30 protein-coding genes, 1 tRNA gene and 4 pseudogenes (2 of these 35 running past the window's edge) are annotated in these 57,671 nt (G+C 70.7%); 18 read left to right on the top strand and 17 right to left on the bottom strand.

Annotated features, from left to right (window positions below; genetic code table 11):
- Window positions 1–767: the 3' portion of a helix-turn-helix transcriptional regulator gene (locus tag O7627_RS32170; RefSeq protein ID WP_278097193.1), read on the top strand. The gene continues 97 nt to the left of window position 1, outside the view; the window shows 767 of its 864 coding nt (coding positions 98–864); its start codon lies beyond the left edge, outside the window; it ends in the stop codon at window positions 765–767.
- On the top strand, window positions 760–972 hold the full coding sequence (locus O7627_RS32165; protein WP_278097192.1) for a DUF397 domain-containing protein: 213 nt from the start codon (window positions 760–762) through the stop codon (window positions 970–972). Before O7627_RS32170 ends, O7627_RS32165 begins: the two co-directional genes overlap by 8 nt.
- 83 nt (window positions 973–1,055) lie before the next feature.
- Here the strand turns inward: O7627_RS32165 and O7627_RS37245 are convergent, their stop codons facing one another.
- A complete protein-coding gene (locus O7627_RS37245; RefSeq protein ID WP_347404727.1) occupies window positions 1,056–1,448 on the bottom strand; it encodes a hypothetical protein in 393 nt (130 codons plus the stop codon).
- A complete protein-coding gene (locus tag O7627_RS32155; protein WP_278098515.1) occupies window positions 1,337–1,990 on the bottom strand; it encodes an HNH endonuclease family protein in 654 nt (217 codons plus the stop codon). The genes O7627_RS37245 and O7627_RS32155 overlap by 112 nt, the downstream gene beginning before the upstream one ends.
- Window positions 1,991–2,141: 151 nt before the next feature.
- On the opposite strand from O7627_RS32155, the gene O7627_RS32150 reads away from it, so the two are divergent.
- Complete coding sequence (locus O7627_RS32150; protein ID WP_278098514.1) at window positions 2,142–3,773, top strand: MFS transporter; 1,632 nt, start codon at window positions 2,142–2,144, stop codon at window positions 3,771–3,773.
- Here the strand turns inward: O7627_RS32150 and leuA are convergent.
- The 3 genes from leuA to O7627_RS32135 form a co-directional block, all read right to left on the bottom strand.
- Window positions 3,754–5,508 carry a 2-isopropylmalate synthase gene (leuA, locus tag O7627_RS32145; RefSeq protein WP_278097191.1) on the bottom strand — a complete coding sequence of 585 codons (1,755 nt, stop codon included), beginning with the start codon at window positions 5,506–5,508 and terminating at the stop codon, window positions 3,754–3,756. The genes O7627_RS32150 and leuA overlap by 20 nt on opposite strands.
- Before the next feature lie 277 nt (window positions 5,509–5,785).
- Complete coding sequence (locus O7627_RS32140; RefSeq protein ID WP_278097190.1) at window positions 5,786–6,394, bottom strand: nitroreductase family protein; 609 nt, start codon at window positions 6,392–6,394, stop codon at window positions 5,786–5,788.
- Between the two features lie 85 nt (window positions 6,395–6,479).
- Window positions 6,480–7,298: a hypothetical protein gene (locus tag O7627_RS32135; RefSeq protein ID WP_278097189.1), complete on the bottom strand. Its 819-nt coding sequence runs from the start codon at window positions 7,296–7,298 to the stop codon at window positions 6,480–6,482.
- 316 nt (window positions 7,299–7,614) lie between these two features.
- On the opposite strand from O7627_RS32135, the gene O7627_RS32130 reads away from it, so the two are divergent.
- Both O7627_RS32130 and O7627_RS32125 read left to right on the top strand, forming a co-directional pair.
- Window positions 7,615–8,898 carry an aspartate kinase gene (locus tag O7627_RS32130; RefSeq protein ID WP_278097188.1) on the top strand — a complete coding sequence of 428 codons (1,284 nt, stop codon included), beginning with the start codon at window positions 7,615–7,617 and terminating at the stop codon, window positions 8,896–8,898.
- 6 nt (window positions 8,899–8,904) lie between these two features.
- Entirely contained in the window at window positions 8,905–9,963 is a 1,059-nt protein-coding gene (locus tag O7627_RS32125; protein ID WP_278097187.1) for an aspartate-semialdehyde dehydrogenase, read from the top strand.
- 192 nt (window positions 9,964–10,155) lie between these two features.
- On the opposite strand, the pseudogene O7627_RS32120 reads toward O7627_RS32125, so the two are convergent.
- Together O7627_RS32120 and O7627_RS32115 are read right to left on the bottom strand one after the other, a co-directional pair.
- A pseudogene (locus tag O7627_RS32120) lies at window positions 10,156–11,556 on the bottom strand (diguanylate cyclase); the annotation flags it as partial.
- 205 nt (window positions 11,557–11,761) lie between these two features.
- Window positions 11,762–14,701 (bottom strand): hypothetical protein, encoded by a 2,940-nt coding sequence (locus O7627_RS32115; RefSeq protein WP_278097186.1) that lies wholly within the window; start codon window positions 14,699–14,701, stop codon window positions 11,762–11,764.
- A 291-nt stretch (window positions 14,702–14,992) separates the two neighbouring features.
- Here O7627_RS32115 and O7627_RS32110 point away from each other — a divergent pair, with 291 nt between their 5' ends.
- The 5 genes from O7627_RS32110 (at window position 14,993) to O7627_RS32090 (ending at window position 23,676) form a co-directional block, all read left to right on the top strand.
- Complete coding sequence (locus tag O7627_RS32110; protein WP_278097185.1) at window positions 14,993–16,744, top strand: cellulose binding domain-containing protein; 1,752 nt, start codon at window positions 14,993–14,995, stop codon at window positions 16,742–16,744.
- A 418-nt stretch (window positions 16,745–17,162) separates the two neighbouring features.
- A complete protein-coding gene (locus O7627_RS32105; RefSeq protein ID WP_278097184.1) occupies window positions 17,163–18,857 on the top strand; it encodes an RICIN domain-containing protein in 1,695 nt (564 codons plus the stop codon).
- On the top strand, window positions 18,854–20,443 hold the full coding sequence (locus O7627_RS32100) for a S8 family serine peptidase (protein WP_278097183.1): 1,590 nt from the start codon (window positions 18,854–18,856) through the stop codon (window positions 20,441–20,443). The genes O7627_RS32105 and O7627_RS32100 overlap by 4 nt, the downstream gene beginning before the upstream one ends.
- A gap of 31 nt (window positions 20,444–20,474) precedes the next feature.
- Window positions 20,475–23,084, top strand: a complete 2,610-nt coding sequence (locus O7627_RS32095; protein ID WP_278097182.1) for a right-handed parallel beta-helix repeat-containing protein — start codon at window positions 20,475–20,477, stop codon at window positions 23,082–23,084.
- Window positions 23,085–23,115: 31 nt separating this feature from the next.
- On the top strand, window positions 23,116–23,676 hold the full coding sequence (locus O7627_RS32090) for a sigma-70 family RNA polymerase sigma factor (protein WP_278097181.1): 561 nt from the start codon (window positions 23,116–23,118) through the stop codon (window positions 23,674–23,676).
- An 85-nt stretch (window positions 23,677–23,761) separates the two neighbouring features.
- Here O7627_RS32090 and O7627_RS32085 read toward each other — a convergent pair whose 3' ends face one another.
- Window positions 23,762–39,523: a hypothetical protein gene (locus O7627_RS32085; RefSeq protein ID WP_278097180.1), complete on the bottom strand. Its 15,762-nt coding sequence runs from the start codon at window positions 39,521–39,523 to the stop codon at window positions 23,762–23,764.
- 144 nt (window positions 39,524–39,667) lie between these two features.
- Between O7627_RS32085 and O7627_RS32080 the strand changes: the two genes are divergently transcribed.
- The 3 genes from O7627_RS32080 to O7627_RS32070 are packed head-to-tail and all read left to right on the top strand — an operon-like array spanning window position 39,668 to window position 41,335.
- The gene (locus O7627_RS32080) at window positions 39,668–40,681 is read left to right on the top strand and encodes a hypothetical protein (RefSeq protein ID WP_278097179.1); all 1,014 of its coding nucleotides are present in this window, start codon (window positions 39,668–39,670) and stop codon (window positions 40,679–40,681) included.
- A gap of 21 nt (window positions 40,682–40,702) precedes the next feature.
- A complete protein-coding gene (locus O7627_RS32075; protein ID WP_278097178.1) occupies window positions 40,703–41,008 on the top strand; it encodes a hypothetical protein in 306 nt (101 codons plus the stop codon).
- A 21-nt stretch (window positions 41,009–41,029) separates the two neighbouring features.
- Complete coding sequence (locus tag O7627_RS32070; protein ID WP_278097177.1) at window positions 41,030–41,335, top strand: hypothetical protein; 306 nt, start codon at window positions 41,030–41,032, stop codon at window positions 41,333–41,335.
- A 103-nt stretch (window positions 41,336–41,438) separates the two neighbouring features.
- On the opposite strand, the gene O7627_RS32065 is transcribed toward O7627_RS32070, so the two are convergent.
- The 4 genes and pseudogenes from O7627_RS32065 to O7627_RS32050 form a co-directional block, all read right to left on the bottom strand.
- Complete coding sequence (locus tag O7627_RS32065; protein WP_278097176.1) at window positions 41,439–45,965, bottom strand: FtsK/SpoIIIE domain-containing protein; 4,527 nt, start codon at window positions 45,963–45,965, stop codon at window positions 41,439–41,441.
- Window positions 45,965–47,239, bottom strand: a complete 1,275-nt coding sequence (locus O7627_RS32060; RefSeq protein WP_278097175.1) for a hypothetical protein — start codon at window positions 47,237–47,239, stop codon at window positions 45,965–45,967. The genes O7627_RS32065 and O7627_RS32060 overlap by 1 nt, the downstream gene beginning before the upstream one ends.
- Before the next feature lie 379 nt (window positions 47,240–47,618).
- Window positions 47,619–47,732: pseudogene (locus O7627_RS32055) on the bottom strand (transposase); the annotation flags it as partial.
- A gap of 343 nt (window positions 47,733–48,075) precedes the next feature.
- Window positions 48,076–49,077, bottom strand: coding sequence for a helix-turn-helix domain-containing protein (locus O7627_RS32050; RefSeq protein WP_278097174.1), 1,002 nt, complete (start codon window positions 49,075–49,077; stop codon window positions 48,076–48,078).
- Window positions 49,078–49,249: 172 nt separating this feature from the next.
- Here O7627_RS32050 and O7627_RS32045 point away from each other — a divergent pair, with 172 nt between their 5' ends.
- The 4 genes from O7627_RS32045 (at window position 49,250) to O7627_RS32030 (ending at window position 53,738) form a co-directional block, all read left to right on the top strand.
- On the top strand, window positions 49,250–49,516 hold the full coding sequence (locus O7627_RS32045; protein WP_278097173.1) for a hypothetical protein: 267 nt from the start codon (window positions 49,250–49,252) through the stop codon (window positions 49,514–49,516).
- A complete protein-coding gene (locus O7627_RS32040) occupies window positions 49,513–50,889 on the top strand; it encodes a serine hydrolase domain-containing protein (RefSeq protein ID WP_278097172.1) in 1,377 nt (458 codons plus the stop codon). The genes O7627_RS32045 and O7627_RS32040 overlap by 4 nt, the downstream gene beginning before the upstream one ends.
- Before the next feature lie 424 nt (window positions 50,890–51,313).
- Window positions 51,314–52,477 carry an amidohydrolase family protein gene (locus O7627_RS32035; RefSeq protein WP_278097171.1) on the top strand — a complete coding sequence of 388 codons (1,164 nt, stop codon included), beginning with the start codon at window positions 51,314–51,316 and terminating at the stop codon, window positions 52,475–52,477.
- Between the two features lie 508 nt (window positions 52,478–52,985).
- Complete coding sequence (locus O7627_RS32030; protein ID WP_278097170.1) at window positions 52,986–53,738, top strand: glucose 1-dehydrogenase; 753 nt, start codon at window positions 52,986–52,988, stop codon at window positions 53,736–53,738.
- Window positions 53,739–54,105: 367 nt separating this feature from the next.
- Here O7627_RS32030 and O7627_RS32025 read toward each other — a convergent pair.
- From O7627_RS32025 to O7627_RS32010, 4 genes and pseudogenes are all read right to left on the bottom strand, one after another.
- Window positions 54,106–54,231 (bottom strand): annotated as a pseudogene (locus tag O7627_RS32025) (universal stress protein); the annotation flags it as partial.
- An 8-nt stretch (window positions 54,232–54,239) separates the two neighbouring features.
- Window positions 54,240–54,564 (bottom strand): annotated as a pseudogene (locus tag O7627_RS32020) (universal stress protein); the annotation flags it as partial.
- 126 nt (window positions 54,565–54,690) lie between these two features.
- Window positions 54,691–54,764 (bottom strand) — tRNA-Pro (locus O7627_RS32015).
- A 139-nt stretch (window positions 54,765–54,903) separates the two neighbouring features.
- On the bottom strand, window positions 54,904–55,797 hold the full coding sequence (locus tag O7627_RS32010; RefSeq protein ID WP_278097167.1) for a metallophosphoesterase: 894 nt from the start codon (window positions 55,795–55,797) through the stop codon (window positions 54,904–54,906).
- A gap of 25 nt (window positions 55,798–55,822) precedes the next feature.
- On the opposite strand from O7627_RS32010, the gene O7627_RS32005 reads away from it, so the two are divergent.
- Window positions 55,823–56,275, top strand: coding sequence for a GatB/YqeY domain-containing protein (locus O7627_RS32005; RefSeq protein ID WP_278097166.1), 453 nt, complete (start codon window positions 55,823–55,825; stop codon window positions 56,273–56,275).
- A gap of 69 nt (window positions 56,276–56,344) precedes the next feature.
- On the opposite strand, the gene O7627_RS32000 is transcribed toward O7627_RS32005, so the two are convergent.
- Window positions 56,345–57,671, bottom strand: partial view of a transglycosylase domain-containing protein gene (locus tag O7627_RS32000; protein WP_278097165.1) — the 3' portion only. Its footprint extends 1,082 nt past the window's final position; the window shows 1,327 of its 2,409 coding nt (coding positions 1,083–2,409); its start codon lies off the right edge, out of view — the gene reads right to left on this strand; its stop codon occupies window positions 56,345–56,347.

Below are 57,671 nucleotides of genomic sequence, written 5' to 3'. Positions count from 1 at the left end.
CGTCCACCCTCTACCGGATGGAAGCCGGCAAGCCGGGCGTCCGCATCCGGATCAAGCAGGACATCCTCGGTCTGTGCGAGTTGTACGAGGCCGACTCGGCCACCCGCGACGGGCTCGTCAAACTCGCCGAGGCGACCAGGGTCAAGGGCTGGTACCAGCCCTACAACGACCTCCTCGTGCCGACCAACTTCGACTCCTACATCGGCCTGGAACAGGACTCCACCGAGCTGGACACCTTCGAGACGCAGCTCGTGCCTGGCCTGCTACAGACCGAGCGGTACGCCCGAGCGCTGGTCACCGTGCCCGACAGTCGGGACCGCAGTGCGGAGGAGATCGACCGGCGCGTGGAGTTGCGGCTGCGTAGGCAGCAGATCCTGAGCCGCCCGGATCCCGTCAGGCTGAACGTGGTGGTGAGTGAGGCGGCGATCCGGCAGTCGGTCGGTGGGCAGTCCGTGATGGCTGAACAACTTCAGCACCTCGCCGATTCAAGCGAGTGGCCCAACGTCACGCTGCGGGTGCTGCCCCTCGGTGTTGGCGTGCACGACGGGCTGGTATCCGGGAACTTCGTGATCTTGCGCTTCTCGGCGGGTCACGAGCCGCCGATGGTCTACTCGGACGTACTGCTCGGCGGGCTCTGGTTCGAGGAGGCCCGCGAGATAGCTCGCTTCTTGCGGGCCTTCACGGACATCAGTGACCATGCCCTGGATGTGCGTAGATCCCGGGATCTCATCCGGAAGACGGCGAGGGAGTTGGCGCAAGATGGCTGAGCTGACCCAGCAATTTCCGGCAGCTGCCTGGCGGAAGTCCAGTCGCAGCAACAACAGCAACAACTGCGTCGAAGTAGCCGTCGGTGGGGAGGTGGGGGTGCGGGACAGCAAGGATCCGGGTGGGCCGGTGCTGACCTTCGCGACTGACGGCTGGGCCGCCTTCCTCACCGCGACCCGAGTCGGAGCCCTCCACCCGCCCCGCTGATCCGCACGATCAAGTGATGAAAAGTCCCGCAATCCGGGGAGAATGCGAGACCTTTTGTCAATGGATCATGAGCTGGCTGTGGGTTAGCCCTCGGGACGGTTGAGGAGGGCGGTGGCGAGGGTGTGGACCGCGTCGAGGGCGGCGGGGTCGGGGAGGGTGGCCTTGCCGCCGGTGACGGCGTACCACTCCTCGGCGTCCTTGTACTGGACGCGGAGGGTGACCTGGCCGTCGGCGTACTCGGTGCGGAGGGTCAGCTCGCCGGTGACCACGCCGACCTCGTCGGTCATCACGCCACCCGGTCCGGGGACGATGTCGGTCGTCCGGCTGGTGTCCGTACCCATGGTCAACTCCCGACTCGTCGGCGTCAGGACCCGCAGGTGCCCAGCATGTCGCCGAGGGTGGCCTTCTCGTCGGTGGTCACCGTGAGCTTCCAGTAGTGCTTGACGGCGATCCAGTCCTCCGCGTAGGTGCACCAGTATTCCCGGCTCGGCGGCTTCCACTGCGACGGGTCCTGATCACCCTTTGCCCGGTTCGAGGTTGCCGAAACCGCGAAGAGCTGCGGCCGGTCCAGGTCGTTGGCGAACTCGCCGCGCTTGTCGTCGTCCCACTCGTCCGCGCCGGAGCGCCAGGCGTTGGCCAGCGGCACCATGTGGTCGATGTCGACGTCGGCGGGGTCGGTGAAGGTGCGGCCGTCGTAGACGCTCGACCAGCGGCCACCGACCACGTTGCAGCCGGACAGCTCGATGTCGGTGCCGTCGCGCTGCAGCACCGTGTCGCGCACGTCGCAGTTCTTGCCGGCCTTGCGCCAGTGCGGGAAGTGATCCCGGCTGTACCCGCGCATGCTGCCCGCGCTGGCCACCGTCAACTGGTCGAGCAGCGATTCCGCGTTCCCGCCGCCGCCGGCGGGCGGGTCCGACCGGCCCGCCTCCGGCCCGTACTCCTCCACCGGGGCGCAGCCGGCGCCTGCGAAGACGAGCGCCGCGGCGAGCCCGGCCACCGCGAACCGCCAGGACCGGATTCTGGTACGCGAAATTGGCACACCCCAAGCTTGCGGGGTCAGCGCGGACAGGCGCAGCATTCAGAGGTTGTTTCGGCGTTTCGCGGCATCTCGCATATCGTGCCCGGCAGACTCGTCCTGTGCCGCCGGCAGATTGGACACCGTGAGCGAACTGACGACTCCGCTACGTCGAGGCACCGCGGCCGGGCGGGGAACGCTGCTGGCGGCGATTCTCGCCTCCGGCATGGTCTTCCTGGACGGCACCGTGGTCAACGTGGCCCTGCCGCACATCGGCGCCGAACTCGACGCGACCGTATCCGGTCTACAGTGGACGCTCAACGGCTACCTGCTGATGCTGGCCGCGTTCGTGCTGCTCGGCGGCGCTCTCGGGGACCGGTTCGGCCGGCGCCGGATCTTCATCGTCGGGGTGGCATCGTTCACCGGCGCCTCGCTGCTGTGCGGGCTGGCGCCGAACGTCGAGCTGCTGATCGCGGCCCGGTTCCTGCAGGGCGCGGGCGGGGCGCTGCTGACCCCGGGGTCGCTGTCGCTGCTGCAGGCGAGCTTCCACCCGGACGACCGGGGCCGGGTGATCGGCACCTGGTCGGGGTTGTCCGGCGTGTCGACCGCGCTCGGCCCGTTCGTCGGCGGGTACCTGATCGACGCGTTCTCCTGGCGGTGGATCTTCCTGATCAACCTGCCACCGGCCGCCGTGGTGCTCGTCGCCGCGCTGCGCTGGGCCCCCGAGAGCCGCGCCCCGCTGCCGCCCACCGACGCCGCCGACCGGCCAGCGGAGCCCGGCGATCCCGCCGACCGGCCACTGGAGTCCGGCGATCCCGCCGACCGGCTACCGGAGTCCGGCGACCGGGTCACCGCCGGGCGGACCGGCGGGCGGGCGCCGCACTTCGACCTGGCGGGGGCGCTGCTCGGCGCGCTCGGGCTGGCCGGGATCACCTTCGCGCTGATCGAGGCGGACCAGGGCGGCTTCGGATCATGGCAGGTGTGGGTGGGCGCGACCGTGGGGGCGATCGCGGTCGGGCTGTTCGTGTGGGTCGAGCGGCACCGGCGGGCCGCCGCGATGCTGCCACCGGAGCTGTTCGCCCGGCGGCTCTTCTCGGTGCTCAACATCTTCACCGTGCTGGTCTACGCGGCGCTCATCGGTCAGAGCTTCTTCCTCGCCGTCTACCTGCAGAACGTCGCCGGCTACTCGGCCCTGGCGACCGGGGCGGCGACCATCCCGATGACGGTGCTGCTGCTGGTCGGGTCCGGCAGTGCCGGAGCGCTCGCCACCCGGATCGGCCCCCGCCTGCCGCTCACCGTCGGCCCGCTGATCGCCGCCGGTGGCCTGCTGCTGCTGCGCGGGATCACCCCGGACGGCTCGTACTGGACCCAGGTGCTGCCCGGGGTGACCCTGTTCGGGATCGGGATGACCCTGGTGGTGGCGCCGCTCACCGCGTCGGTGCTGGCCGCCGTGCCGGACCGGTTCGCCGGCGTGGCCAGCGGGGTGAACAACGCCGCGGCGCGGGCCGGCGGGCTGCTCGCAGTGGCCACCCTGCCGCTACTGAGTGGGCTGAGCGGCACCGCGTACGAGGTGCCGGCTGAGCTGGCGGCGGCGTACCGCCTCGCGTTGCTCTGGGCGGTCGGCCTGATGGTCGCCGGGGCGGTGCTGGCCGCGGTGCTGGTGCACCGGCCGCAGGGGGAACCGCCGCCGTCGCGGCCGTGCCCGTCGTTGCCGCCGCCCGCGTACCCCGATCACGCGGACCGGGGGGCGGGCGGCGGCCCAACGGTCAGCTCCGGGCGCGGTTGACGGCGCTGGTCACGGCCTGCACCGAGGCGGTGACGATGTTCTGGTCCAGGCCGGCGCCCCAGACCGTCCGGCCGTCGATCTCGCACTCGACGTAGGCGGCGGCCTGCGCGTCACCGCCGGAGGACATCGCGTGCTCGTGGTAGTCGAGCACCTTCACCTTGACGCCGAGGGTCTGCAGCGCGTTGACGTACGCGTCGATCGGGCCGTTGCCCACCGCGGTGACCGACCGGCGGTCACCGCCGGTCTCGACGACCGCCTCGATCTCGACCTTGCCGTCGACGGTGGCCGCGGCGTACGTCGACAGGGCGAGCGCCGGGTCGGGCTGGTGGCCGGTGAGGTAGTGGGTGGCGAAGATCTCCCACATCTGGGCCGGCTCCACCTCGCCGCCGCCGTGGTCGGTGACCTGCTGCACCACGCCGGAGAACTCGATCTGGAGCCGGCGCGGCAGGTCCAGGTTGTGCTCGGTCTTCATGATGTACGCGACGCCGCCCTTGCCGGACTGCGAGTTGACCCGGATCACCGCCTCGTAGGTGCGGCCCACGTCCTTCGGGTCGATCGGCAGGTACGGCACCCCCCACCGGTGGTCGTCGACCGGCACCCCGGCGGCGTCGGCGTCGGCGGTCAGCGCGTCGAAGCCCTTCTTGATGGCGTCCTGGTGCGAGCCGGAGAAGGCGGTGTAGACCAGGTCACCGGCGTACGGGTGGCGTTCGTGCACGGGCAGTTGGTTGCAGTACTCGACGGCCCGCTTGACCTCGTCGATGTTCGAGAAGTTGATCATCGGGTCGATGCCCTGGGAGAACAGGTTCAGGCCCAGGGTGACCAGGTCGACGTTGCCGGTCCGCTCGCCGTTGCCGAACAGGCAGCCCTCGATCCGGTCGGCGCCGGCCAGCAGGCCCAGCTCGGCGGCGGCCACCGCGGTGCCCCGGTCGTTGTGCGGGTGCAGGGAGAGCACCACGCTGCTGCGGCGGGGCAGGTTGCGGTCCATCCACTCGATCGAGTCGGCGTACACGTTGGGGGTGGCCATCTCGACGGTGGCCGGCAGGTTGATGATCAGCGGGCGGTCCGGGGTCGGGTCGATCACGTCGATGACCGCCGCGCAGACCTCCAACGCGTAGTCCAGTTCGGTGCCGGTGTACGACTCGGGGGAGTACTCGTAGTAGATGTCGGTGTCCGGGGTGTGGATCTCGGCGTACTTCCGGCAGAGCCGGGCACCCTGGGTCGCGATATCGGTGATGCCCGCCTTGTCCAGCCCGAACACCACCCGCCGCTGCAGCGTCGAGGTCGAGTTGTAGAAGTGCACGATGGCCCGCTTGGCGCCCCGGATCGACTCGAAGGTGCGGTCGATCAGGTGCTCCCGGCACTGGGTCAGCACCTGGATCGTCACGTCGTCGGGGATCAGGTCCTGCTCGATCAGTTGCCGGACGAAGTCGAAGTCGGTCTGACTGGCCGACGGGAAGCCGACCTCGATCTCCTTGTAGCCCATCTGGACCAGCAGCTGGAACATCCGGCGCTTGCGCTCCGGCGACATCGGGTCGATCAGGGCCTGGTTGCCGTCCCGCAGGTCCACCGCGCACCAACGCGGGGCGGCCTCGACGCGCCGGGTCGGCCAGCGCCGGTCCGGCAGGTCGACGGCGAACTGCTGATGGTAGGGCTGGTACCGCTGGTACGGCATGGCGCTCGGCCGTTGCCGGGCGATCGGATCGGCCTCGGTGATGGGGTCGGCGTGCTGGGTCATTGCGGATGACTCCCGTGCTCATGTGGCGGTGTGGGCGCTGCGAACGCGATCGACGCCCGGCTGACGATGCTTCTCCGACCCGCGACGTCCCGTGAACCCGGGGCGCGGTCGGACAGTTCGTGAATTCGGACGGCGCGCGTCAGCTCCGCGACGAGGTGCCGGCCTGAGAGGCCCCGCCGCGGCGACGAAGAAGAAGCGCCTGCCACATGACAGTGTGACCCTACGTGGCCGGGATGTGCTGGGCGAAACTTTGCCCGGATTGTGAGATGCCGGGCGGTCAGCGGGCCGGTGGCGGGCGCTCGTCGAGCAGCAGTTCGCCGAGCGGACGGCGCTGGCGCAGCGCCAGCTCCTGCCGGCGCAGGTCCGTCGGCAGGCTGAGTGGATCGCCCAGCCGCCCGATCGCCACCACGACCCGCGGCCGGACCTCGGCGGGCAGGTCGAGGTCGGCGCGGAGCCCGGCGACGTCGAGGTCGGAAACCTGGCGCACGTGCAGCCGCAGCGCCGTCGCCTGCACGGTCAGGTGCGCGATCGCCTGACCCAGGTCGTACGCCGCCTGGTCCAGGTCGTACGCCGGCTGGCCGGGGTCGTCCGCCGCCTGGCCCGGGTCGGACCCGGGTGGGTCGGTGGTCAGGTGCGCGCCGACCAGCAGCAGCGACGCCCGACCGGCCCAGCGCTGGACCTCGCCGGGCAGGTTCGTGAAGATCCGCTTGTACGCCTCGTCGTCGCGCCGCCCCACCAGGAAACGCCAGGGCTGGGCGTTGCCGGCCGACGGCGCCCACCGGGCGGCCTCCAGCAGGGAGTCCAGTTCGGCCTCGGTGACCACGGCCGCCGGATCGAATGCCCGCGGGCTCCACCGGCTCGCGAGCAACGGAGATAGCTGGGCCATGGCGCCGAGTGTGCCTTACCGGACATTGCGTCACCAAACCGGGGTCACCTGCTGTGTCGGTTCGGAGCCTCAATGTGAGAGAACCTCATTGTTGTTGGTCTACGGAGGGTGACGCCGAAGGATCTTCGGGCGGTGGCGCCGCCATCCGCAACGGTTCCCGGTCCACCACCGGCCCGGGTAGCGACACGGACGCCGGCGCGGCGGCCGGCGGACCGGCCAGGACCAGGGTGCCGAAGGAGAGCCGGGCGCCGGTCAGGGTGCCGTCCCGGTCGTAGCAGTAGATGCCGACGTCCAGCGGCGGACCGACCGAGACCGTGGTGGACTCCACCGAGAAGCAGGTCCCGGCCGCGCCGGGCAGCGGCGGACTGACCGAGACCGAGAGCGCCGCCTGCCGGTCCGTGAGCACATCCCGCCAGTCGGTGAACGGGTGCTGCACCCGGGGATCGATCGACCCGGCCAGCCCCGCGTCCGGATCGCCCACCCGTACGCAGTCGGCCGGCACCGCCCACCCGGCCGAGGGCAGCGCGCACTGGAACAGCCCGGCTCCGTTCTGTGCCACGGCGACGTCGGCGGTGCCACCGAGCGCACCACCCGGGATGTCCACCCGCCAACTGCGGTCGGTGGCGGTGGTGACCACCACCGTCCGGTCCTCCCGGCCCGCGACCGAAAGCCGGTAGCTGGCGGTCAGGTGCCGGTCCTGGGCGGCCGCCGCGAGGGCGGCGAGTTGGCTGCGGGCCTCCGGCGGCGCGACCGAGGTGACCGGCGGAGTCGGCGTCGGGTCGACCGGCGGCGGATCACCGCCGCAGGCGAGCAGGAGCAGCGGCAGGGTCAGCGGCAAGGTAAGCGCGAGGGCGCCGCGGAGCTGATCGAGGACGGCGGGACGGGGGGTTGCACCGGGGCGCACACCCGACATTGTCGGTGCCGCCGGTCCGATTGCCGGGACAGCCCTGCTGCGCCCGGCGTGTCGGCGGGCGCCGGGCCGCCGTGCCGAGCCGCCGTGCCGAGCCGCGATCCGGCCTGTCGGTCGGCTTCGCGGCCGGGGCGGTGGCACCCGTACACCTGGTCGAATGGTGGGATCGGCTGGGTCGGGTGCCGGTGCTGGCCGGTACCCTGATCCCGTTGACACGGCGCCGCCGGCCTCCAGCCCGGCGGCGTTGGCACGCTCAGGGGTCATCCCGGGGCGTCGATGGACCTGGCGTCGATGGAGGGAGTGGACCGCCGTGGCACTGGTGGTGCAGAAGTACGGCGGATCCTCGGTCGCCGACGCCGAGCGGATCAAGCGGGTGGCCGAGCGGATCGTCGCCGCCCGCAAGGCCGGCGACGACGTGGTGGTCGTGGTCTCCGCGATGGGCGACAGCACCGACGAGCTGCTGGAGCTGGCCCACCAGGTCAGCCCGCTGCCGCAGGGCCGGGAGCTGGACATGCTGCTCACCGCCGGTGAGCGGATCTCGATGGCGCTGCTGGCGATGGCGATCCACAACCTCGGGTACGAGGCCCGCTCCTACACCGGGTCGCAGGCCGGGGTGCTCACCACCTCGGTGCACGGCCGGGCCCGGATCATCGACGTCACGCCCGGCCGGCTGCGGGGTGCCCTCGACGAGGGCGCGGTGGCGATCGTGGCCGGCTTCCAAGGCGTCGCGCAGGACACCAAGGACATCACCACGCTGGGCCGGGGCGGCTCGGACACCACCGCCGTCGCGCTGGCCGCGGCGTTGCGGGCCGACGTCTGCGAGATCTACACCGATGTGGACGGGGTCTTCACCGCCGACCCCCGGATCGTGCCCAACGCGCGCCACATCAAGCAGATCACCTACGAGGAGATGCTCGAACTGGCCGCCTGCGGCGCGAAGGTGCTGCACCTGCGCAGCGTCGAGTACGCCCGCCGGGCCGGCCTGCCGATCCACGTCCGATCGTCATATTCGACAAACACCGGCACCATGGTCACCGGATCGATGGAGGACCTTTCCGTGGAACAGGCACTGATCACCGGGGTGGCACACGACCGGAGCGAGGCGAAGATCACCATCGTCGGCGTACCGGACGAGCCGGGCGCGGCGGCCAGGATCTTCGAGACCGCCGCCAGCGCCGAGATCAACATCGACATGATCGTGCAGAACGTCTCCACCGTGACCACCGACGCCGATGGCCACGGCCGCTTCACCGACATCTCCTTCACCCTGCCGAAGGCCGACGGCCCGACCGCGATGGCGGCGCTCAGCAAGATCCAGGAGTCGGTCCACTTCAAGGGCCTGCTCTACGACGACCACGTCGGCAAGGTCTCCCTGATCGGCGCCGGCATGCGCTCGCACCCCGGGGTGGCGGCCAGCTTCTTCGCCGCCCTCGGCGAGGCCGGCGTGAACATCGAGATGATCTCCACCTCCGAGATCCGGGTCTCGGTGGTCTGCCGGGACACCGACCTGGACGCGGCCGTCCGCGCGGTACACGAGGCGTTCGACCTCGACGGCACCGAGGAAGCGGTGGTGTACGCGGGAACCGGGCGGTAACCAGCCGTGGCGCCCTCCCTCCCCACGCTCGCCGTTGTCGGCGCGACCGGCGCCGTCGGCACCGTCATGTGCGACCTGCTCTCCTCCCGACGCAACGTCTGGGGTGAGATCCGGCTGCTCGCCTCCACCCGCTCCGCCGGCCAGCAGCGGCTCTGCCGGGGCGAGGAGTTGACCGTCCAGGAGCTGACCGCCGACTCCTTCGACGGCGTGGACGTGGCCATGTTCGACGTGCCGGACGAGGTCTCCGCCGAGTGGGCGCCGGTGGCCACCGCCAAGGGCGCGGTGGTGGTCGACAACTCCGGCGCCTTCCGGATGGACCGGGACGTGCCACTCGTGGTGCCGGAGATCAACCCGGAGCAGATTCGCAACCGGCCCAAGGGCATCATCGCCAACGCCAACTGCACCACCCTCGCGATGATCGTGGCGGTCGCCCCGCTGCACCGCGAGTACGGCCTGCGGGAGCTGGTCCTCGCCTCGTACCAGGCGGTCTCGGGCGCCGGCCAGGCCGGCGTGGACATCCTCTACGACCAGCTGGCCAAGATCGCCGGGGACCGGGCGCTCGGCTCCCGCCCCGGCAACGTCCGCCAGGCGGTCGGCGACGACCTCGGCCCGTTCCCGGCGCCGCTGGCGCTCAACGTGGTCCCCTGGGCGGGCTCGCTGCTGGACGCCGGCTGGTCGTCCGAGGAGGTCAAGATGCGCAACGAGTCGCGCAAGATCCTCGGTCTACCCGACCTCAAGGTCTCCGCCACCTGCGTACGGGTGCCGGTGGTCACCGGGCACTCGGTGGCCGTACACGCGGTCTTCGGCTCCGAGGTCGACGCCGAGGGCGCCCGGGAGGCGCTGCGGAACGCCCCCGGCGTGATCCTGGTCGACGACCCGGCGGCCGGCGAGTTCCCGATGCCGATCGACGCGGTCGGCACCGACCCGTCCTGGGTCGGCCGGCTCCGCCGCTCGCTTGACGACCCGCGCGCCCTCGACCTCTTCGTCACCGGCGACAACCTGCGCAAGGGCGCCGCCCTCAACACCGCCCAGATCGCCGAACTGGTCGCCGCCGGCCTACGCTGATGCCCCCGCCGCCGGCGGCCCGGCTGGGCGCGACCCGGCCGGGGGCGATCCCGCGGCCGGCAACTCGGCCGGGGGCGACCCCGTCGGGGGCGGCTCCGTCGGGGGCGGCTCCGTCGGGGGCGGCTCCGTCGGGGGCGGCTCCGGCGGGGGTGACGTCGGCCGGATCGGCGGGGATGTCGCGGGCGGGGGATCGGCCAGCCGGACACCGTCGCGGCCGTGGCGCTTGACCGCGTAGAGGGCGGTGTCGGCGCGGCGCAGCGTCGCCTCCGGCGGCTCGCCGTCGCGCTGCACCGCCACCCCGACGCTTATCGTGCGACCGATCCGGCGGGCCGCCTCGGCGAGTCGTTCGCCGATCCCCACCGCCTCCTGGGCGCGGGCCACCTCCACCACCGCGACGAACTCGTCGCCGCCGATGCGGTACAGCTCGTCGCCCTGGCGCAACGCCGCCTCCAGGGCCCGGGCCAGCTCCACCAGGGCGCGGTCGCCCGCCTGGTGACCGTAGGTGTCGTTGATCCGTTTGAAGTCGTCGACGTCCATCGCCAACAGGGCGGTCCGACCCGGCGTGGCGACCGCGATCCGCTCCCCGAACGGACCCTGGTGCCGCAGCCCGGTCAGCGGGTCGGAGGTGGCCCGCTCACGCAGCCGGGCCAGCCCGCGCAGCCGGTCCAGGCAGATCCAGGACTGGGCGGCCAGCAACTCGATCAGGTTCACCACCGTCGGATCGGGGCGGACCGGTCGCTCGTCGGCCACCAGCAGCACCCCACCGCCGTCGGCCGGCCCGACCGGCACCGCGATCAGGGTACGCACGGCGGCCGAGGTGAGCGTCTCGTGCTCGGCGAAGGCGGTCTGCCCCGCCTCGCCGAGGGTGTACGACGCCCCGTACCGGTGCGCCTGGGCCATCAGCCGGCGCAGCGCCGGCTGGCCGGCGGCGCGCAACGCGGCCCGGACCCCGGCCTCCAGCGAGCCGGGTTCGCTGGTCGGGGTGGTCACCCGCGGCCCGCGGGCGCCATCGATCACCAGCACCGCCGCGGCCAGCCCGGAGACGTCCCGGGCGGCGTCCATCGCCCGGCCGAGCAGCTCCCACTCGGTGCCGGCGGTGGTCAGCGCGGTCGCGTGCCGCAGCAGCTTCTCGCTGCGGCTCTCGGCCGGTGGCCCACCTAGCCTGGCCATCGTCGCCCCGAGCCGCTCGGCCACCCGCTCCGCCGACTCCCGCCACCCGTCCGGATCGACCGCACCGGTCCACTGCAGGTCGAGCACGCCCACCGGCCGACCGTCGGCGGCCAGGACCGGCGCGCACAGCTCGGCGGTCACGTCCGGGCGCAGCGGCAGATAGTCGGGGTCGCGGGCGACATCCGGCACCACCGCGGTCTTGCCGGCGGCGTAGACCCGGCCCACCACGCCGACCCCGGGCGGGACCGTCGAGAAGACCTGCCAGGTGCCGGTCGCCGCTACGCACCGGAGCCGGTCATGGACCCAGAGCAGCACCGACACGGTGGCCGGGGTGTGCCTGCCGACGGCCTCGACCGCCACCTGGCAGGCCGCCAGCGCGGTCGGCGCCGTGGCCAGCCGGGCGGCCAGGTCGCGGACCAGGATCTCGGACTCGGGGGGCACCAGATCAATCCGGGGGTAAGGGGTGGTCGGGTCGGTTCGGCCCGGCCAAGATTACTCACGGTGCCAGCCGATGCTTAGTTATCACCATCGATCGAACGGCTTGACCAGGGGAGGCAATGACCCGATGGGGCCGGTGAGGAGGGAAGGTCCGATTACGGAGTGACGCGGATCACGAGCGCCCCGTCCGCTAGCCGGACCGGGGGCGCCGCTCCCGGCGGTTGCGGACCAGCACCGCCACGCCGACACCGGCCAGGGTGAGTAGGCCGGCCGCGCTCAGCCAGCCGCCGAGGTTGTCCCGTGGCAACTCGTAACGCAACTCGACCGTGTGCCGGCCGGCCGGCACGGCGACCGCCGCCAGACCGTGATCGGCCGGGACGATCGGCGCCGGTACGCCGTCGACGGTCGCCGTCCAGCCGGCCTGGATCGCGTCGGCGACGACGAGATGCCCGGCCCCCTGCGCGTCCACCACCACCTCGATGCGGTCGGTGCCGTCGCCGGTCACCTCGACCGTCGCCGGCAGGCCATCGGGCTCCCGGGTCGGCGGCTCGTCGAGCACCACCTGGTCGGGGCCGACGGTGCCCTGGGAGAGGGCGGTCAGCCGCTGTCCCGGGTCGGCCGCCACCAGCGCCCCGGACGCCCACCGGACCCGCGGCAGCGCGGCCAACCGCTGCCAGACCACCGAATTTCCGGCGTACGCCAGCGCCAGCCCGTCGTCCTCCCCGGCGATCGTCGAGATGGCCGGGGCGCCGGCCAGCGCGGCCACCTCGACCGGGCGGCCCGCCCGCAGGGTCAGTTCGGCGGTCAACGGCCCGTCCGGGGTGATCCGGTCGCCCGGCACCGGCACGTAGAACGGCTCGCCGGGCGTCGCCCGGATGAACCGGCGACTGCCCCGGGCCAGTTCCTGGCCGGCCGCGTCCCGCAGCACGACGTCGAGCCGGCCGGCGCTGCCCACCGCCGCCGGCAGCGTCACGCCGACCGCGCGCAACGGGCCGGGTACGGCCAGCGGCACGCTGACCGGGGCGTCCGGGGTCAGCGTGACCGTACCCCCGTCCGTACCCGCCACCGTCGCCCGGCCGAAGATCGTCGCCCACGGCGGATTCACCAGGTACTTCACCGAGAGCCGGTCGAGCACCGGGCTCTGCGCCATCTCCACCGTGGTGGGCAGCCGCAGCAGGGTGCTGCCGAACAGCTCACCGGGGAGCGCCTGGACGGTCTCGGCGAACCGGTGGTCGAAGAACGTCTCGCCGGTCAGCGACCGCAGCCGGGCCGCGCTGTCGGCGCCGGGGTACATGCCGCCGCCGGCCGCCGCGAACCGGTCGTGGCCGAGGTTGGCGGCGAGGAACTCGTGCACATCCGTACGCGGGTAGAAGGTGTCCCGGTCGGCTGCTGGCCAGTACGGCACCACCAGGCTGAGCGCCTGCACCGCGACGAGCAGGGGGATCGCCACCGCCCCGGCCGCCGCCCCGAACCGCCAGCGCCGGCCGGCCCGGCCGGGCGCGGTCAGCCGGCCGCCGGAGCCGGCCCGCAGCAGTACCGCCACGCAGAGCACCCCGGCGCCGAGCAGCGCGAACCCGATCAGCAGGTGCAGGTCGAAGCGGCCCGCCCCGCCGTCGGCGGTGGCCGCCCGCCGGCCGGTCCAGACCATCAGCGCCAACCCGACGAGCCCGCCGGCCAGCACCGTCGCGACCCAGGTTCGGCGCCGGCCCGTCGAGGTGTACCCGATGCCGGTGAGCGCACCCCGCCCGGTGCCGGCGGCCCCGGTCGGACCGTCCGGGCCGGCGGACCCGGCGGTGCTGGCGGGGCTGGTGGCCGGGTGGGCGTCGGTGGCGCGGACCTGGCGCAGCAGGAGTTCGAAGCCGATGCCGACGAGCGCCGCGATGAGGAAGCCGAGCACGCTGCGGCCCCGGCCGACGAAGCTGTCGGAGAAGAGCGCCGGCAACTGTTGCAACGCCGCCAGCGGCCACCGACCCAGGTAGATCAGGACCAGCCAGCCGGCGACCGCCCCCACCAGGAACGACCAGACACCGCGGGGGAGGAACGACCACGCCCGCCAGGGCAGCGCCACCGCGACGAACGCCAGCACGACCGCGACCGCGCCGACGTACGACATCGACTCGATCGCGTTGCGTTCGAGCGCGAAGGTGTTCACGCTGCCGAGGGCCCACGGCGTGACCGCCGTGATCAGGCTGGCCGGGTCGAGGTGGTCGGCCCCGGTCTGGGCCCGCCCGCTGAGCTCCACCCGGGACATCGCCGCGACGAACGCGAAGAGCTGCACGGCCGCCGTCAGCACCGCCACCACAAGCGCGGCCAGCGCTGCCGCCAGCGTCCCGACCACCGGCCGCCACCGCCCCGGGTGCTCGGCCAACACCCGCACCAGCAGGTACGCCCCGGCGGTCAGCACGGTGTATCCGGTCACCGCCGGGAACCCGCCGAACAGCATCGCCGCCAGCGCGGCGGCGAGCAGCGCGGCGTCCCGGGCCCGGCGCTCGGTGGCCAGCCGTTCGGTCGCCCAGAAGACGGCGGGGATGAACGCGGCCACCCGGGTCTGCGGCCAGTTGCTCCACATCACCATGAAGGCGCTGCTGGCGAAGGCGAGCCCGCCGAGCAGCGCCGCCGCCCGGCCGAGCCGCAGCCGACGCAGGAACAGGAAACAGCCGGCCACCGCGCAGATGATCTCCAGCAGCTTCACGTAGCCGGGTGCCAGCGCCATCGGCAGCAGGTAGTAGGGGAGGCTCAGCGGCGAGAGCACCGCGAAGTTCGGCACCGCGCCGAGCGGGCTGCCACCCCCCACGTACGGGTTCCAGGCGGCCAGCCGGCCCGACCGGAGTTCGTCGGCGAACAACTCGGTGTTGGGCACCACCGAGGCGACGACGTCGTTGGCGATCCGGTTACGGATCTCCGGGCTGGACAGTCCGGCGCTGTGGTACGGGCTCGACGCGACCAGCAGGTCGGTGTTGGAGAAGACCGTCAGGCCGAGCAGCGGCGTACCGATGCCGAAGATCGCGAAGGCGACCACGGCGAGAAAGGTGACCCGGTTTGTCAGCTTCGCGCCGGGGCCTACCGGCGGGCGGGCCGCGGTCTGCTCCTCGGCGGTGACCGGCGGGTTGGTGACCTCTGTGTCGCTCATGACATCCCGTGGGTCGAGGCGAGCGGGAAGAAGAAGAGACTACGGTACGTCACTGGCGCGGCCACCCGCGCGGTCCGGTGGCGGTCCCGGCGGAGACATCGACAGACATTGACATGCGCCGACCCTTCGAACTAGTTTCCGGCTAGCAGAGAAACAGTTTCACCGACACATCCACCACCCTGTCGGTGGGAGCGCTCCCGCCGACCCCGGATACGGCCGGTCAGACGCTCGTCAACCATTCGAGGCCCCACCCGGATGAGCTGGCCGTACTCCCCAGCCAAGGAGAGTCCCATGAGGAAACTCAGAGCGAGGAACCTCGCCCTGATGTCAACCGGCGCCGTCCTGCTGGCATCGGCGGCGGTAGCCGTGGCGCTGCCGGCCGGGGCCGCGGCAGCCGGCTGCTCGGTGAACTACGCCGTGTCGTCCCAGTGGCCGGGCGGCTTCGGCGCCAACGTCACCATCACCAATCTCGGCGACCCGGTGACCAGCTGGACCCTGACCTGGTCCTACCCCGCAGGCCAGACCATCACGCAGGCGTGGAACACGACGCTGACCCAGAGCGGAGCCGCCGTCACCGCCCGCAACGTCAGCTACAACGGCTCCATCCCGACGAACGGATCGACGTCGTTCGGCTTCAACGGCTCGTGGAACGGCAGCAACCCCGTACCCACCGGCTTCGAGATGAACGGGGTCGCCTGCACCGGCGACACCGTGCCGACCACGCCGCCCGACCCCACCACCCCGCCGCCGACCACCCCACCGCCGACCACCCCACCGCCGACCACCCCACCGCCGACCACCCCGCCACCCGCTGGCCCGGCGGACATCACGGTGAACAGCAACACCAGGTACCAGACGGTCGACGGTTTCGGGGCCGCGCATTCGATCTGGGGCAGCGCCTGGTCGACGGCCGAAACACAGACGCTTGTCGGACTCGGCGCCAACCAACTGGGACTGTCGATCGTGCGAACCGGCATCTCGCCGGAGTCCGGTGAGTGGCCGACCCACGTCAACTCCCTGCGGACGGCCAAGTCGTACGGCTCGGACGTGAAGATCCTCGCCTCGCCGTGGACGGCGCCGGCGTCGTTCAAGACGAACAACAGCCGGGTCAACGGCGGCAAGCTGCGCACCGACTACTACGACGACTACGGCAACCACCTGAACAGCTACGTGCAGTACATGCGCGGCCAAGGGGTGACCATCGACGTGACCTCGGTGCAGAACGAACCGGACTGGCACCCCAACTACGACTCGATGGACTGGAGCGGCACCGAACTGCGCAACTGGGTCCGCGACCACGGCACCCGGGTGCAGAACACCCGGCTGATGGTGGCCGAGGCGGTGAACCTGAACTACAGCTACACCGACCCGACCCTGAACGACCCGACCGCCCGCAACAACATCGGCTACATCGGCGGCCACCTGTACGGCACCGAGGAATCCGGCCGGCTGCGGTCGTACCCGTTGGCCGACCAGCACAACAAGCCGGTGTGGATGACCGAGTGGAACCTGCACGAGGCCGACGGCAACGGCTCCAACATCTGGGGCAACCCCGGCAACCAGACGGTCTGGAACGAGACGCTCGACGACATCATGCGTACGGTGCACCGGTCGATGGAGGCCAACTGGACCGCCTACATCTGGTGGTACGGCAAGCGCTTCTACTCCTTCATCGGCGACGGTGAGTCGGCCTACGGCACCACCGCGGGGGCTCCGCTCAAGCGCGGGTACGCCTTCTCGCAGTTCGCCAAGTACGTGCGCCCCGGCTACCAGCGGGTCGCCCTGACGAAGAGCTCCAAGGCCAACCCGCTGGAGGTCACCGCCTACACCGGCGGCGGCAAGACGACGCTGGTGATCCTCAACCGGTCGAACAGCGCGGTCAACAACGCGGTGATCCAGGTGCCGCAGAACATCACCCGGGCCGAGCACTACCTGACCTCGTTGAGCGCCAACGCGGCCAGCCAGACGACGAGCGTGAACGGCGGGCAGGTCTCCGTCAACGTCGGCGCCCGCAGCATCTCCACGGTCGTCCTGACGAGCTGACCGCTGCCCGCGCCCCACCTCCGTTGCCCAATGGACCAGCGAGGAGGCAGGGGCGGCGGTTGACTCCACTCGGGACGAGGCAGCAACCGTGGCTGCCAGACGAATCAGGGCCGGTCTCCACTGCGGAGACCGGCCCTGATCGTCATCTCGACACGGTCCTGCTGCGGGGGGTGTAGGCGCTGGTGTCATAGAGGTGGCCAACCGATGGGTCCACCTCCTCGGGATCGCCGTGCGTCCGGTGCCATCCCACTGATTCACCCAATATTCACAGTGATGTCTTTCTTGGTCGCCTGTGCGCCGTACTGCAGGCATCTAGCTTGCAGTGGGTCCATAACGGACAGGTTTGGGAAGGTGTGGGGCGGTGCCAAACAGAACGATCCGGATGAGCATGTCAGGAAGGACCGGACACAGGCTGCTCGTGGGGACAGCCCTGGGGCTGGCCGCGATGGTCACCCTGACCGCGTCCGTGGCTCCTCGCCCGGCCGATGCCGGGCAGCCACTGCCCGGCGCCCGGGTCTCCGACGCCGATGTCCGGCTGCTGACCGAGGCCGCCACGGCGTGCCCCACCCTGACCCCGGCGCGGCTGGCCGGCCAGGTGATGGCCGCCTCCCGGTTCTCCGCGACCCCGGTCGAGGCGGTGCAGGCCGTCGGAGCGCAGGGCACCGCCGGCCTGGTGCCGGCCGTGTGGCAGAAATGGGCGCCGTGGGACGGGGCACGGTCAAGCGACCGGGAGGCCAGCGTCACCGCGCTCGCCCACCACATGTGCCAACTGGTCGGCCAGATCCGGGTGCTCAGGATCGACGGCGACCGGTGGAAGCTGGCGCTGGCAGCGCATCGGGTCGGCGTGGAGCCGGTCGTCGAGGCCAGCGACGTGCCGACCGGCGCCGTCGAGTACGTCGACACCGTCGAGCGGTACGCCATCTGGTACGCGTTACAGCCCGCCTTCGGCGGCAGCGGTGATCCGGCGCCCGAAACCACTCCGCCGATGGTTGCGGAGCGGGTCGCCGAGGCGGCCGCGCCGATGCCGGTTCCCGACGAGTACGTCGAACTGATCCTGACCGCCGGTGCCGTCTGCCCGCAGCTACCGCCGGCCCGGGTCGCCGCGCAGCTGATGGCCACATCCGCGTTCGACCCGCAGCGGCTCGGCCCGACCGGCGAGCAGGGCATCGCGCAGTTCCTACCCCAGGTGTGGGTGGCCTACGTGCGCCCGTCGGCGGAGGCCTCGCCGTGGACGCCCGCCTCGGCCGTGCCGGCCCTCGGCGAGACCATGTGCGCGCTGCTGGAGGCCGTACCCGGTACCGGCCCGGACGACTACCCGCTCGCGCTGGCGGCGTTCCTGCGGGACGACCCGGCGGTCCGTTCGCTGGCCGACGTGCCGGGCGGCGAACGGATCATCGGGCTGACGGAGCAGGTGGGCCGCTACGAGGCCGAGTACGCCAAGGACCCGCGGCTGACCCGACCCGCCGCCCCGTCGAAGAGTCCGACCGCAGCGCCCGACCGGACCCCCGGTTCGCCCACCGGCGCGCCGACCGGGCCGGCCAATCCGCCGTCGCAGCCAAAGCCCAGTGCCCTGGCGCAGAACAGTTCCGACCAACCGCCGGTCAAGGCCAAGGACACCGCCGCGGACAACCGGTCGTACGGGCCGTACTTCATCCACAACCTCGCCACCACGATGTGCCTGGACATTCCGGGGACCGGGCCAGGGCCGCGGGACGGGACGGTCCACCAGAACCTCTGCTACCCGCACACCCGCGACAACCAGGAGTACGCCTTCGTCCCGCGTCGGGTCGACGGCGCCGGCAACCAGCTGTACTGGATCCGCAGCGTCACCTCCCAGTACTGCCTTGACCTGCCCGGCACCGGCTCGGTCGCGCCGGCGACAGGGGTCCTCGAGACCGGCTGCTTCGACGACGAGAACCAGTACTGGCGGCTGCAGCCCACGGTGAAGGCCGACCGGGGCCAGTTCTACCGGATCGTCAACACCGCCTCGAACCTCTGCCTGGACGTCCCCGGCGGTTACGGAACCGGTGGAGTGGAGGCCCGGATCGAGGTATTCGGCTGTCGGGCCAACGACGACCACGACTGGGCACTGATCCGAAGGGCCAACTGGTGACCGGGCCACTTGCCCGGGTGGCCCTGACCGGGCTGGCGGCGCTCACGGCGGTGACGGCGGCCACCACACTCGCCGTCACCGAGTTCCAGGCCGCCCAGGCCGCGCCGGCCGCGCCGGAGGTCGAGCCCTACGTCCTCTACTACACGGTGCCGGCGTCGTACCAGGGCAAGCCGGAAACCCTCTGGACCATCGCCGCCCGGTTCCTCGGCGACGCCGAGCGGGCCGGCGAGATCCTGGAGCTCAACACCGGGCGGCGGCAGCCGGACGGTGGCCGACTGACCGATCCCGGGCGGCTGAACGAGGGCTGGCACCTGGTGCTGCCCTGGGACGCGATCGGCACCGGCCTGCGGCACGGGGTGCTGCCCAGCACGGCGACGCCGAACCCGCCCACGGCGGCCAATCCGGGTGGCGCACCCGGGCAGGGCGAGGTGGCCGGTGTCCCAGCACGTCCGCAACCCGGCGCTGGCCGGCCGGCCGGTTCCGGCTCCCCGGTCTCCGACCGCTCCCGCTGTCGGCCGACAATTGTCGACGCCCCACCAACCAACTCGAGCTGGGGCCAGCGCCTGGTGGCTCCGGAGCGGGTGTGGCGGATCACCAGCGGTGCCGGCGTCCGGGTGGCGGTCATCGACTCGGGTGTGGCGGCCGGTCGGCCGGAACTCGGTGACCGGCTCGGCCGGGGCGCGGACATCGTCTCCGGCAACGGCCTGGGCGACACCGACTGTGTCGGCTCGGGCACCGCGCTGGCGGGCATCATCGCCGCCGACGACGGGGCGGGCGGCGAACGGGTCGGGGTGGCGCCGAAGGCCGTGATCATTCCGGTGCGGCTGGTGGACCGGGGCGTCGCGGCGAGCCCACCGGCGGCCGTGACCGCCATTCAGGTCGCGGTGGCCACCGGGGCGAAGGTGATCCTGCTCGGCGCGTCCGTCGACGTCACCGACCGCACGGTCCGTTCGGCGGTCGAGGAGGCGATCGGCCGGGGCGTACTCGTGGTGGCGCCGGCCCCGGCCGGAGATTCCACCGTCGCCCCGGCGGAGGGTCTGCTCCGAGTCGGAGGTCTTGGTCCCGACCAGCGGCCGACCAGCGACTATCCGGACGGCTCGGTGGATCTGCTCGCGCCGGCAGTCGGCGTCCGCAGCATCGGAGCGGCCGGCACCGGGTCCTACGTCGGCACCGGAACGGAGTACGCCGCCGCCTTCGTCGCAGGCGCGGCAGCGCTGGTTCGCTCCGCCCACCCCGGACTCTCCGGGGGAGATGTCGGCCGGCAGCTGATCAACACCGCCGCCCGGGAAGCCGACGCCGGTCAGGAGAGCGTCGGGCGGCTCGACCCGTACGCCGCGGTGACCCGCCCGCAGGCCGGCGGGCTGCCCGGCACCGTCGGGCAACGGAGCGGCCGGAGCCAGCCGGTCTCCTGGCCGGTGGTGCTGGCGGTGCTCGCGGCGATCGGGACGCTGCTGGTCGCCGGGTGGCTCTGGGGCCGCTACCGGGCGGCACGCGCGCGGCGTCGACTGACCGTGGAAAGGGCCGACGACCCGTTCGCCAGCCGCCCCGACGACGCGGACCACCTGGTGCGCAGCGGGCAGCCGTGAGCACCGGACCGACGGTGCCCGGTGGCGGTGAATGATGGCACGGGGCTTACTCGGGGGCCGGCGGGTCGGCGCCGGTTCGGACGTCGTCCGGGTGTCCCCCGGACAACGAGGTGCCGCGCAGAGCGTCGCGGCCGGGCTGCGGGCGGCCTCGGACGGGCAGACCGTGCTGGTGGCGCCGGGTCTCTACCACGAGGAACTGTTCGTCGACAGCGCGGTGCGGCTGCGGGCCGAGCGGGGGCCGGGCAGCGTGTCGCTGGTGTCGCGCACCCCGGTGCGGATCACCGCCGCGGCGACCCTGATCGACCTGACGCTGGCCGGTGCCGAGCCTGCGGAACCGCTGCTGCGGATCGAGGACGGCGGCGCCGAACTCGTCGGCTGTGGCCTGCACGGCGGCCGGGTCGAGGTCACCGGGCAGGCCCGCCCCGTGCTGCGCGACTGTCGGTTGACCGGCGCCCGGCTGGCTGGCCTGTATGCCACCGGCAACGCCGTGGTCCTGCTCGAGCGGTGCGTCGTCACCGACGTTGACGGCATAGGTGTGGTGGCCGGCGAATCGGCACAGACCACTCTGCGTGACACCTGGATCGACTCGGTCACCGGCTCTGGCGTACGGGCACGTGGCACGGCCCGGATCGAGCTGGCCCGTTGCACCGTCGTCGCCGCTGGACGCAACGGGATCCGTGCCGAAGAGTCGGCGTCGGTCATCGGGCTGGACGTCGCCGTGAGTCGCAGCGGTGGGGACTCGGTGTTCGCCTTCGGGGCGGCGCGGGTGGACCTGACCGGGTGCTGGCTGACCGACCCGGTCACCGCGGCAGTGGTCGCCGCCGACCGGTCGCGGCTGGCCCTGACGCGCTGCGACGTGAGCCGAGCGGGCGCAACCGGTGTGGTGTGCCGGGACCAGGCCGAGATCGGCATCTCCGCCGGATCGGTGCGCGGCTGCGCCGGCAACGGGATCCTCGTCACCGACCACGGCACGGTGACCCTCACCGACACCGCGCTGAGCGACACGACCTACAGCGTGTTGCACGTCGGCGGTGCCGGCCGGCTGACCGCCACCGGCGCCCTGGTCGGTCCGTCGGCGGAGCACGGGCTGCACGCCATCGGGTCAGGCAGCGTCGAGCTGACCGGCGGCTGGGTCCGCGGCTGTGGGCTCGCCGGGGTGAACACCGCCGACAGCGCCGAGGTGACGGCCACGAACACCGTGCTGGCCGGGAACCGTAACGGGGTGGTCGTCGGCTCGGACCGGCCGGTGCGGCTGACCGGATGCGTGGTCGACGCCAGCGGCAGGGCCGGCGTGCAGGTCGGCGTCGGTGCCACGGTGGAGTTGACCGACTGCCGTATCGACCGCGCCGGCACCGCCGGGATCGTCTTCGAGCAGGACAGCGGAGGCACCGTGGAGCGGTGCGCGGTGCGTGCTGCCGAGGGCTCCGGCATCGTGGTGTGGACCGGGGCCAACCCGCAGGTGACGGGCACGTCATGCACGGCGGGCGCGAAGAACGCGTTGTTCGTCGCCGAGGGCGGCGGCGGCAGATACGTCGACTGTGTGTTCACCGACAGCGCGTACCCGGCGATCCACGTCGGCCCCACGGCGACGCCGACCGTCGTGCGCGCCCGGATCCGCGACACCGAACTCGACGTCGATGTGGACCCGCAGGCCAGGCCGGTCTTCGAGGAGATCCGGCTAACCGAGGTGGCCAGATCGTTGTTGCCGCCGACCGCGCTCGCCGCCAGCGGTGAACCCGGCGTCCCGGCGGTGGCCGGGGCTTCGGCAGCCGGTGTTTCGCTGGCGGACCCAACTCCGACTGAGGCGGCCCGACCTACCGAGGCAGACCTGCCGGGACTGCTGGCCGAGTTGGACGCGTTGGTCGGCCTGGACCGGGTCAAGCAGGATGTGCAGGCACAGATCAAACTCATGCAGACGGTACGCCGGCGCCGGGAGGCCGGGCTCGCCGCGCCGCCGTTGAGCCGACACCTGGTTTTCGCCGGCAACCCGGGCACAGGCAAGACCACCGTGGCCCGCCTCTACGGCCGCCTACTCGCCGCGCTGGGCATGCTGGAACGCGGCCACCTCGTCGAGGCCGACCGGACCACGATGGTCGGCGAGTACGTCGGGCACACCGGACCCCGTACCCAGGCCGTCTTCCGCCGGGCACTCGGCGGCGTCCTCTTCATCGACGAGGCCTACTCGCTGGTCCCGCCCGGACACACCAACGACTTCGGGCAGGAAGCCATCGCCACGCTGGTCAAGCTGATGGAGGACCACCGCGACGAGGTGGTGGTGATCGTGGCCGGTTACCCCCTTGAGATGAGCCGCTTCATCGCCTCGAACCCAGGTCTGGCGTCCCGCTTCTCCCGGACGCTGACCTTCGAGGACTACGGGTCCACCGAGCTGACCGACATCGTCGAGGCCCAGTGCCGGCAGCACGAGTACCAGCTCGCCGACGACGCGCGGGTCGCCGTCCATGACCTCTTCGCCGCGATCAACCATGGCCACGGGTTCGGCAACGGTCGCGCCGCGCGCCAGGTTTTTCAGCGGATGACCGAACACCAGGCGCAGCGGGTGGCCGATCTCGCCGACCCGTCGACCGATGATCTGCTGCGGCTTACCGCGTCCGACGTGCCCGCCGCCGGTTCGGTTGCCTGACCGGTTCGTACGGCCAGAGATGAGGTATCCGATGGAGACCGTCGAGGGCGATCGGCCGCCGAACCACGCCGACCTGGTCACCTGGTACGAGCAGGTTCTGGTGCCGCAGAGCCGGCCAGTGCTGCACCGGTACGCCCGGCGTCTGGTGCCCGGCGATCCGCACCGCGCCGAGGACCTGGTCCAGGAGACGCTGCTGCGGGCCTGGCGCAATCTGGCCTCGGTGGCCAGCTCCCGGTCGCCGCAGGCCTGGCTGTCGCGGGTCGCCCACAACCTCAGCATCGACCACGCCCGGCGGGTGACGGCCCGCCCGGCTGAGGTCGCCGAGGACGTCACGGCCACGGCCTGGCAGCCGGCGGAGAGCCTGTACGACGCCGCCCTGGACTGGGCCACGCTGGAGCCGGCGCTGCGTAGCCTCTCGGCGGTACACCGTGAGGCGCTGGTCCTGGTCTACTACCAGGACCGGACGCACCGCGAGGTGGCCAGGTTGCTGGGCGTACCCCCGGGGACCGTCAAGTCACGTACCCACAACGCCACCCGGGAACTGCAACGTGCGTTGAGCCGGTACGGCGTGACCGGCACTGCCGTGCACTGACCGCGCAGGTGGGGCAGCTACGCCGCCTGGTCCAGCCGGCCGCCGGATCCGGGGCCGTCCCGATGAACTGGACCGGGATCACACCTCACGCCTCGGGGACGCCGACGATCGGCTCTATCGGCTCGCCCAGGGTGATCCGATCGATCCGTCGTCGGTGCATCGCGGTCAGGCCCTCCGCTAGGCGACCGGTCAGGTCGCGGTCGACCGGCTCGTCGACCACCGGAACGAGGCGGACCCGTGCCCCGTGCAGACGGCTCTCACCGAGGTTCTGGCCCAGCAGTGTGCCGAGCTGCGCCAGCAGCGCCGGGCCGGTGGGGACCCAGACGTGCGCCGGGGAGCCGGCCGGTGGCAGCGGGAGCAGATCTGCTCCGGCCCGGTACACGACGACCAGTTCGTCGGTGGCGGGCGGGACCCGATCCGCCGCGGCGCCGCCCATCGACCAGATACCTGCCGCGCGATCGATCGGCCTCAGATCACGTAGCCAGATCGACAGCCACATGTCATCCCGTTCGACGAGGTCCTCCAGGTCGTCCATGTCCAGTCCACCGTCCTGGTTCAACTCCAGGAGCCGCTGCAACCGCGCCGGATCGACATCGCCGTACCAGTCGGAATTGACGGTCCGTAGCAGCTGTTTCAGCGCAGTCTCCCCGGCGAGGAACCGGCCGTCGGCGTGGTGGGCCGCCAGCACCCGGTATGCCGCCTCCAGACGTTGCGGTGTCAGCTCGAACACCCCGTGCGCGCGGGCCGCCAGATAGCCGGTGGCAAGCAGATTGTGCCGGGTCGTCCGCATGCCGACCTCGGCCGTCGCGGGCGCGACCGCCGCAAGCCGTGCGGCCAGCCCGTCCAGCGCCGCGACCAGGGTTGACGGATCCTGCTCGGCCGCCGCAGCACCAGCCACGTCCAGCAGCCCGGCCACCAGGTCGTGACCGGTGAAGCCGAGATCGGGGCCGCCCGGGTCCGCCGGTGCGTAGCCGACCTCCGCTACCACCACGTCCGCGTCGAAGGCTGCCGCGACGGTCCGACGCTCGGCGTCGCTGACCGGGTGCAGCAGGTCGTCGGTGGCCGTCGCGGGCACCGCGGGTCGGGGCTGCGGTCGATGCACCCGCACGAATCCCGATTCGGTCGTGGCGCCCACATGGCTGGCCAGGGCGCGGCCGACCCACACCCCGAGCACCCACACCGGCCACGGGGTCTGCCGTGACGGCAGCCCGACCACCACCGGCGGGTCGTCGTCGCGCACGGCCGGCGGCAGGTCCGCCGGCCCGATCCACACCCGTTGGCCGACCGGCCGCACGTGCCAACCCGGTATCAGCTGGTACCGGCCCGAGCCGAGGCCGCGCAGAGCAACCACACCGAGGTCCAGTACGGACGGCTGCGGCCCGGTGTGCACGGCGTAGTAGCGGGCACCGGGGCCGAGGGAGGGGCGGTGATCTCGACTGTAGGGCACGAAGTGATCGGCCACCGCCCCGGTCGGCTCGACCAGGTCGACGTCGAGCGCGAGCACCCGACCCGCGCCCAACACCCGGGCGAGTTCCACCGCCCGTGGGGCGCTGATCGGCGCGGCCGTCAGCAACTCCACCATGGTCCCCGCGGGCAGGTCGTCCCGCAGCCGGCGCAGGACGTGGCCGGCCTGGCCGGTGTCGGTGACCTGAACCACCAGCAGCATGCCCTCCCGTCGCGGCAACCGGGGCGGCGCGTCCGTCGTCGAAGAGGACGGACGGAGGAAGATCCCTGCGGCCCCAGCAGGCATGTGGCGGTACTTGTTCGGTGTTCCCAGCGGGATGCTGTCGTACCCGTCGGTCGGGGGCAGTTGGGCGGCGGCCACGCCCCACCGGTGCACCGATCCCGCCTCCTGGATCCACAGGCCGAGCAGGAAGGCCTGGGCCTCGTGCAACAGGCTCAGGTACAGGGCCCGTCCCGTGCCCCCCGATGTTTCGACCTGGCGCTCCGCACGTTGCACGCGTTCCCGGAGTCGACCTCCGGCCTCGCCGGCCTCGGCCGCCGCCAGCCACCGCCGGGCCCGGTTCATCAGATTGCTCTGCCGATCGAGAAGCTCGTAGATCGCCCTCCGGTCAGGGTGGTCCAGTCCATGCCGCGACAGCAGCTCCGCCACCTTCCGCTGTGACGCGTCGAGCTGGCTATCCGGCCCGTCGAGCAGTTCGCGGTGCACCTCCGGATCGTTGATCACCTCAGCCAGCACCCTCGGGTCGCCGGTCTCGGCCACCCGCCACCGTGCCTGGGTCGCGTCCTGCGTGGAGTGGAACTTCTCGTGTACCAGCGCATCCCGCGAACTGTCGGCGTCCAGGTCGTACCGCAGCCGCAACTGCCAGCGCCAGCGGTTGAAGGAAGCCATGGCGTGATGTCCGTCGGGCATCTGCCCCAGCCGTTCGTATCCGCGCGGTCTCGGCGTATGCAGGAGCCAACTCATCCGGCGGTCGAGGCGTCGCCAGGCATCCATCACGGTGCCGAGATCATCGTCAACAAGCCGGCTGTTGTCCTGCTCCACCAGTGTCGGGACCTCGGCGACCAGCGTCTCCGCCCCCAGAGCACGGTTGGTGTAGGCCAGGTGCGGAGCGCCGAGGGAGTCGGTGGCGATCTTGTGGATGTCGTGCAGCGCCGCGTGCACCTCTTCGTCGGTGGGGTCGAGATGGACCAGCTGGGCGTCGAGGTCGACGGTGGTGCCGCGGTCGCTGGCCACCACCGTCCATCCGGACTGGATGAGGGCGGCCACGTGGGTGTCGAGCGGCAGTGGCGGTTGGCCGGAGACCGTGTCCGCTGGGCCGTGGGTCGTGGCCTCGGTAGCTCCGGCCAGGCCCGGCGTCGCCGGGTGTCGTTCAGGCTGTGCGTCAGCGAGGAGATCGCGCAGGATCACGCCCTCCGCAGGCAGCGCTGGTGGCGGGGCGGTGGCGTCGGTTGGTTTGGTGGCGTCGGACTGGCTGACCGGTGGTGGTGGCGCGGTGTGTTCGTGGGGGCCGGCGGGTTCTGTCGCCAGATCGGCGAGCATCGTGTCGCGGTCGGCCGTCAGGCCGCTGGCCAGGATCGTGGATGCGACCGGGTCGGTGCCTTCGGCCCGCATGCGCTGCGCCTTGAACTCCACCCAGCGCGTGCGCAGACCGTCCGGGGGCGGGGCAGCGTCGGTTGGTTCGGTGCGGGCGGTCTGGACAGCCGGTGGTACGGGTGCCACTTGTCCGGGTGCCGGTGGTGGGGCCGCCACCTGTGTCGGTGGTGCTGGTGGTGCGGTGGTCTTGGTGGTGTGTTTGTAAGGGCGGGCTTCGACGGGTACGCCCATTTGTTTGCTCAGTCTTGTGGCAACGCCGTCGAGCCAGCGTTTCACGTCGACGGGGTCGAGTCCGGGGCGGATCTTCTCGCTTATGTAGCGGCCGGGTTTGTCGTCGACGATCCACTGGCCGGTCACCGGGTCACGGTGTAGTTCGCCGCTGATTCGTCCCTTGCCCACGTAGGCGCGTCCGTCGCTGTCGAAGCGTACGCCGATGGTGGGGTGGCCTTGTTGGTTGATGCTGTCCTTGAGCTGGTCGAGGGTGAGGTCGGGGTTCTTGGTGCGCATGGCGACGTGGAGGTCGTCGAGTTGTTTGGCGGAGACGACGGTGAGAATCTCCTCGCTGCCGATAATCATGTCGTCTGATTCGGTGACGACGTAGTGCCAGTGGGCGTCTGGTCGGCCGGCGTAGATCTCGGGGGTGAAGTGGGACAGCGGCATCCAGGCGGGGTTGACGCGCATCTGCTGGTTTCGCAGGGCTTCCCCGCTGATTGACCTCCCGCCGGCCGGACGGGGCGGATCGACTTCGAACGGCTTGGCGTCCTTCGGATCGACGGCAGGGCCCCGCAGCTGGTCCAACTCGACCGCTGGCTGCTCGGCAGGCGGCGCCGGCTCAACCGGGGCGGGTTGGTGGTTGACCATCGCCTGGTAGTGGTCGCTCTGCCGGTACACGTCGAACAGGACCGCCTCGTCGCGGCCGATCGTCTGGATGTGTTCGGGTGCGTGGATGCGTATCCGGGCGTCCAACGTCGCTGCCAACAGCCCCGCGAATGCCTCGCCGACCGGGTCCTGCCAGTGGACCTCCCACCCTCGGACCGCCTCGGTGAGGGCGGAGAACTCGCCGGCGTCGGCCGGTCGAAGCGGGTCGAGCAGGTGCGTCATGAGCTGGTCGCGCAGCGTCTCGTCGGAGAGTGCCTGCAGTCCGACCGGATTTCCGCTGGCGGTGAGGTAATCGAACATCGTCCGCATCGACAGTGCCTCGTTGGCCAGGTCGCGGGGCGGTGAGCCGTCCGTGGTGGGTTTGAGCGGAACCAGACCTTCCGTGTGGGTGCGGGCGGCCGCCGGGTCCCACCCTGCGGCGACCAGGTCGGCAGTTCGCTGGTTGAGGTAGAGATCGCGCAGGTGCGTGGCCGGTAGCAGGCCGGGGTCACGCAGCCGCGTGATGCCCGCCTCCTGCAGCCGGCCCAGCAGGGTGTCGCGGTTCATCGCATCCACCTCGGCGCGCAACTGCAGCACCCGGTTGTTCCGGTACCCCTCCAGGGCTGCCGCCGGCACGCCGTCCGGGCCCGCGGTCTGCAGGTGTCGGTGGACCAGGCGGCGCAGCAGCTCCGCCGCCTGACCGAGTTGGCTGGTCGGCGGCACCAACCCACCGGCATGAGCGGCCCATGCGGTGAGCTGGGCGCGGACGGCCCCGGGATCGCCGAGCCAGGCGTGCAGGGCAGGCGAGCCCAGCCCCGCGGCGGCCAGCCGAGCGCTGACCAACCCGGGGGCGCTGCCGACGGTGGAGTAGAGCTGGCAGTACCCGCCCCCCGGCGTCGGAAGCACCCGCGGCTCGTCCGTCGAGGTCCCGGTGGTGTCGGTCGATGGTCGCTGGGTGGCGGTGCCGGTCGGGGCAGGGCGGCCGCTGTCGTTCTGGATGTGCTTGGTGAGGGCAGCTGCGTCAGCGTCCGGCGTGCCCTTGGGGACCCCGACATACCGGTGCCGGAAGTCGTCCAGCAACTCGTGGTGCCGTTGCAGCAGGTCCCACCAGGCATTCCCGGCCCGATCCCAGTCCTGGTGCAACCCGGGCAACGTGGCCTCGACGGCGACGCGTGCGGCGCTGCCTTCCGGGGCGTGGTACGCGTCGTAGCGGGCCTGGTCGAGGTTGTCTGCCGCGGAAACGAAAGCGTCCGCCGCCTTGGCCAGTTTCGCCTCGTGATCGACGATCTCGTCGAAGGCGGCGACCCGGCCGGGTGCGTCCTTGGCCAGCGCTGTGGTGTCCGTCGGGATGTGCAGGGCCGTCCGCGCGTCGGGTAGGCCCATCCGCAGCGACACGTTCACGAACTCGTCCGGCTGGCTGGCGCTTGTCACCGTCCTGGCCGGCAGCAGCGAGTACGAGAGCGAGACGGTGACCTCGACCCGGCTGAGGTAGTCGACGGCAGCCGAGCGGCTTTCCGGCTTGACGTTGCCCAGGTCGCTCGTGGCGTTGCCGCCGCTTTCGGCGGCGGCCTGGGTGTCACCGGCGGCGACGCCGGGCCCACCGGCCTCCAACGCCTGGTACGGGTCGTCGGCGAAGCCGCGCCCGATCAGTGGAATGCGGGGGATCCGCAGGTTCTGGGTGATGACGCTGGTGCCGGTGCTGTAGCCGCCGCTCTGCTGCGGCGCGTGTTCGCGGTAGACGCCGGAGCTGACGCCGCCGAGCGAGGCACTCTCGGGCCGCAGCCGGATGTTGATCGCCGCCTGCTGCCCGAAGATCTGGGCGCTGACCGCCGATGGCAGGTCGAAACCCGCTTCGGTCATCAGCTTCGGCAGGCCGGGGAGCAGGATCTCCGGGGTGAGGCTCTGGTGGATCTGATGCGCGCCGGCGTATCCCGTTGTCTTGAGCCGCTTGGCGGCGTCGGTCAGCAGGTTCGCGACGAGGCGTTGCACCTGGGCGACCGGGTTGAGGTCCTCGGCGCTGAATCGCGGCGGCAGCGGCATGCCGTTGAGCGTTCGCCAGCCGGGCGCCATCTTCTCGGGCGGGACGATCTGGTAGGGCACGGGCGGGTCCGCCGGCTTGGACCGTGGTGGCCGGAGGTCGTCGGCCCACCGGTCCTGGACCGTCTTGTCGTGTACGACCAACAGGTCGCCGTCGACGCGCTCGCCCTTGTCGAAGATGGCCAGGGTGTACCTGGTGTGGATCTCCAGTTTGGCCTTGATCCCCCGACCGGAGCTGAGGTTCGTGTCGAGCGTGGTTGAGCCGTCGCTCTGCGCGTTCAGTACCTGGGACACCCGCCCGACGGTGTCTCCCATGCCGACCGCGAGGTTCTCGCCCTGGTGGTTGGAGACGCCGGTGCCAGCGACCCCGAGGGTGGAGGTGCTGCCGTGCATTCGCTGTCTGGTGACGCCCTGCTCACTGGTGTGGGTGGTCTTGATGTCCAGGTCGTCGTGGTCGGCGACGAAGCCCAGGACCTTCGGTTCGCCGACGGGTTCGGCGATCAGCCGTACGTCCCGGGAGTGCTGCGTCATCCGGCCGGGCTTCATGTGCAGCACCGACACCCCGCCGTCGACCATGGCGGACCAGTGCTGCGCCTGCCCCGCGGGCGTGAACAGGTAGAGCAGGCGACGGCGGTTCAGCATCGGGTCGTCGAGCCCCGGGCCGGAGAGCGAGCCGGAGATCCTGCCGATCGACCGGTTCGTGATCCGGCCCTGCACCATGTCGAGCAGGCTGTTGACCATGCCCCTGTCGGGGCCGAGTTTGGCCGCCTCGGACCGGAGCACGGCGGTCATCGAATCGGTCAGGGTCGGGGTCTCGTCGAACGTGTAGAGGCCCAGGCCGAGGCCGCGTCCGGGCGGTAGGGTCAGCGTCGGAGGCATGGTCGGCAGCCACGGTTGGCTGATCATGCCGGGATCCCCAGCCAACTTCGGCAACAGGCCGAGCTTCACCATGGTGGCGGCGGACAGCCGCAGGAAGATCGCGTTGGTGATGGTGCCGTGCCGGGCCACCGACTTGTGGTGATGCAGCCATTCGCCGCTGCGCAGTGACTGTGGGATGACGGCGTACCGGTCCGGATCGTTGGTGATCTCAACCGCCGCCGAGACCCGCATGTCGAAAGCGACCAGGAACGACCGCTGCTTTCCCTTGCGGTTGTTGGCGTTGCGTTCGATCGCGCCACTGATGCTCTCGGTATCGCGCGTGGATCCGGCGTAGAGCACCTTCTCGTACGTGGCCGGGAACACCGCGCCGCCGCCGTGGGTGGTGCCGGTGCTGGTGCCGACGCGGCGGACGTTCGCCGCGAAGCTGGCACGCAACGCCAGCTGCTTCTCGATGGTCCTGGCTGCGCTGATCTCGACCGATCCGACCGAGGCGGATTCGTTGGTGATGGTGGCGTGTGCTGGCAGCACGGTCGGATTGGTCAACGCGACCGCGATGGCCAGGTCGGTGGTCGCGCCGTCCTCGGCGGAGGTGATCCGATCCACGTGCCACACGCTGCCGAGCATCTGGGCGAGTCCGTGGACCTGCCGCGACTCGCCCAGCCTGTCGATCATGCTGGCCCAGAGCGGCATCCCTTCGGCCAACCCATCGGTGCCGCGCAGGCCGCCCAACTTGATCTGTGACACCGTGTCGGTGTACTGCTGGGCGGAGAAGAGGGCATCCTTGGCCAACGCGGCGATCAGGGCGCTACCCGGAAAGTCCTCCACCGACAGCCAGCGGTTGACAGTCGACTTCGGTCCCGCGTCGACCCAGTCGCGCAGCTCGGTCAGCTTGAGCTGGGTTCGTCGGTCGACTGCCAGCGGGTCGGGCCGTGGTGTCAACGTGGTCGGCAGACTGATCGGTTGTGCCAGCACCGAGGCGTTGTCGAACTGCACGGTGACCGGGCGGGTCTCGACCAGTCGGAATCGGGTGAACTTCTTTCCGCCGACCAGGCCGGCCGGCTCGTGGATCGGGTTCACCACCCGGGTCGCGTCCGAGGCCGGCCGAGGCAACCGCTGGTGCATCACCCGCCCGAACCTCACGCGGGACTTCGGGTCCGGACCGAGGCGCTTCGTGTACGCGTACACCTGCACGGTGATTCGCAGGTCGTTGCCGAACGCCTGGGAGTCCGGGGTGCCACCGTTGAGCCGGCTCTCCTGACCGCCGAGCTCCGCGCCGCTCTGCCGGTCGAATCGGCCACGCAGCTCTACCGCGCCCGCGGGTACGAACGCGCCCGCCGTGTTGCCGGTGAGTCGAAAGACGCCACCGCCCTCGAACGCAACGGCACCTCGCCACTGGCTGCCGGCGCTGATCTTCTCCTGGGAGGCGTCGGCGTGGGTGGTCCGTACCGCGTCGCCCTTGCTGGTGCCAAGGTGTTGGAAGGCTTTGGTGTAGCTGGCCGTCACGTGCACGATGACGTGCCGGGTGCCGATCTTCTTGGTGCGACTGAGCTCGGCGATCAGACCGGTCTTGAGCAGATTGCCCTTGCCCTGACGCAACCCGGGCACGGACAGCACCCGGTCCAATGCGTCCTGGTTGGCCTGCCGTTCGATCGCGGCGCGGCTGGTAGCCATTCGTTTGACCTTGCCGGACCTGCCGAACTCGGGCAGGAAGCCACCCTCGATGCGTCGGATCAGCCCGGCCACATCCAGATAGAGCTGTTGGAACCCGCTGAGTCCGTACACCACGGACCGCCCACCGCCGCTGAGCGCGTACGGCGGCACGTACCACTGCGTCGGGGATGGGATCAGCACGCTGCTGTCGTTGAGCAGTTGGGCGACCCGAACCGCCGGTAGGTGGCCGAGCACCACCATGTCCACGGTGATCGGTTCGACCGTGCCCTCGCCGAACAACCGGGAGCCCGGCACCTCGCGTAGCCCGGCGTTCACGGTGACCCGGAAGTGCGCCTCCACCAGGACGTTGGCGATGTCCTTGAACTCGGTGCCGGTCCGGGACGTGCCGCCCTGGCTGACGGAGGCGGTCATCGAGCGCAGGAAGCCCCAGAAGAGCCGGGCCTGCACGTACCCGGGGCCGAACGCCCAACGGGCGGGGACCAGGGTGAGGCCCATGCCGACCCGGCTGGAATGGGCCAGTTTCGTCACTTCACTCTGCCCCGGCTGCCAGCGGAAGGAGGTCTTGGCGACGTCAGCCAGGATGGACAGCTTCGGCATGCTCGCCGTGAGTTCCAGTGACAGTGCGTGCGCGCCGTGGGTACTGGTGATCGTTGGTGGGTGTACCACGGTGTCCAGGGCCGGCATGAGGTTGCCGAGCACGGCGGACTCCTTGAACAGGCCGCGGGCCTGCCCGGCCCCCAGCGTGCCCGGCCCGACCGCCCTGGTGGGCGCAAGCAGCACGAGTACGTCCTCGACCACGTCGTTCCAGGTCCCGGTCGGGTCGGTGCCCTCGGCCAGCCCGATGCCCGCGCGCAGGATGCGTACCGGTGTGAAGTTCTCGACCAGCATCGACGTGTGTCTGCTCGGGTCGACCGTGAGCCAGTCAGGTTCGCGGGGTGTGGCGTTGGCGATGTCGTCGACGCTGCGGAACGTCAGTTCGGCCCGGACCGGCTCGCCGACGTGCCGCTCGGCGGACTTCAGACCGGTGAGCGGCGTGGCCGGGTCCGTAACGATGACCCTGAAGCCGACCGGCGCGGCCACCAGATGAGAGCCCGACCCGCTGCGGACGTTGTGCGAATCGGTCAGCTTGACGCCGTCCTCGAACGACTCCAGCGGCCGGGAAAGGGCGACCTCACCGGCGCCGCCGGCGCCGTAGCCGACCCGCTGCGGAAACATCGTGCCGACGCCGAGCGATCCGGAGCCGCCGCTGGTGGACGCATGCTTGATCCCTGCGGACTGGTCGCTGCGGGTGTCGAATTTCGCATTTTCCGCGGACTGGTCGATGACCTTGGCCTCGGTCGGTGACCAGGTCGGTGCGACGGTGACCCGGTGCCACCCGAGAAGCCCATCGCGGACGTAGAAGCTACGACCACCGGTGGTGAAGAACGACTTGGCGTCGTCGCGTAGTGCCTGCCCGATCTCGTCGGTCTGCACCGAGAGCCTGGAGAGCCCCGGCACCAGCGGCAGCTTCTCGGCCACCCGGGCGCGTACCGCGTCGGCGACACTCTGATCAAGGCCACGGATCAGGCCGTCGAGGTCGTCGATGGTGTCCGGCGTGTACAGCAGATCGGGTCGACTCTGGTAGAGGCCGGGCAGTGGGCTGTCGATCGTCGTTATCGGCTCCAGGACCGTCATCTGGATGCTCTCACCCGGTGCGGTCACTGTGATCTTGGGCGTGGTGGTGCTCGTGACGGCGGCCCCCAGCGGAGCCGGGGCGCCCGAGGCGGTCGACACCGTCGCGGCCGGGGCCGGCACCGTGGCTTCCGCGGTGCTCACCTTTGGTGCGGTGTCCACACCCGAGGCCCAGAACTCCTCGGCGATGTTGCCGGCGAGGGCCTCCGGCACCGGACGCGGGGCGACAGAGCCGGAGAAGTACGGCGACAGCACGTCGGCGATCTGGTCGAGGTCATGGGGGGTCAGCACGAACGCCTCGACGTCGTGCGGGTGGCTGCCCATCAGGTCGCCGTGCTCGGGCTCGTGGGTGGCCCGCAGCAACGCGTCCGGCGGCGTTCTGCTGTCCTTCACGCCGAGGTTGTGCATGATCTCGTGGGCGTACTTGGCCGGGGAAGCGCCGGCCGCCCAGGTCTGCTGGGACATCTGGGTGCCGGCCGGGCCGACCGTGATGGTGCCGTGCGCGTTGACCGGATCATCGAAGTCCACCGTCACCCGGATCGGGACATCCCAACCGGACAGCTTGTGTTGGGGCATGTTGACGTAGCGCTGCAGCCCTTCGACGGTGCGGGCTTTCACCTCGGCGATCTCCTGTGCCGTGACGCCGGGCGCGACATTGAGGCGCAGCTTGAGCGCGAAGTGCATGTCCTGGTCGGTGACGGTGAGCCGATAACCGACGCCGACTCGTTCGCCGCTGGCTGTCGGCCGGGTCACCTTCGGCGGCTGGCCGGGGGCGGTGGGGTCGAAGCGGAAGGCGTCCTTGAACGGAGTCCACCGCTCGGCGTTCACCTCGATCACCCGGGCCGGGCCGGCGGGTCGGCCGCCGCCGAGCAGATCGCGCGGCGGCATCACCGGCTTCTCGGCCGGCGCGGTTGATGCCTCGTCGGAGACGCGGCTCGGTGCCGGCAGTTCGAGGACCTCGTCGCCAGCCGCTGGCGTCGGCCGGGCCGGTGCGTCCTGCGGCTTCGGTGCCGCCGGCGTCTCCGCCGGGGTTTCCGCCGGTCTGGTGACAACCGGGGATTCCGCCGGCTTCGTCCCCGCCGGCACGTCCGCCGCGGGCGGGTCGGGGCGGGTCGTCGGCAGGTCGCGGGGCGGGCTCGGCAACCGATCGAGTCGGTGGCCGATCGTCGGGTCGGCAGCCCGCGGCCCAGGCATCGGCAGGTCGTCCGCGGCCCGGCCGGACACTTCGGTGGCGTCCGCCGCGCGTAGCTGGGCCAACCGGTCGCCAAGGGTCGTGTACCGGGTCGCGGTCAGGTCCCGTAGGCCCGGGGACAGGCCGCCGAGGGCCTCGTCGAGGCGGGAGTCGAGCGGGCGGAGGTGGTCCGGTGCGGTGAGCGCGGCGTTGACCTGGGTGGCGCTGTCCAGCCGGTACTCGTCGAGCCGGGCGGCGTAGCGGGACAGCACATGGTCGATGGCGGCCTGATCGTCGCCCGCCCGGACGAGCGCGTCCTGCCAGGTCCGGTACTCGTCGGAGGAGAGTGGGCCGGTGCCGTCGCGCAGCTCCGCGACGCGGGCCTCGCGCTCCAGGGCCGTGATGCGCGCTTCGTACCGGGCCAGCACGTCCGCGTCGGCGGCCTCGTCACCGGCCCGGGCGAACTCGGCATTCCATTCGCCCCGCTCGGCCGGCCGCATGCCGATCAGATCTTCCCGGTGGGCGCGCAGGTCGGCGAGCCGGTCGGTCAGGTCATCGACGGCGCCGGGCGGCAGCGTCGGTACGTCGGGCAGGTCCTCGAGCTTGACCGGTGGGGTGTCCGGGTCGGTGCCGCGTAGCGCGTCCAGCCGGTGGCGCAGTTCCAGGCCGGCGAGGTCCAGGTCCGGCGTGCTGTCCCCGCGCAACGCGTCCAGGCGCTTCTGCAGGTCGTCGATGCCGCCGGGCGGCAAAAACGTGGGTGGCTCCGGAAACTGGGGGGGCGGTCCGTCGGTGCCGCCGGTGCCGCGCAGGTTGGCGAAGCGCAGCTCCAGTTCCAGCTCGCCGAGTCGCGGGTCATGGGTGTGGTCGCCACGCAGCGCGTCGAGGCGGGCCCGCAACTCGTCGAGGTCGCCCGCCGACCCAGCCTCGTCGGGGGCACGGCCCGGCGCGGCATCGGGCACCATCTGGTCGTGCAGCTTCTGTTCGGCCAGTTTGCCGGCGAGGCTGTTCTCGTAGGCGTTGAGTAGCCGGTGCAGCTCGTCGGTGTGTCCGTCGGCGGTCGCCCGTTCGATGTCGATGGCGTGTCGCAACCAGGTCGACTTGTCCATGCCCAGCTGCGCGGCGCGGTGGTGTCCGGCGTCGACATGCGCGCGGTACGAGTCGAGCCGCTGGAACAGGGCCCGTCGGTCGATCCGGTCGTGCAGCGCGTTGAGTTCTCGGGCCGCGTCAGCGTGCCGACCCTGCTCGATCGCGGTACGGATCTCGGTGCTGAGCACCCTCAGCTCCGGCTCGGGCAGGTCGACAGCACGCGCGTCGGAGACGAGTTCGGTCAGCCGGTGGCTGAGCGCCGCCGGGCCGGCGGCGGCCGCCGGATCGGTCCGCGGCACGCTGGGCAGGTCCAGCAGGCCGTCGCCGACACCCGTACCGTTCGCCCCTTCAGCTCGGCCCGGTGTACCGATCTGGTCGGGAGTCTGCGGTCGGCCCGTGGTGTCGACCTGCGGCGTGGCCGGAGACCCGACGTCGTCGGGTCGCGTCGGACCGACGCCGGTAGGAGCCTCCTCGGCGCGGGCGGCGACCAGTTGAGCTTCCAGGTCGGTGAGGCGTTCGAGGGCGGTGGTGCGGGCGGTGGCCTCCGCCGGGGAGATCGTTGGGACCTCCGGAAACCTCGCCGGATCGATCGGGCGGGATTCGACCGTCCCGCCCGGTCGGAGCTGGTTGAGGCGGTGCTCAAGCTCCAACTGGCGGGCTGCCGGAGAGGGCAGATCGGTGCCGCGCAGTGCGGCCAGCCGGCCCTCCAACTCGGCCATGCTGGTGCCGGGCTGGTGGGTGGGGACCGCAGGCAGCCCGGTGAGGTCAGCCGAGTCTGTCGGGCGCGGCTGGGCGAACCGATGCTCCAGTTCCAGTGCGGCAAGGTCGGTGCGGGGGGCGTCGGGGCCGCGCAGGTTGTCCAGCCGGGTCTGCAGCGCCCGCACCGATTCGTCCACCGGCATGGCTGGTTTGGCCGCCGCGAGGTCGACGGCAGTGGCCGGCTTGGCCGCCGCGAGATCTGGTGCGACCGCACCGGTCAGGTGGACCGGTGGGGTGTCGACGGTGCCGGAGACCTCACGGGCTTCGATCCTGAGTCCCTCAGCGGTCTTGCGCACCAGCGCCTCGGTGACCCGGACGTCCTTCTCGGCGCGGGCCACGGCCAACGCGTCCCCGGAGACGTCGGCCAGCGCCTGCTGTGCCTGTTTGAGCTGAGCCAGCGCGTGCAGGTGGCTGAGCTGCTGCGGTGACGGGCCGCCGACCTGGTCCAGGCGTGGCGGGGCGGGCATCGAGAGGTCACGGCCGAGGCCGGTGGGTGCGGTGACCGTCGGCGGATCCAGTCGGTGCGGGGCGTTGAGCACGGCCGTACCGGGTCCGTCGAGCAGGTTCAGTGCCTGGTGGACGGTGGTCGTGTCGGCGGCCTTGCCGAGTTGCACCGAGGTCGGTGCGACGGCGTCGACCTGGGTGATGCCCGTCGGTGCCGGCTGCGAGATCGAACCCGTCGGTGTGGGTGTGGGTGTGGACGCGGAGGTGGGGGTCGGGGTGAACGCGGGCGTTGGCGTTGGTGTGAGCGCGGATGCGGGCGTGGGCGGGGCCAGGTTGATGTCGCCGAACGCCTTCTCCGGGGCGCCGAGGTTGAACGCCACTCCGGTCTCCGAGACCCGGACCGCGCTGACCTCGCCCATGTGCAGGTTGCGCAGCTCAGCGCGACCGAAATCCGCCAGGCCTTCGACGCCACCGACAGCCCGGTTCAGCGTGGTGCTGAGGTTGCCGATCTGCATGTTCGGCAGGGTCACCGCGCCCGGCGTGGCCACCGTCGGCATGGTGACCTGATTGATCCCCGCGACCGGGTTGACTGTCGGTACATCGAGCCTGGAGATGAGGCCGAGGTCGACCGCGTGCGCGGTACTGGGCAGGTTGGCCGCGGGCAACGGGGTGACCGTACCGGCCGTCCCCGGCACTGATAGGTCCAGGTTCTGCACGCCGCGTAGCCCCGCGAGGTCATGCAGGCCGAGCGCGCCACGGGCCGCGGACAGGTCGAGACCGCGGGCCGAGAAGCTGAGTTGCTGTGTCGACGGAGCGCCGATCATCGGCTTCTCGATCAGGTCGGGAAGGTGTAGCCCGCTCGGACTGAAGTTGATCCCACCGGCGGGTGGCGGCGCTCCGCCGGGTTTGACGATGTGCACCGTGGTGAGGCCGTTGGCGAGTCGGACGCCACCCCCGAGCGCCGCCAGGCCGTCGAACCGGGTCATTCCGAGCCCGCGACCCAGCACTCCGAGCTTGAATGCCCCGGACACCCCGAGGGCGCGGATCTCATGACCGGCCAGGGGCAGGAAGATCCGCAGCCATTTCCAGCCGCCGAACTCCCGTGCCATCAGGTTGCCGAACCTGACGGCGTTGGCGGCGATGAACCGGCCCGCGTCGGACGTCACGCCGGCGAGCTTGACCAGGCCCTGCTGTCCGATGTTGCCCATCCTGGTGATCGTCGCCGGGACGGTGACCAGGGCGAACTTCTCCAGGGTCACGAACCCCCGGGCGGCCAGCCCGTCCATCGGGCCGACGATCCGGGGGATCATCAGTGCGCCGACCCTCACCGAGTTGGCCAGGGTGACTCCGATGTCGCCGATGCCGCGCATGGTCCCGCTGAGGCTCAGCGTCGACACCGTCCGCCAGAAGTCGTTGATGCCGGTGCGCGCCAGGGTGAAACTGTGCCGGCTGAACTGGGTGATGTTGCGCCATGCGGTGGTGGCCAGCTTGGTCAGGTCGCCGAGGGCGATCAGCGGTCGGGTGCTGGGCCCGAGCAGCCCGAGCAGTCCGAGCGCCAGACCCAGGGCGTTCGTCTTGCCCGTGGCGAAATCCAGGGTCGCCTTCACCGCCAGGGCGGCGTTCATCGCGAAGGCGATCAGGCCGAGCGGGCCGCCGACGAAGATGGCGACGACGGTGACGATCAGGGTCAGCCAGGTGAAGATCTCCCAGAACACCTCGCAGGCCGACTTGGGTGTCGCGGGTGACCTGATGTGGCCGGTCGCGTCGAGAATGGCCTGCCGAGCCGTACCCGCCGCGGTCTCCACGTCCGCGGCGGCGTTCTCCGCGTTCGCCTTGAGGCTGTTGATCCGCTCCTCGTCATCGCCGGCCCCGGCCGCGTCGCGCAGCGCCTGGTCCGCCTTGGCCTGAGCCTCACGCAGCGCTTCGGCGTACGTGCGGATGGCCGGCCCGGCGGCGGAGAAGGCGGTGCGCACCCCGGCGATGAAGCCGCTCATCTCCTTGCTGATCTGTTCGCGTAGCCAGTCCGCGGTCTTGCCGACGAACGCTCCGTCGCCGCTCTGTCGCAGCACCGCGGCGAGCCCGTCGTCGGCGGTCTTGGCGTGGCCGGCCATGACGTCCAGGTAGCTGGCGACGCTCAGCAGCACGTCCGGATCGCCGGGTGTGGGGTCACCCGACAGCGTGAGCGGTGACCAGTCACCAGGCCGTACCCCCACCGGACCCTCCCGCTGCCCCCGGACGCCGTCGTCCTGTTCGACGTGGCACGCCCGCGTGGAGGTTCACAGTGAACCGCCGGCGGCCCCGGCCGCGTCGAACCACACAGACGGCGTACGACGACGAGCCGGAGGAAGGGGCGCGGGGTGGCCGACCTGGTGCTCGACTACGCGCTGCTGCACAGCCTCGCGGGCAGCCTGCGTGAGCTGAAGAGCAAGGTCCAGTTCGACGTGGAGACCGGTTCGCGCCGGGCGGTGGTCACCTCCGACGGGACCGTCGTCGACTCCAGTCAGGTCGGCAACTCATCGCTGTACGGGACGCTGAGCGCCTTCTTCGCTGCCTGCCACACCCCGTTCAAGGACTCGATGGAGCTGCTCGACGAGCTGGCGAACACCTTCGACAGCATCGCCAAGGCCTACTTCGACCTGGACGCGGACGTCGCGGGCAAGGTGAACCTGGACCGGCTCAGGTCCAGCGTCAGCGGCTGGCAGGCCGACACCGCCGCTTACGAGCGCTACCTCGACCTGAAGGACCGGGAGATCACCTTCCAATACTACGACAAGGACGGAAACCTGGTCGACGGCTCAGTGCCGCTGTGGAGTGGCGATCCGGTGCCAGAGCCGGGGGATGCGCCCACCTCCATCGACGGCACCTCCCCGGTGGGCAGCAACAACACCACGGCGGTCCTGGACGACGACGGCAACGTCATCTCCGAGACGACCACGGTCACCTCCGGCGCCGGACTGACCTACACCGAGACGACCCAGTTCACCTATCGCGACACCGACGGCGACGGTGAGATCGACGTCGTCGACTACACCACCACCATCACCCACTCCGACGGTCTCGAGGAGAAGATCGAGAAGAAGACCAACGACGACGGCTCCTTCGTGGTGACCTCCACCACCAACGAGGGCACCACCACCAGCACGGTCACCCCGAAGGCCGACGGCGGATCACATCAGGTGACCGTCGACCACGAAGGCGAGACCACCACGACCGACATCGTGGTGACCGGACCGGACACCGGCACCAAGACGGTCGTGGGCCCGGAGGGCACCAAGACGTACACCGGCAATCCGACGACAGGGGAGTGGACGCTGGTCTCCGAGGAAGCAGCCGAGGACGAGAACGTCCCCTTCACCACCGTCACCATCTGACCCATCCTTTTGGAGCGAACCATGCCCAACATCACCGTCGACTTCAGCAAGGTGGAGGCGGTCAACGACCAGCTCAACTCCGCCGTGACGCAGACCGTGCCGCGGCTGGAGAATCTGCTCTCCGCGGTGTCCCAGTTGCTCACCAGCGACGGCGGGCTGTGGTTGCAGAAGTCCAGCCCCACCCTCAGCGGGCAGTACCAGACCTTCAACACCGAGCTGACCGCGGCGATCGAGAGCATTCGTTCCTTCGCGCAGCAGTTCCACAACATCACCGTTCAGCTGCGCACCATGGACGAGCAGATCGCCTCGTCCAGCAGCGCCGCCTGACCGTCGAACCGGAGGCATCCGATGGCAGAAGTCAACGTCGATTACGCCCTGATCAACACCGTCGCCGGGCGGCTGACCACCGAGGGTGCGGACATCGCCAACGTGCTGAAGGGCCTGCAGACCAGCGTCACCGAGCTGTTGACCAGCGAGGGTGGCCTCCACCTGCAGCAGGCCAGCCCGGTGATGAGCGCCCAGTACACCGAGTTCACCTCATCGCTGACCAAAGCGGTCAACAATCTGGAGACCTTCGCGTCGAGCTTCTCGATGATCGCGAAGAACCTGAGCGACATGGATCAGGCACTGGCCCAGCCGCCGCCCACGCAGTGACCCGCGGGCAACCCTGACGGCCGCGCGGCCCGGCTGCCGGCACCGGCACCCGGGCCGCGCCCGTGGCGGAACGCTGACCGCGTCCGGTGTCGTCGGCTGGGTCTCAGCGCAGCACGGTGTGCGGAATCGTGACCATGCTCAGCGCGCCGGTCGCCGGGTCCGGCACGTACCCACGACCCGGTCGGCTGCCCGAGCGCAGCGCACCGGGCGGCACCCGGGCGCCCACCAGGTCACCCTCGATCGCCGACTGCGGCGCCAGCAGCACACCCTGCCGGGAGCGTCGGGCCTCAGCGATCCAGCCGCCCAACGACTGGGTGAGGGTCTCGGCCGTTCCCGCGTACGCCAGGCCGAGCGCGCGGTCCCGACCGGTGCCAACCACCTGGCGCAGCACCGCCTCCACGGGGTTGGCGAAGCCGAACAGATCCACGTCGTCGACCAGCACCACCGACGGGCCGCCCAGCTCCTCCACCGCGGCGCTCACCCGCGCCGGATCCGGGGTCGCACCCTCGACCGTCCGCACCCGGGCGTGTGCCGCCAACCGGCGCAGCACCGACTCTCGGGGCGTCAGGATCACCAGCGCGGTACCCCCGGCCAACAGCGACACCGCGAGCGTGGCCAGGGTGTTGCTGCGGCCCGAACCCGGGGGACCGGCGACCAGGAAGGTCGCCTGCCGGCCCGCGAAGTCCACATAGACCGGCGTGGCGGCATTGCCGCCGATGCCGAGCAGCGCGCGCATCGGATGCCGCTGCTCCTCCGGGACCTGCGCGTACGCCTCGGCGAAGGTGACCGCCGCGGGTAGCCCGGCCACCGGAAACGGGCGGCGCCCCGCCGGCACCCCGCTGTCCCGGGCGGCGGCCCGAGCCCCGATCCGACGGATCGCCTCGACCTGCGCCGGCCCGGACGGATCCCGGTCCAGCAGGGCAACCTGGATCTCGGCCTGGTCCGTCGAACGCCAGCCGCGTCCGGGCGGCACCACATCCGGCACCCGACGGTGGTTGACCCCGATCACCGAGTAGTCGGTCCGGTCGGTCATCCGGAGCATGATCCTATGGTCGTTCAGGTTGGCAACCCGCCCGGTCAACAGCGACCGCTCGGAGGACATCACGAGGTGCAGCCCGGCGGCCGGCCCCTCCCGCAGCAGGCCGAGGAACTGGTCCAGCAGTCGTCCCCCGTCGTGGTCGGTGAGGACGGCGGCCAGCGAATCCCAGCCATCCACCAGCAGCATCAGATGCGCCGGACGCTCCGCCGCCGGCAGCGCCGCCCGCAACTCGTCGAGCCCGGCGCAGGAGTGCCGGGCCAGCAGTTCGTGCCGGCGGGCCAGTTCGTCCTGCAGCCGGCCGAGCAGGCGTTCCAGGCGTTCCAGATCGGCCCGAGGCACCACCGCGCCGCAGTGCGGAAGCTCCGACAGGACCACCATCGACCCGCCGGCCGCGTCGATGGCGTACAGGTGCACCTCGGCGCAGGACAGCGACCGGGCCAGCGACGCGGCCAGCGTGCGCATCAGCTGTGAGCGGCCCGAACGGGAGGCGCCGAGCACGTAGAGATGGCCGAACGTGGAGAGGTCGCAGGCCAGCGTCGCCTGGCTCTGCCGCTCCGGCAGGTCGGCCAGCGCGTACGGCACCGGCGGCAGACCGGGACCGGTGCGCGGTCCCGGCGGGGTGAGGTCGTCCAGCAGCACGACCGGCGGCAGCGGTGGCAGCCACGGACTCGACTGCCGCTCGCAGCCCACCGCCCGGGCGGCGGCGTCGATCGCGTCGACCAGTACGTCCAGGTCGGTGGCGGCCAACTCGTCCGGCGTGGCTCCGTCCCGCGTCGTCCCGACCGGCGGCGGCAGTGCCCGGCCCAGCCGCGACCAGGGCAACTCGGTGCCGGGTACCGGCGCGGCCGGCCGGGACTGCGGCGCATCCGAATCGGCACGCTGGTACACCGCGCCGACATACCCGGTCTGGAAGGGCAGGGTGGACCGGTGGGCGAGCCGGGCGAGCGCCCGCCCCGGGGTCGCCACCGGGATCATCGCGGCGTCCGGTACGTCGATGACGTCGGAACTCTCCGTCGGATCGGTGACCCGCAGCGCGATGCGCAGGTTGGTGTTGGCGCGGATGTCGCCGGTCACCACGCCACCCGGGCGCTGTGTCGCCAGGATCAGATGGATGCCCAGCGACCGGCCCCGCTGGGCGATGCTGACCAGCCCGGGGACGAAGTCCGGAACCTCCCGGGCGAGCGTGGCGAACTCGTCGATGACCAGCACGAGCCGGGGCACCGCCGGCAGCGAGGGGTCGCGGCCACGCATCGTCCGGTACTGCACGAGGTCCTTGGCGGCGACCCCGGCCAGGATTTCCTCGCGGCGGCGCAACTCCGCGCCGAGCGACTCCAGCGCCCGGACCACCAACGCGCTGTCCAGGTCGGTGACCATGCCGAGGGTGTGCGGCAGTCGTACGCAACTGTGGAACGCGCTGCCGCCCTTGTAGTCGACCAGTACGAAGGTCAACTCGTCCGGACGGTTCACCGCGGCCAGGGAGACCACCATCGACTGCAGCAGCTCGGACTTGCCGGCACCGGTGGTGCCGGCGACCAACGCGTGCGGTCCGTCGCGGACCAGGTCGAGCGCTACCGTTCCGTCAAAACCACTACCGATCACGAAACTCGTGGAGGCGGGTTGTCGGGACCAGCGCTCGGCCAGGTCGGCACCGTCCGGCGGATCGGCGTCCAGCAGGTCCAGCAGTCGGCTGCGGTCGGGCAACCCGGCCGTCTCGTCCGGGGTGACATCCCGTAGCGGAGCCAACGCCCGGGCCACCCGCTCGCACCACCGCGCCGTGATGATGTCCGGACGTACTCCGGCGGCCTCGGGTACGCCGGTCTGCCGTACCGTCAGCCCGTCCGCGTCGGCGCGTAGCACCGCGGTGCACTCCTCCGGCAGCAGCCGTTCCTCGGCGTCGATGCAGATCGCGAAGACCTGCACGGTCGGCCCTTCGGTGAGCACCTGCACCATGCCGGGCACGTCGCGCAGCCGGCGCGCGCCATCGACGACCAGCAGCACGTCCGGCTCGCTGAACAGGACCTGGCCGAGCTGCGAACCCCGGGCCTTGGTGCGCGCGGTGACAAGTGACACCAGCTCAGCCATTCGGTTCGCCACGGTCTCCGGGTCGTTGCCGACCAGCGTGTAGGGCCGTCCGGTCAGGACGCCGTCCTCGGCCGGCCGGGTGTGCGGCAGCCAGCGCACCCAGCTCCACCGCTCCTCGCCAGCCTGCTCGGTCAACACGTGGATCCGCAGGTCACGGGGACTGTGCAGGGCGGCGGCCTGGAGGACGAGCCAGCGTGCCGTCGCGTACGTCGTCTCCGCCGCACCGGCCAGGCCGATAACCTTGCGGTCCACCAGATCCACGGTGACCGGCGTGTCCGGCACGATCCAGCGCAGCTGGCGGTCTGTGTCGGGGCGGGCCGGGTCCTCCACCTCGATCAGCGACGGCTGGTCCAGTGTGCCGACCCGCAGCACGAGATGGTCGGGGTCGCGGCGGCGTCGTTCCCACAGCCGCCGGCCGGGGCCGACAGCGGTGTGCAGGACGGTCGCCGGGTCGGGCGACGCCTCGCACCGGGCCAGCCGTTCCTCGGCGACCGCCGCCGTCAGCTCCCGCATCATTCGGGTGCGCTTGCGGAGGTACTCGGCGAGATCCCTGCGGTACCGCTTGCGGCCGCTGCGCCGGTCGGTGTACCAGTTCGCCAACGCCAGCACCGGACTGAGCGCCATGATCAGCAGGAAGAAGTACGATCGGAAGAGGAAGACGAAAGCCAGACCCATTACCATCGGGGCGAGGATCATCAGCAGCGGGATCGGGCGGCTGTTCGGCTTGACCGGCGGGCTGGGCAGCCGTCGCCGTGCGAAGAGCAGCGGCGGCACGATCCGGGGCGGCCGGTTGAAGTCCAGCATCGGCACGTCCACGGCCGGCGTCACCGCGGCGTCCGGTGTCGGGCGCGGCGCCAGCCGCAGCAGGCTGTCGCCCACCGCCAGGTCCACACCGGTCGGCCAGCGGCGGGAACCGTCGCGTCTGGGTCCTGAGGCGTCGGGTTCGTCCGGGTGCTCCCGCCCCTGTGCGGCCCGGAGATCCGACACACGCTGCTCAGGGTGGCCGGGGTACCCGGGCGTGGACACCGGATCGGTCTGGGCTGGGGGCTGCGGCATCGCCAGCCGTACCTCGGCGCCAACGGTGGCCACCCAGGCGCGACCCTGTTCGTCGATGGTGAGTCGGGCGGCGTGCGCGGGCACCCCGCAGCCCCCCGGATCGATCGCGGACCCGGGCGCCGAGCCGATGTCATGGCAGCCCAGGCCGACCGGCCAGATCCGTCCGGCGCTCGGGCCGCCGACGCCGTGCACCTCCAGCCAGTGGGTCCGGGGGTCGCCCGGCAGGTACCGCACCCCGCCATCGGGTACCGGCGCACCGGCGCCGAGCCGGACCCCGGCGACCAGTCCGGCTCGGCTCACCGTCCAGGTCGGATCCAGTCGGACCCCGTCGAGATACCAGTCGCCTGGGGGGCGGTCCTGCTCGACGAGCGCACCCACCGGCGTGTCCGTCTCGACGTCCATCGCGATGTCCCGGTCGGCGCCGCCGGAGACGACGGTCAGCAGCAGGCGCACTATCGGTCTCCGGTTCGGCCGACAGACTCGACGCCGGAGTAGGCCGTCGGCCGTTGTCCGTCGGGAGCCTGTTCGATCAGGTCGTCGTTGGCGGTGGGCGGGTCTGACGGTCTGGGCCGTCGATGGGCGGCCGGCAGCGTGGCCGTGGCCGGATCGGGTATCCGAGGGCTCTCGGGCACAGCCGGTTCCGCTGGCGCAGAGGATGCTGCGCCGAAGGCGGTGGATCCGGGAAGCTCCTCCTCGGCCCAGGCCGGTGCCGGTGGGGCGGGGAGCGCGGCCCGGCGGCGGGGCAGCAGGCACCGGACAAGTGGCGCGGAGTCCACGTCGAGCAACAACTCCGGCGCGGTCACCCGACCGGCCAGGTCGACCCGCAACCGCCAACGCGATCCGGGTAGGTAGCCGGCGACCACGACCAGCAGCCCGGGATCATCAGCGACCAGGCTGGCGAGCTGCGCTGCCGCCTGCGGATCGGGCCGCCGGCAGACCAGGACGGTCAACCCGTTCGGTGTCAGACGGGTCGCGAGAGCTGTCAGCGCCTCGGACAGTGGCATCCGGTCGGTGCCGACCAACCCGGAACCGTAGCCGGGTTCCGCCGCGACGATCAGGCGGTGCACGCCGTGCCCGCTGGTCAGCGCGGCCAGCTGGACGACCAACGCCGACACCAGCCGCTCCGCCGGTGTCGGGGCGCCGTGCACAGACACGATTCCGGGGCAGCGGGCGAAATCCAGCAGGACCATCGTCCTGCCCTCTACTCCGACGGCGATCGGCAGTGAGTCGTCGGCGGCTGGTGCGGAACCCGGGGGCAGCTGGCCGCGGGCCCGCCAGTGGCGCGGCGCGGTGACCCGCCACGGAGATTCCGCCGCCGGAGGCGGCACGTCCGCTCCCGGGCCAGCGAGCCGCACGCCGACCTCCCCATGGCCCAGCAGCACCAGGTACGGCCAGAAATCGCTCCGTTCGGCCAGTGCCGATCGAGCCGAACCGATCCAGGCCCGGGCCGACGGCACCGGACCCGAGCCGGCGAACCTCTCGGCGACCACCCCCATCCCTCGCCGAAGCCGGACGAAGCCGACGACCGGTGCCGCCAGATCCCGCGCTGCGCCGACGATGCCGCGCCGGATGCGCCGTCCGGCGCCCCGCAGGCCGTACCGGCGGTCGAACCATTGCAGCAGCACCACCAGCAGGATCAACAGCTCCAGCACGGTGAGTACGGTCAGCAGAGTTTGCCGGTTGGTGTCCAGGAAGCGGCCGAGATCGCTGACGGACGGCGTGTTCAACCGTGCTCCTCCTCCGCCCGTAGCCGGCCCGTGTACGGCGCCGCCGCGCCCTGATGGTAATCGCGAACAGTTGTCGGCCTTGGCGGCCGCAGTCCGCCCCCGGACGGGCGAATCCGCAGCTCAAACCGATAGACGAGGGTCGGTCCTCCGGTCGATGCGGGTAGATGAACTCTTGGTGACGACTGCTCCTGGCGGCTTCCGGCACCCGGGAGGGCACGTCCCGGGTGATGGGCCGTCCGGCCGCCGGGACAACGGTGCTGGCGGACCCGCACCACCCGGTCGGGTACGACGGATATCCAGCGCTTCCCATAGACAAACGTGAGGCCCTGGCGTCGTACACGTCGGCCAGATGCGCGGTGATCTCCCCGGTCGTCAACCCTTTGGCGTACAGGGACAGGATCGCCTCGTTGAACCCGTCCAACCGGCGGGCGTGCTTGGGCACGGTCCGCGGGGTGAACGACCCGGTCCGGTCCCTCGGGATCTGGATCCGCACCGGGCCGGCGTCGGTCTGCACCTTTTCGCCCCGTGACCGTTACGGATGTTGGCCCGCTGGCCGGTGGCCTGGTCGACACCAACGGTGTCGAGGTGGGCATCCATCTCGGCGACCAACGCCGATTCGAGCACGGTACGGGTGATCCCGGCGAGGAGCCCACCCGGACCGACCAGGCACACCCCGTCGGCGGCGGCCCGCTCGACCAACTGCTGGGCGAACTCCCGCTCCGCTTTCGTCGACCGCGGAAGCTGAGCCGCGTTCTTGTTGTCTGCCATGACGTGGTCCTTCCTGGACAGGATCGACGTCCTGTCCAACGGACCGCACCCAGGTCAAACACGGAAATCTACGCAGTCCCCACCTGCCCGCCTCTAGCGGAGGTTGGAGCTGTCTGCTCCGGTCTGCTGGCGCCGTGCCGCGTGTGACTCACCTCTTCGAGGGCTTGGCGTTGCGCCGGGCTGAGGCGGTCCGGTCCGGTGGTGATGGTGTAGGTCTGGGGAGCGATGGTCCGCAGGACGAGCGGATCGGCGATGGCTGGGTGAAGGTGGATCGCGTCCAGGGCGGCGGTGAGGCGGTCCCGGGGCCAGTCGAGTGCGGTGGCCAGTGTCGTGAGGGTGAGCGGTCGACCGGCGTGCACGAGTGCGGCGAGCACGGTCAGCGCGTCATGAACGACGGGCTCGGCGAGCATGCTGCCACTCATCTGCCGGCTGAGTCGGGCGAAGAACTGGCCCATCCTGCCCAGCCGAGCTCCGGCGGTCGTGTCGGCTCCGAAGATCTCGATGCCCTGCTGCGCGGCCACGGCGATCTCGCCATGTGCGCTGGTGTCGGACTGCCACGCCCGGAGCCAGACGTCGTCATCGATGACGTACCGCTCCCGGCGCCCACCGGCGTCCGGTCGGCGCACCACCAGGTCCATGGCTTCCAGGTAACGGATGGATTTGGACACCGACGCCGGACTGACCTGTAACCGGTGCACCAGCTCAGCGGACGTCAGGCCGCTGGCGTCGGCGATGAGCAGGCTGACGAACACCCGGGCAGTCATCCGGGGTAGTCCGGTGGCGGCCAGCAGGGTTGCGAACTGGTCCACGAAGCCCCGGACCACCTCGGCGGCCTGCTGGTCGGTCGTCGCCTCGGACGGTCGAGGCTTGCGTCGGCGAGCACGGTGGCCGGCGGCCTGCTGGGCGTGCCCGGGCAGGTAGGCGCCGGGTGTGCCGTTGCGTGCGACCTCGCGGCTGATCGTGGAGGTCGGGCGGCCGAGCCGGCGGCCGATCTCGGCGTACCCGAGTCCGTCGGCCAGCCACGCCGCGATCTGGCTGCGGTCCTCGTGGGTCAGCCTGCCTCCTGGCATCCGGGCCTCCCTCCCTTGCGTTCATTCACACTACATTGCAACGGCTCGGATCAGGAAATTGCATTCACTCACAATCCTGTTGCAACTATTGGCCTCTAGTCTGGGTTTCATATGCCCACAATGTTGACGGACTCTGAAATGCAACGTAGCTTTCTGCCTGCCGAAAGAGAGGGTGACGATCGTGCACGTGCTGGCCGTATCGACGGTGTCCGACAACAGCAGGTTCTGGAGTGGGCTGAAGAAGGCGCACGCCGCGCTCCCCAAGGGCGCCAAGTGGAAGGTTGCGGTGGCGAGCAGGGACGGGGCGAAGGCGATCAACATCATCACCCACGACTCCATCGACGGCGTGCGGGAATTCTTCGAGACGCACGCGGGCGCCTACGCCACGACGGAGTACTTCGAAGCGGACGCGGCGAACGCGGTGGGTCTCCCGCGATGACGCTCGACGCGCCGCGGATCCAGGCTCGGGTCGCCGAACTCCTGGCGGAGTACGGCATCCCGAGCGCCGCCATCGGTGTGCTCCACGACGGGAAGGTCGTCGAGTTCGCGGTCGGGGTCAAGAATGTGGAAACCGGGGAGGCCGCCACGATCGACACCATCTACCAGTGCGGCTCCATGACCAAGACGTGGACCACGCTGGCCTTCATGCAACTCGTCGACGAGGGAAAGGTCGACCTGGACGAGTCGGTGCGGACGTACCTGCCCGGCTTCGGGGTGGCCGACCCTGAGGCGAGCGCCAAGGTCACCCCGCGTCACCTGCTCCACCACACCAATGGCATCGAAGAGGCGTACGGCGATCCCGGCGAGGACGACGACGTGTACGAGCGCATGGTCGAGAACATCGCCGACGCGCCCCAGGTATTCCCGCTCGGCCACACCCACGGCTACAGCGCGGCCCTGGGATACGCGATCCTCGCCCGGATCCTCGAGGTACTCGACGGCAAACGCTGGGACGACATCATGCGAGATCGTCTCTTCGATCCCATGGGCCTGACCAGCACGGGCAGCCGGTACGAGCAGGTGGACGAAACGCGGGCCGCGACCGGGCACCTGATCCGCTCCCTGGACGAGGGTCCGATCGTCACACCGGTGGACCATCTGCCGCGCGCCTTCGGGCCCGGCGGCAACATCACCTCGACGATCCCGGACGTGCTCGCGATGGCGTACGTCTTGCTCAACGAAGGCGCAGCGCCGAACGGAAAGCGCATTGTCTCGGCCAAGAGCATCCGGGAGATGATGCGTTCGCGAGTTCCCCTACCGGATCCGTACATGTTCGGGTCGCACTGGGCACTCGGCCTCATCCTGTGTGACTGGCACGGTGAAACGGTCTACGCCGCCGACGGCAGCACGATCGGCCAGAACGCCCGGCTCCGGATCCTGCCCGAGTCGAACACCGCGATCGCGATGCTGACCAACGGCGGACCCCGGGAAAGCTTCTACCGCAAGGTGTTCAACGAGATCCTGGTCGACCTCGGCGCAGTCACCATCCCGGACCTGCCCGTGCCGGACCCGGCGCTGCACCTCGACCTGTCCCGGTACGAAGGCGTCTACGAGCGCCCCGGCACCCGGTTCGAGCTGTCCACCGACAGCGGAACGCTCCGCCTCACCCTGGTCCTCGACCCGATGCAGGCAGAATTCCTCCGGAAGCCAGACCGCATCAGCTACGAACTCCAGCCGGTTAGCGAGACACACTTCCTGATGCCGCCGGCGGACCCGTTGGACGACACCCAGACGGTCGCGATCTACGACTTCACCGACGGTGCTGCCCGATACCTCCACACCAACTGCCGGGTACATCCGCGTTCAGGTTGACGCCTGTGCTCGACCACGTAGTCGCGTAGGTCGTCACGCAGCCCATCGGCGTAGACGCTGGCCCGGTTGCGCAGGTGCGGCATCCGGTCCGGACTGTGGTCGCCGGCCTGCTCGGTGATCGTCCGCCATTGACCCGAGTAGCAGGCCACCGGCCCACGGTGAAGTGGTACCGCGGTACCACCTCCCTTCCAGGATCGACGACCGCGGTACGACGAGACACGACGGAGTAGGTCCTAGCGTTCAGGCTACGAAGAGACCTCGCCACCACTCGACCTCTGGCAAGCGACGGGCCGGCCATGTCGCGCCACGCCCGTGCACCGTCGACTCCGCACGGAGCTGTCATGACCCTTGAGGACGAACTCCTCGGCCTGTTCCACGAACTCACCGACTCGCACTACGCAGAACAGCAAAAGGAGCCCATCGCATGAGACCGATCGAGCAAGGCACAGCGAAACCGTTGATTGGGCGCCGCAGCTTTATCACTCGCGCGGCCGCAATCGGCGCTGGCGTTGGATTGTCCGCGGCGGCACTCGCGTCATGCACCGACGACAAGGAGGACCCGGAAACCTCCCTCAGCGAGAAAGACATCGCGCTTCGTGACCAGGATCTGAAGTTCATCGGCACGGAGGAGACCTTTTCGACTCCCACGTTGTTGCAGCTGAACTCCATCAACGAGGATCACATAGCGTTCCTTGAGGAGATCGGTCTTTCGGATCTGGGCGAACGCCGCATCGGCGATATGGACGAGGGGGGACTCAATGTTCAAATCCTCTCTGCTCATACGCCGTCCGTGCAAAATGTCCCTGGGCAAAGGGGCATCGACCTTGCCTATCGTCTCAACCGGCAACTCGTGGAAGGGCCAATCGCCAGTTATCCGGGCCGTTTCCAGGCTTTTGCCACTTTGCCCTTGCAGAGCCCGGAGGCGGCGGCGGACGAACTGGAACGCTCGGTTAAGCAAGACGGTTTCTTGGGAGCACTGACCAACGGGCACATCGCGAAGAAGTTCCTCGATCATCCCGATTTCGAGCCTGTGCTGGCGCGCGCCGAAGCTCTCGATGTGCCGATCTACCTGCATCCCGGCTATCCAGCTGACGAGATCTTCCAGATCTACTACAGCACCACACGGTCTCAGTACACGGAAGAGTACCAGGACTACATTTTCAGTGGGTCTGGATATGGCTGGCACCAGGAGGTGCTGACCCAATGCATCCGGATGATCGCGTACGGCGTTTTCGACAGGTTCCCCAAACTGAAGGTCATCATCGGCCATATGGGCGAAGGTCTTCCCTTCTACTACGAGCGGATCGTCGGAGACATGGGCGAGCCGACCGAAGACTCGCTGGAGAAGCCCTTCGGGCAGTACTTCCAGGACAACTTCTGGTTCACAACCAGCGCGTTCTTCCAGGACAATCTGCTCCATCTCTTGCTGAAATACATCAGCGTAGATCGCGTGATGTTCGCAACCGACTATCCCTTCGCAAGCATCAAAGAAGGAACCGACTGGTTCCGGGCAGTCAATCTTCCGCGTGAGGACAAGGAAAAGATCGCGTTCCGAAATGCCGAGAATCTGTTCAGAATAAAGGTCTGACGCATCGGGCCTCACCGAGGCATCCCGCTTGTCCAACCCGACTTGGGCAAGTTGGTGCGTGCCCTGGATGGCGTCGAGGGCGGTGCGGAGGTCGTCGGGTCGGTCTTGGACATCTCAGACATCATCCCCACCTGACCGAACCTGACCGCTTAACGGCGTGGGGCTGTCAGCTGGAGCTTGCGGGCGTTTGGCCCGGGGACGCTGTGGCATTGGTCCTGGCGGACCTGGCGGAGCCAGGGTGTTGACGGGCGTGACGTTCAGCGTGTTCCGCTCCACCCATGGTGATCAGGTACTTCGGTTGACGGGTCCAGCGGGTTGACGGCATGGGAGTGGCATGTGCGCGGTTCCGCGTCTCGCCGAGCGAGGGGCGAAGTCCGCGTCGCAGTTCCGGAGTTGGGGAGCCTGCCGGTATTGCGCCCGGACAGTGGGCCGCACGAGGGTGCATGGCTTTGCAGGCCGGGTACCCAGCTGCACTGCATCGCACTGCGCAGTGCGAAGGGAGCGAATCATGAATCGTTTGCGGGGGAGGGTGGCGCTTGTCACCGGCGGGGCTAGCGGGATCGGGCGGGCCAGTGCCTACAGGCTGGCTGACGAGGGCGCGGGGGTGGTGGTTACGGACATCCAGGACGAGGTCGGGCAGACGGTAGCGGCCGAGATCTGTGACGGTGGCGGCCGAGCGTTCTTCGTCCATCATGATGTTGCCGATGAGGCCGACTGGCAGGTGGTGGTGCGCCGTACGGTGGACGAGTTCGGTGGGCTGGACATCCTGGTCAACAACGCGGGCATCGGCGATGTCAAACCGATCGAGGAGACCACCCAGGCGGACTACGCCCGAACGGTCGCGGTGAATCAGACCAGCGTTTTTCTCGGGCTGAAGGCCGCGGCGGAGCTGCTGAAGGTCTCCGGTCACGCATCGGTGATCAACATTAGTTCGATCTTTGGGAGTTGCGGCGGGTTTGGAGCCTCGCCGGCATACCACGCCGCCAAGGGAGCGGTTCGGGTTCTGAGTAAGAACGCGGCCCTGCACTGGGCGCAGGATGGGATTCGGGTCAACTCGGTCCATCCCGGCTTCATCGACACCCCGATCCTGGATCCGGCGAAGGTCGCCGATATGGAGAAGACGATGGTCGACCTTACGCCGCTCGGGCGGCTGGGTCAGCCGCCAGAGGTGGCCGCCTGCGTGGCGTTCCTCGCCAGCGATGACGCGTCGTTCGTCACCGGCTCCGAGTTGTATGTCGACGGCGGCTATCTTGCCCGGTGAGGTGGGCGAACGCGCGTCGTGCAGTCGCCCTCTGGCCGGGCCGGCGTAGGCGGGGGTCGAGCGGCACCGTTGAACAGTGGCCAGATGATGGCGCGGATCACCGCGCGTCGGCAGACCGCCACGCTTGCCTACCGGGCGGGCCCGGGCATCGCGCGATTTGCTCCACGAGCCGTCGTGCCGACGATGCCGGGGGCCGCGCCGCGGGTCATCTGAGAGCCGTTGCCCAGCGCCAGCAATGCCTCCCGCGTCCCCTCGGCGGACGCGTCGAAGCCCTCGTAGCGCAGCAGCCACTCGTCACCGGTCAGGCAGCACAGCCCGCACGAACGCTCAGCCGTCGTGGGGTCGCGGGAGGTCACATCAGGGAGCGACGCAGTTGAGTGTCTGATCGGATCACCACGATCGGACAGTGCGCGTGGGTCAGGCAGGCCCGGCTGATCGACCCGAGCACCAGTTCGGTCAGTGTGGGCCGTCCTCTCGTGCCGAGTACGAGAACGCGACCGGTCATCGCGCCGCCCTCCGTCGCGAATCGGGTTGCGTGATGGCGTCGGTCGCCTCGTGGGCGGGAACGACCATCACCAAGCGGTGCACTCGATGCAGCGTGCTCATGGCGACGCTACCGAGCATGATCTCGCGGATTGCGGAGCGTCCCCGCGAGCCGAGGACCATCACCGCCGCACGGTGGTCACGAGCGGCCCTGGACAGGGCGTCGGCGACCGCGGGGGGAATCCTCGTGCCGGCTGTGCACGCGCAGCATCGCCGTTTCAGGCGCGTTGGGCAGGACGGGCGGGTCGACGTCTTGGTCGACACTGGTCACCGACAGCGTCCTGGCCGACATGGAAGCCTGGCGGCAGCGGCCCCTGGACCGGAACTGGTTTCCGGGGGATGGTTCGAGGTCCCATAGACAGACGTGAGGCCCTGACCGGCATTCCTGCTGGTCAGGGCCTCATCTTTGTCGGGGTGGCCGGATTCGAACCGACGACCTCTTCGTCCCGAACGAAGCGCGCTACCAAGCTGCGCCACACCCCGAGCGTGCCGAGCAATACTAGCCCACCACCCCCCACGGACCAATTCGGTATCCCCGTGCCGCGCCCACAACTAGATCTTGGTAGCTGCTGGCCCTCAGGATAGCCCTCAGGAGGGCCGATAGTTACCAAGATCGAGAGGGTCAGTGGGGGATCAAGGTGAGGAGGGTGGCTTCGGGGGGGCAGGCGAAGCGGATGGGGGCGGTGGGGTGGGTGCCGAGCCCGGCGGAGACGTGTAGCCAGGCAGTCGAGTCCGGCCAGCGGTGTAGGCCCTTCGCCATCGACCGGGGCAGCTCGCAGTTGGTGACCAGCGCGCCGAAGAACGGTAGACAGACCTGGCCACCGTGGGTGTGGCCGGCGAGCAGCAGCTCGAACCCGTCTGCGGCCATCTGGTCGAGAATCCGCGGCTCCGGCGAATGGGTCAGCCCCAGTGCCAGGTCGGCCGCCGGAGACACCCGGCCGGCGACCGCCGGGTAGTCGTCCCGCTCGACGTGCGGGTCGTCGACGCCGACCAGCTCGATCGTCCGGCCGCCGGCCTTGACCGTCGTCCGGGCGTTGTTCAGGTCGGCCCAGCCGGCGCCGGTGAGGACGTCCCGCAGGTCCTCGTACGGCAGCTCGACGCCCTGTACGTACTCTCGCTCGGGCAGCAGGTAGCTGAGCGGGTTCTTCCAGACCGGCCCCCGGTAGTCGTTGGAGCCGAAGACGAAGGCGCCGGGGAAGTCCAGCAGCGGCTGCAGGGCGCGCAGCGTGCCGGGCACCGCGTCCGGGTCGGCCATGTTGTCGCCGGTGACCACCACCAGGTCCGGGTCGGTGGCCGCCAGCGAGGCTACCCAGCGCTGCTTGCGGCGCTGCTCCGGCATCATGTGCAGGTCGCTCAGATGCAGGATGCGCAGCGGCTCGGCGTCGGCGCCGAGCATCGGCACGTCGAACCGCCGCAGGGTGAACAGGTTCCGCTCGACAAGTGACGCGTACGCCAGGGTGGCGGCGCCGGCCGCGACGGTGCCGGCGGCCAGACGTAATACCGTGCGCTTCCGCATGCTGCCCAGGGTAGTTTGACCGACCATGGGCACTCTGAAGGACCTCCTCACCGCCGACATGCGGACCGCGCTGAAGGCCCGCGACGAGCTGACCACCTCGACCCTGCGGATGGCGCTGGCCGCCGTCGGCACCGCCGAGGTGGCCGGGAAGGCGAAGCGGGAACTCTCCGACGACGAGGTGCTGGCGGTGCTGACCCGGGAGGCGAAGAAGCGCCGCGAGGCGGCCGCCGCGTTCGCCGACGCCGGCCGCACCGAGCAGGCCGCCAAGGAGATCGCCGAGGGTGAGGTACTTGACCGTTACCTGCCCCGCCAGCTCGGCGACGAGGAGCTGGCGGAGCTGGTCGCGGGGGCACTCGCCGCGGGCGGCTTCAGCGGCAAGGCCCAGATGGGCCCGGCCATGAAGGCGGCCCAGGCCGCGGTGGCCGGCCGGGCCGAGGGCGGCCGGGTGGCAGCGGAGGTACGCCGTCAGCTCGGCTGACCCGCGCCGTAGACGCCCGCCGGGGACCCGCCGTGTGGCTGGCCCCCGGACGGGCGTGGTGCGTGGTGGTCAGCGGCCGGGGCGGCCAGGTGGTCGGCCCGGTGGCTGTTCGGGCTGGTCGGGGGACTGGTTGGCGCCCTTGCCGTTGCTGACCTCGATCATCACCGGGCCGCCCTTGATGGTGCGGCCGCTGGGCGTGGTGCCGGCGGCGGTGCCGGCCGGGCAGCTGGAGTCGACGGGGGTGCTGAGCACCTCCGGGACGAAGCCGGCGCCGCGGATCCGGGACTTGGCGGAGTCGAGGGACTGGCAGCGGACGTCGGGGATGGAACGCTGGTCACCGTTGACGATCTTGCCGCTGGGCGGCGTGAACTCCTTGCCTGGTTTGCCCTTCATCGCGTCCCGCAGCGTCTCGTAGACACCCGGGTTCACGATGTTGTGGGACATCTCGGCGGTCGTCTGGGCCCAGTCCGGGTCGGTGAGGATGCCGGCCACCGCGAGCTGCTTGGTCATCACCACCAGCGACGCGCTCTTCTCCGAGTCGGTGGTGCCGCTCTTGCCGGCCACCGGCTTGCCGACGATGCCGCGGACGTTGCCGGCGGTCGCGGTCCGGCACCGGGTGGTCGACGAGCGGTCCCCGACCGGGCACCGGGCGACGTCCACCGCGGCGCGGGCCACCTCGGTCTTGATCGCCTGGTTGCACCGCGGGTTGGCGACGTCGAGCTTGTTGCCCTCCTGGTCGCGGATCTCCTGCACCGGGATCGGCTCGCAGTACTTCCCGTCGGCGGCCAGGGTGGCGTACGCGTTGGCCAGGTCGAGCGGGGTGGTGGCGGAGACGCCCAGGGTGAAGGCGCCCCACTGGTCGACACCGTTGGCGGCGAACCGGGCGTCCGCGCCGGACCGGAACTTGATGCCCATCCGCTGGGCGGCGTCGACCACCTTGCCGGTGCCGACCTGTTCCTGCAGCGGCACGAAGAAGGTGTTCACCGAGAAGCCGAAGGCGCTCCACATGTTGTGCTCGCCGGCCATGCTCGCGCTGGCGTTCTTCGGGCAGTACTTGTTGGTGCCCGGGCAGGCGGCCGGTGCGTTGTATTCGAGGATGTAGTTCGACTGGTAGACCGGCTTGGCGTTGATCGAGGTCGCCAGCGGGTAGCCGTTCTCCAGCGCGGCCACGACCGTGAAGATCTTGAACGCGGAGCCGGCCTGGTAGCCGGTGATGTCCCCGCCGCCGGTGAGCAGCGGGTTCGTGGTGTTCGGGTAGGTCCCGCGGATCTTCTTGCGGGCCTTCGCCGGGTCACTGGAGATCTTGTTGGCCGGCTTGTTCGGGTCGTCGAGCTTGTAGTTGCGGTTGACGGCCAGCGCGCGGACCCGGCCGTTACCGGGCTCGACCCCGGCGACC

The organism is Solwaraspora sp. WMMD1047, assembly GCF_029626155.1.
Lineage (GTDB): Bacteria > Actinomycetota > Actinomycetes > Mycobacteriales > Micromonosporaceae > WMMD1047.
The sequence above is the reverse complement of the archived record's forward strand: the minus strand, read 5'-3'. Positions and strand labels throughout refer to the sequence as shown.

Excerpts from the sequence above, each read along its gene's own strand:
- O7627_RS32165 (WP_278097192.1), top strand. The coding sequence starts at position 760 with ATGGCTGAGCTGACCCAGCAATTTCCGGCAGCTGCCTGGCGGAAGTCC.
- leuA (WP_278097191.1), bottom strand. The coding sequence starts at position 5,508 with ATGACCCAGCACGCCGACCCCATCACCGAGGCCGATCCGATCGCCCGG.
- O7627_RS32140 (WP_278097190.1), bottom strand. The coding sequence starts at position 6,394 with ATGGCCCAGCTATCTCCGTTGCTCGCGAGCCGGTGGAGCCCGCGGGCA.
- O7627_RS32115 (WP_278097186.1), bottom strand. The coding sequence starts at position 14,701 with ATGAGCGACACAGAGGTCACCAACCCGCCGGTCACCGCCGAGGAGCAG.
- O7627_RS32110 (WP_278097185.1), top strand. The coding sequence starts at position 14,993 with ATGAGGAAACTCAGAGCGAGGAACCTCGCCCTGATGTCAACCGGCGCC.
- O7627_RS32095 (WP_278097182.1), top strand. The coding sequence starts at position 20,475 with ATGATGGCACGGGGCTTACTCGGGGGCCGGCGGGTCGGCGCCGGTTCG.
- O7627_RS32090 (WP_278097181.1), top strand. The coding sequence starts at position 23,116 with ATGGAGACCGTCGAGGGCGATCGGCCGCCGAACCACGCCGACCTGGTC.
- O7627_RS32075 (WP_278097178.1), top strand. The coding sequence starts at position 40,703 with ATGCCCAACATCACCGTCGACTTCAGCAAGGTGGAGGCGGTCAACGAC.
- O7627_RS32070 (WP_278097177.1), top strand. The coding sequence starts at position 41,030 with ATGGCAGAAGTCAACGTCGATTACGCCCTGATCAACACCGTCGCCGGG.
- O7627_RS32050 (WP_278097174.1), bottom strand. The coding sequence starts at position 49,077 with ATGCCAGGAGGCAGGCTGACCCACGAGGACCGCAGCCAGATCGCGGCG.
- O7627_RS32040 (WP_278097172.1), top strand. The coding sequence starts at position 49,513 with ATGACGCTCGACGCGCCGCGGATCCAGGCTCGGGTCGCCGAACTCCTG.
- O7627_RS32035 (WP_278097171.1), top strand. The coding sequence starts at position 51,314 with ATGAGACCGATCGAGCAAGGCACAGCGAAACCGTTGATTGGGCGCCGC.
- O7627_RS32030 (WP_278097170.1), top strand. The coding sequence starts at position 52,986 with ATGAATCGTTTGCGGGGGAGGGTGGCGCTTGTCACCGGCGGGGCTAGC.
- O7627_RS32010 (WP_278097167.1), bottom strand. The coding sequence starts at position 55,797 with ATGCGGAAGCGCACGGTATTACGTCTGGCCGCCGGCACCGTCGCGGCC.
- O7627_RS32005 (WP_278097166.1), top strand. The coding sequence starts at position 55,823 with ATGGGCACTCTGAAGGACCTCCTCACCGCCGACATGCGGACCGCGCTG.